The sequence below is a fragment of the Synechococcus sp. J7-Johnson genome, from assembly GCF_024345795.1.
GTDB lineage: Bacteria > Cyanobacteriota > Cyanobacteriia > PCC-6307 > Cyanobiaceae > Regnicoccus_A.
On the sequence record NZ_JAGQBU010000019.1, the window covers coordinates 1 to 54295 of the forward strand.

Here is a 54295-nt window from a genome sequence, read left to right on the forward strand (position 1 = left end):
TCGACTGGCGAACGAGCCTGCTGCTGGAGCCCAGGCTGCCCGCCAATCAACTCATCAGTTTCTGGCCATCTTGCATGACTCTGACTATGCTGGCTTTGAATCTGCCGCGCAGCGGCTTAGTCCAACTCAGCTGCTTGAGCCAGCTTGGTCAAGGAACATCATTTGGTCACCATTTGCTGTAAGCGATAAGCAAGGCGATCAGACTTTTTGGGTTGTCGTCCCTCCTTCCATGCGTGCCCCCCACCTGACGATGCATCCGTGCTTGTCACTGCTGGGTGCGGCAATACTCGGTGCCTCCTGTCTGGTGGCATCGACCACACCAGCCTGGGCAAATCCCGCCACTCCCACGAAGCAGCTGGAAGGAACCGCCACACCAGGAAGTGAGAAGCAATCCCCCTACGCCGCGGCCAAAGAAGCCCCCACACCTGTGGAGCCGATGGAAGGCACCCAGGCGCCTGGGAGCGAAAAGGAATCGCCCTATGCAGCTCCCAAGGAGAGTATTGCCTCTGCACCCATGGTCGAAACCGGCAAACTCTGGGGCCTGCTGGTGCCGATCGTGCTAGCCACAGGCAGCTACCTGGTGCTGCGTAGCCGGGAAGGCAACGAAGACGCCTGAGTGCTCAGTCGCTGGGACCTTCTAGAAGGTGGCGGTGCACCCAGCCGGCCAAAAGGGCACCCGCAATGGGCGCCAGCCAGAACAGCCACAGCTGGCCCACGGCATCACCTCCCACCCAGAAGGCCACGCCGGTGCTGCGGGCGGGGTTCACTGAGGTGTTGGTGACCGGAATGCTGATCAGGTGGATCAGCACCAGCGACAGACCGATCGGAACGCCGGCCAGGTCTTTGATCGCATCCCGGTGGGTGGTGCCAAGAATCACCAGCAGGAAAATGAAGGTCAGAACCACTTCGATCACCAGCGCCGGCAGCAATCCGTAGCCACCGGGGGAGTGGGCCCCGAATCCGTTAGTGGCCAGGGGGTTGCTGCCGGTCAGCGCGAAGCCGGGTCGACCACTGGCAATGCCGAAGAGCAGTCCGCCGGCGATCAGGCCCCCCAGCACCTGAGCGACGATGTAGGGAAGCAGCTGTGAGCCTGGATGGCGGCCACTCGCCCAGAGGCCGAAGGTGACGGCGGGATTGATGTGGCAGCCAGAGATATGGCCGATGGTGTAAGCCATCGTGAGCAGGGTGAGTCCGAAGGCCAGCGACACCCCCAGGAAACCAAGACCCAGAGGATTGGCCTCGGCCTGGGCGTAGGGGAAGACAGCAGCCAGCACAGCACTGCCGCAGCCGCCGAACACCAGCCAGAAGGTGCCGATCAGTTCAGCGAGGAACTTCCTCGACATGGGCACAGGCGAAGCCATAGGAAGGTGGAACGAAGATCTGGATCCTGGACAAGGTACGGGCCAGGACGCCGTGCGGATACCTGAGCGGCCACTTCCAGGCGCTGATCTGCACTTCCCTACCCTCAGCCGAGCCTGGAGCGCAGCGCCTGCTCAGCCTGCTCCCGGTCGTCGAAGTGGATCTTGGTGGTGCCCAGGATCTGGTAATCCTCATGGCCCTTGCCCGCGATCAGCACCAGATCGGCCGGGCCAGCCGCGGCGATGGCAGCCGCGATCGCCGCGGCCCGATCCACCTCCACCAGCAGCTCGGTGCCGGTGGGAATGCCCGCCACCACGTCGTCAAGGATGCGCTGGGGATCCTCTGTGCGGGGGTTGTCGGAGGTCACCACCACCCGGTCGGCCAGCCGCGCGGCGATCGCAGCCATCTGGGGGCGCTTGCCCCGGTCGCGGTCGCCGCCGCAGCCGAACACACAGACCAGCTGGCCCTGGGCGAAAGGCCGGCAGGCCGCCAGGGCATTCTCCAGACCATCGGGGGTGTGGGCATAGTCGACCAGCACCGCCGGCAACTCAGTGGCCTCGGGCAGCAGCACCCGCTCCATCCGGCCGGGCACGCCCCGGAAACTGGGGATCGCCTCCAGCAGCTGATCCAGGGGCAATCCCTGCTGCTGCAGTACCCCCACCGCCTGAAGCAGGTTCATCAGGTTGAAGCGGCCCACCAGGGGTGAGCGGAATGTCCCGCGCCCCAGGGGCGTGATCAGGGTGCCGCTCACCCCATCGGCGGCGAAGACCAGATCTTCAAGCCGTAGCTCGGCCAGATCCTCGGGGCGCACTCCAGCACCAGGCGCAGCCAGGGAACTGCGCCAGAGACCCTCCCCAAGCGGCCCCGAGAGCCGCTCGGCCAGCCGCGCGCCCCAGGGGTCGTCGATGTTCACCACCGCCGTGCCATCCAGGCGCTCCGGCGAGAACAGACGCGCCTTCGCCTCGAAGTAGGCCACCATCGAGGGGTGGTAGTCGAGGTGGTCCTGGGTGAGGTTGGTGAACACTGCACCGGCGAAATGGCAGCCGGCCACCCGGCGCTGGTCGAGGGCGTGGGAGCTCACCTCCATGGCAGCCAGCTGGGCTCCGGCCTCCACAGCACTGGCCAGCTGACCATGCAGCACATCGGCGAAGGCCGTGGTGTGCGACGCCTTGACGCTGTGCCCCGGCCAGCGGTTGATCAAGGTGCCGAACAGGGCCGTCGCCTGGCCGCAGCCGGCACTGAGGTGCTCGATCAAGTAAGTGGTGGTGGTCTTGCCGTTGGTGCCGGTGACACCGATCAGAACAAGCCGACGGCTGGGGTCGTGCCAGAACGAAGCCGCCAGCCGGCCGGCCCATTCCGCCACCGGCTCCTGCAGAACCAGCACAGGATCGGTTGGCGCCGGGGGGCACTGGGCCGCCGCCGCCGGCCCGATCAGCGCCGCCACCGCTCCCTGCTTCAGGGCGGCGGCCCAGAAGCTGCCCCCATCCACCTGCCCCCCCGGCAGACCGATGAACAGCGTGCCGGCCGCGACGCTGCGGGAATCACAGCTCAGGCCGGTGACAACAGCATCAGGCAGCTGGGCAGGAATCGCCACAGCACAGTCCTGAAGGAGGGAATGGAGCAGCTGGGGCATCAGGAGGTCGTCCCCAGGGACGGGGGCCGGCGCGGTTGGATTTGGGCTGTTTTAGGCGCATGGAGGCGGGCCAGGCAGCTCCACCAGACACTTCCGCAGCCAGCGCTGCAGGCCATCGCCCGCCAGCCGCGGCCCCACCCTCGGCAGGAGCTCAGGCCGCCCCTGCCGCACCACCGCCAGCAGTGGCACCTCCAGGCCGTAGCGGGCCTGGAGCTGGGGATCGTGATCCACATTCACCACCTCCAGTGGCGGAGGTGGCTCCAGGGCCCGCAGGCGTTCTTCCAAGCCATCGCACAGGCAGCAGCCGTCCCGGCTGTAGAGCAGCAGAGCCGGCCAGGGGGGCACGGGCAGGTTCACTCGGGCACCGGATCGCAACCGCAGGGGGTGAATGGATGGCAGCGCAGCAGGCGCCTCAGGGTGAGCCAGCCACCCCGCCAGGGGCCATGGCGCTGGATCGCCTCAAGGCCATAGGCGCTGCAGCTGGGAATGAACCGGCAGCGGGGCCCCAGCAGGGGCGATAGCCAGCGGCGGTAGCCAGTGATCAGGGCGATCAGGGCAAGCTGCAGCGCCTGGCTGAGGCCGGAGAAGCCAACGGATAGGATCGACAACTGGCGTTGCACGACCGGAAGCCTGGAGGACGCCTCCAGCATGCTCCCCGGCAGGTCCGGCCCACGGGCTGGCCTGCGCTTCGTTCCAGAACCCCGTCCTCTGTTTCTGTCTGCATGTCTCGCTACCGCGGTCCTCGCCTGAGGGTGACGCGGCGCTTGGGAGACCTTCCCGGTCTCACCCGTAAGTCCGCCAAGCGGGCTTATCCCCCCGGTCAGCACGGCCAAGCCCGTCGCAAGCGCTCCGAATACGCCATCCGCCTCGAAGAAAAGCAGAAGCTTCGCTTCAACTACGGCATCTCCGAGCGCCAGCTCGTGCGCTACGTGAAGAAAGCGCGCGCCCAGGAGGGTTCCACTGGAACCAACCTGCTGAAGCTGCTGGAGAACCGCCTCGACAACATCTGCTTCCGCCTCGGCTTCGGCCCCACGGTGCCAGGTGCCCGCCAGCTGGTGAACCACGGCCACATCACCGTGAACGGCCGTGTGGTCGATGTGCCCAGCTACCAGTGCCGTGCCGGCGACGTGATCGTCGTGCGCGAACGCAAGGCCAGTCGCCAGCTCGCTGAAGGCAACCTGGAGTTTCCAGGTCTGGCCAACATCCCCCCCAACCTCGAGCTCGACAAGAACAAGTTCACCGCCAAGGTCAACGGGCGGATCGAGCGCGAATGGGTCGCCCTGGAGATCAACGAACTGCTGGTGGTTGAGTTCTACAGCCGCAAGGTCTGAGTTCACGCCCGTCTGATCTGGCCCATCCAGGGACCAGCCAGGCCCAACAGCCACCCCCCGGCACAGAGCCCATTGCTCCTTGCCGGGGGCTTTGTCATGTTCCAGTGATTGGCACCAACGCTGCCTCGATGTAGGAGTGCGGCCTCTGCTCGGTGGCCAGGTAGTAGAGCACCAGCAGCTCCCCACGGTGATTCTCGACCATCTGGGGATAACCCATGTCGTAGCTGAAGGGGTTGTCGCGGATCACCACCTCGGGTCCCCAGGTGCGGCCACGATCGCCGCTTAGGCGCAGCAGCAGCTGCTGCCGGCTGCGGTTGGCATAGGCGCAGGCCAGGCGTCCGTCGCGCAGCCGCACCAGTGCGCCGGGATTGCCGTTGTGGATTCCCGTCTGTGCGACACGGCCGAGCGACGACCAGCTGCTGCCGCCATCCTCGGAGGCGTAAGCCTCGATCCAGTTGGGCTTGTCCTCGCCGGCGCGTGGATCCTTGCGTCGCAGCACCGTGATCAGCGCGCCGCCACCCAGAGACACCAGGGACGGCATCACGGCGCGGTAGGGATCGCGCCAGGGAACCACCCAGGCGACAAAGCTGAACCGGCGACCACCGTCCTCGGTGATGGCCACGAAGGTCTTGTCGAGACGGCTGGAATGGCGGCCCAGCCGTGGATCCTGGGCGGAGAGGAAGACCTGGGCAGAGCGTTCGCCGGTGATCCGGTAGCAGGTGCGGGAGGTGAGCACCAGCCCCTTGAGCGCGGGCTCGCTCTCGAGGCCTTTGAAAGGGAACGGCCCGCGCCAGGACAGACCACGATCCGAGGACACGAAGAAACCGCCCAGCCGCTCCTCGCCTGAGCCGGAGTCTCCCGCCACCACCCGCAGCGCCAGATCAGAATCATCGAAGCGGATCGGGGCTTCCAGCTGTTGCGGGGCTCCGGCTCGGCCCACGAACGGGGTCGGCATCTCCGACACCCAGCTCAGGCCTCCATCGCGGGAACGGGCCAGCCGGTTGGTCTGGGGGCTGCCGATGCGGTGCCCCTCCTTCTCAACCCACGGCCCCTCGCTGTAGCCCACCAAGACTTCGCGGCCACCGTCCCATGACCAGCAGCCGTTGTTGGCCGGCCAGGCCAGAAAACGGCCTTCCTCGCCGGCCGCCACAGCAAAACGGATGCCGGTGACCCGGGGCTGGGCCGCTAGCCGGGGGGAGAACGCCAGCATCGACCCGGCGGTCAGGCCACCAAGCCTGCGCAGCAGAACCCTCCTGGACAGAATCCCGCCGGCACCGGCGGGAGCGTCGCGCCGCGCTGACACCACCGGCCTCAGATCCCGATCAGGGTCTCCAGGGCAGCCGTCACATCGGCCTGGCGCATCAGAGCCTCGCCCACCAGCACCGCATCGGCGCCGGCGCCCATCACCCGATCGAGATCATCCCGGCTGCCCAGCCCAGACTCGCTCACCAGCAGGGCGCCCTTCTGGCGCAGACGCTCCCCGTAACGGGCCATCAATTCCTCGGTGGTGGCCAGGTCGGTGTGGAAGCTGGTGAGATCGCGGTTGTTGATGCCGACCATCTCCACCCCCTCAAGCGCCAGCGCCCGCTCCATCTCGGCGCCGTCGTGCACCTCCAGCAGCACCGCCAGGCCAAGGGCATGGGCCACCTTCAGCAGGTAGGAGAGGTCCTGGTCGGAGAGGATGGCGGCGATCAGCAGGGCGGCATCGGCCCCGGCGGCGCGGGCCTGATACAGCTGGTATGGAGTGAGGATGAAGTCCTTGCAAAGCAGGGGCAGCTCCACCGCCTGGCGCACCTCAACCAGCACCTCGAACCCCCCCTGGAAGAAGGCCTTGTCGGTGAGCACCGAAAGGCAGCTCGCCCCGCCCGCCTGGTAGGCGCGGGCGATGGCCACGGGATCGAAGTCTTCGCGGATGACCCCCTTGCTAGGGCTTGCCTTCTTCACCTCGGCGATCACGGCCGGTTTGCGGCAACTGGCCCGCAGGGCCGCCACGAAGTTGCGGCAGGAGGGGAGATCAGCCACCTGCAATTTGAGCTTCTCGAGGGGCACGCGTTCGCGCGAGGCAGTCAGCTCACGATCCTTCTCCCAGAGAATCTCTTCGAGGATGTGGCGCGGGGCCGCCTCCTCATGGGGAATGCCGAATTGCAGGTGGGCCACCCGCACGGGCAGGTTGGGCGGGCGACGACGGATCTCCAAGGACTGGCGGCAGTGGACGCATGAAGTGATCGTAGGAGCGGCGGGCCGTCAGACAGGGTTGATCAGACCAGGGTCGCGGCCGCCTGCTTGTAGGCCACCTCGACCACTTCACTCAGGGTGGGGTGGGTGTGCACCTCATGGGCCAGCTCGCGCACGCTCTGGCGGCGGGCCACGGCATTGGCGATCTCCTGAATCAGGTCGGCGGCATGGAGCCCGTAGATATGGGCTCCGAGCACCTCACCGCTGGAGCGGTTGAACAGCAGCTTCATCAGGCCATCGCTTTCGAGCTCCGCCAGCGCCTTGGAATTGGCCTTGAAATAGCTGCGCACGAGCCCGAGCTCAAAGCCATCGGCGGCAGCGAGCTCCTTGGCGTCGGCTTCACTCAGGCCCACGGAGCTGATCTCAGGATGGGTGAAGGTGGCCGCCGGAATCGAGCGGTAATCAATCAGGCGCTGGTGGCCCAGGATGTTGTCCACAGCCACGCCCCCCTGGGCGGCGGCGGTGTGGGCCAGCATCATCTTGCCGGTCACATCGCCCACGGCCCAGAGATGGGGCACTGGGTTGCCATCCACCAGCACGCGCATCGCCTCATCCACCGGAATGAAGCCGCGGTTTGTGGTCACACCGACGCTGGCCAGGTTGAGGTCCTTGCTCACGGGCACCCGGCCGGTGGCCACCAGCACCGCATCCACCTCCAGGATCTCCACCGGCTCGCGGCTCGCCATCTCCACCAGCTCGATCCGCACCGGTGATCCAGGTGTGACCGACTTGGCGAGCACGCCGGAGCGGGCGTCAATGTCGCGGCCATCGATCAAGTTGCGAGCGGCGATCTTGGCGATGTCGGGATCGAAGGTGGGCATCACCCGATCAAGGGCCTCGATCATCGTGACCTCACAGCCAAGGGCGGTGTAGACGTCGGCGAACTCCAGACCGATGTAGCCGCTGCCGATGATCGCGATCCAGCGCGGCAGCCACTCCAGGCTGATGGCTTCATCACTGGTGAAAACGGTGCGCCCGTCGGTTTCGATGCCGGGGGGGACGAAGGGGTCGGAACCGGTGGCGATGATCACGTCACGGGCTGAATACACCCGCTCGATGCCGCTGGCTTCTCGCACCGCCACCCGCTGGGAGCCCTCCAACCGTCCCTTGCCGCGCAGGATCGTGGCACCGGCCCGCTCCAGTGTCTTGGTGAGGTTGGTGCGGATCGTGGCCACCAGCTGGTTGGCATGGTCGGCGATCTTCTGGCGCTCGAAGCGCACCGGAGCCGCATGGATGCCGAAGCCGCGCAGGTGCTCGACGTCCGCCAGTTCCCGCACCCGGCCGCTGGCGGCCAACAGGGCCTTGGAGGGCACGCAGCCCCGGTTCACGCAGGTGCCGCCCATGTCGCGCGACTCCACGATCGCGGTGCGCAGGCCATGGTCGGCGGCGTGCTTGGCGGCGTCAAAGCCGCCATAACCGGCACCGATCACGATCAGATCGAAGTCAAAGCTGGCTGCGCTGGCGTCGCTCACCTGGGCTGCTGCGGTTGTTGCCCCGCATTCTCCCCCGTCAGCTGACGCCAGCGCTCCAGCAACAGCGGTGCGGCGGCCACCGCCACATTGAGGGATTCCACCGCCGCACTGTGGGGAATGGTGACCCGGTGGCTGCTGACCGCCAGCAGATCCGGAGCGAGGCCCGCTCCCTCATTGCCGAGCAGAAGCACCGTGGGACGGGTCCAATCGAGCTGCCAGTAGGGCATCCCGCCGGCAACCACCGAGGCCACCACCTGGGCGCCGTTCGTGCGGGCGGACTCAAGGCGCGGCAGCAGCCGCTCGAACCGGCGGCAGGGCATGGCCAGGGCCGCGCCGGCCGAAGCGCGCAGCACCTTCGGCTGAAAGGGGTCGGCCCCCTCCGCCAGCCAGATCTCCTCCACCCCAGCCGCCAAAGCAGTCCGCATCAAGGTGCCGAGGTTGCCGGGGTCCTGAAGGCGATCGAGCGCCAGCACGAACTCGACGCGGGGGGAGGCCGGCAGCTCCGGCCACGGCAGCGTCAGCAGCACCCCATCGGGATGGGCGGTGGTGGCCATCGCCTCCAGCACCGGCTCAGCGACCGGTTGCAGCACGGAGGCCACCCGGGAGTGGGTCTCCAGAAGTGAGCGGTGACGCTCGATCCAGCCAGGAGTTGCCAGCACCTGCCGGGGTGGCAGGCCCAGGCGCAGGGCCTCCTCCAGCAGATGGGTACCCTCCAGCAGCAGCAGGCCCTGATCCCTGCGGCCGCGGGGCTGATGAAGGGCGCGACAGAGGCCCACGAGTGGATTACGGCGGCTCTTGATCAGCTCAGCTGTCTGGGTCACCGCAGCGGTCCCTTCGCTGGCCTCAGAACGACTGTCGGCGGCGCACATGCATGGGGGCCTGGATCAGGATCCCGGCATCCTCAAGATCGATGCCGCGGATCGAAGCCACCTCACCCTCAATGCCCTCGCTTCTGAGGTTGTCCACCAAACGACTCACAACAATGTCTTCGATGGTGGATTCATCCATGCCATCGGGGGTGAGACTTTCCAGAAATTTGCCGATCTTCTTGGCAACAACCTCAGAAGAATTCGTGATCTTGATGACAATCATGGGTGATGCGGCACCACGGCTGGAAACACTTGCCCCGGCAAGGGGGAGAGGGGAGCGTGGGCTGAACTGGGGGAAAGTGCGGATGGGGAGACTTGAACTCCCACGACATTGCTGCCACTAGTACCTGAAACTAGCGCGTCTACCAATTCCGCCACATCCGCTGGCAGTGCCGCCAAAGCGACCCGAAAATCTTAAATCACGGAGGGCCGACCCCTCCTGACTCCGGGCCCTGAGCTGAAGACTGCTTGTGGTGATCAGCCAGAGTTGCTACCAACCATGACAGTTCCACGGGCGGACGCCTAGACGGTCGCTGTCTTGGTTGTCAAGATTCTGGGACCAAAAGACGGACCGAGCGCCATGACACTGACCGTCGTACCGACACCAATCTCCATCGTTGCCCCTCAGTTGGAGATCACGGGTGGACGACGGTTGTCCGGTGAGGTTCGGGTCAGCGGAGCCAAGAACTCCGCCCTGGTGCTGATGGCGGCCTGCCTGCTCAGTCGCGACACCCTGCGGCTGACCAACGTGCCCCCCCTGACCGACATCGCCGGGATGGGCGAGATCCTCACCGCGCTGGGTGTGCGCGTCAGACGTGGCCCGGACTGGGTTGAGCTCGACGCCAGCCACCTGAGCCAATCGACTCCCCCCTACGAGCTGGTCAACAGCCTGCGGGCGAGCTTCTTCTGCATCGGCCCCCTGCTTGCCCGGCTGGGCATGGCCAAGGTGCCCCTTCCAGGCGGCTGCAAGATCGGCTCCAGGCCCGTGATCGAGCATGTCAAGGGCCTCAAGACCCTCGGCGCCCAGGTGAGCATCGAGCATGGTGTGGTCTCGGCCGCTGTGCCGGGCCGCAGCCAAAGGCTCACCGGTGGACGTATCCACCTCGAATGCCCCAGCGTCGGCGCCACCGAAACCCTGATGATGGCGGCCGCCCTGGCGGATGGCGAAACCGTTATCGAGAACGCCGCCCTCGAGCCTGAGGTGGTTGATCTGGCCGGTATGCTCAACGCCATGGGCGGAAGAGTCAGGGGTGCCGGCACCCCCACGATCGTCATTGATGGCGTCGAGCGGATGCACGGCGCCGATTACGCCGTGATCCCCGACCGCATCGAAGCCGGCACCTTCCTGTTGGCCGCCGCCATCACCCGCTCTGCCCTGCGCGTCACCCCGGTGATTCCCGATCACCTCGGTGCCGTGCTCACCAAGCTGGTTGATGCGGGCTGCGAGCTGATTCCCGACGGCGAAGGAATGACCCTGCGCGTCTCACACGTCCAGGCCGTGGACCTGCGCACCCAACCCTTCCCAGGCTTCCCCACCGATCTGCAGGCCCCGTTCATGAGCGTGCTGGCCACCGCCCAGGGCACCAGCATGGTTGTGGAGAACATCTTCGAGAACCGCCTTCAGCACGTTGCTGAGCTGCAGCGGATGGGCGCCGACATCCGCATGCAAGGCAACACTGCCCTGGTGGAGGGAGTGGCCCGCCTCAGCGGCGCTCCCGTACAGGGCACTGATCTGCGCGCCTCGGCCGCCATGGTGCTGGCCGGCCTGGCCGCTGATGGCATCACCACCGTTCAGGGCCTGGAGTTCCTCGATCGGGGCTACGCCGATTTCGAAGGCAAGCTCAACGCGGTCGGTGCCTCGATCCGGCGCCTGGAGCCTTGAGCCTCTTCCTGCCCAAGTAAGCTGACTCCCGCGGGAGCGTGCCGGAATTGGTAGACGGACTCGACTCAAAATCGAGCGCCCTCGGGCATGTGGGTTCAAGTCCCACCGCTCCCATCAACCTGCCTCGGGCCAGCCAGCCTGCCGCTGAGTCACAGAGTCCGCTGACGGTGTCCCACACCTCGCTTTCAGCGGTGATGGACACCTACGCCCGGCTGCCCCTGGAGCTTGTCAAAGGCCGGGGGGTGTGGGTGCGCGACCGGCAGGGGCGCCGTTACCTCGACTGTGTAGCCGGGATTGCCACTTGCACTCTCGGCCACAGCGATGGGGTGATGCGCCGGGCTCTGAGCAAACAACTGGGCCGACTTCAGCACGTTTCCAACCTCTACCGGATTCCCGAGCAGGAGGAACTAGCCCGCTGGATCGTGGGGCGCAGCTGCGCAGATCGTGTCTTCTTCTGCAATTCCGGCGCCGAAGCCAACGAAGCAGCCATCAAGCTGGCCCGTAAGCACGGCCATCAGGTCCGCGGAATCGAGCGCCCGCTGATCCTCACGGCCCAGGCCAGTTTTCATGGCCGCACCCTCGCCACCGTGAGTGCCACCGGCCAGCCCAAGTACCACCAGGGCTTCGAGCCGATGGTGGAGGGCTTTCACTTCTTCCCCTACAACGACACCTCCGCTTTTGAAGCGCTGCTGAGCCGCAGCGAAGCCGACGGTCCCCGCGTGGCGGCCGTGATGCTGGAGCCCCTGCAGGGAGAAGGGGGCGTCAACCCCGGTGATCCGGCCTTCTTCCAGCGAGTGCGTCAGCTCTGCGACCAGCACCGCATCCTGCTGATCTTCGATGAGGTGCAGATCGGCATGGGCCGCAGCGGTTGCCTCTGGGGTTACGAAAAGCTGGGCGTCGAGCCTGATGCCTTCACCACGGCCAAGGGACTGGGCGGGGGCTTCCCGATCGGCGCCCTGGCCGTGAAGCAGGCCTTCGATCACTTCCGTCCCGGCGACCACGCCAGCACCTTCGGGGGCAACCCCATGGCCTGCCGTGCCGCCCTCACCGTGGCCCAGGAGCTGGAGAGGCGACTGCTGGTGCCCCACGTGCAGCGGATGGGCGAGCTGCTGCAGCAGTTGCTGGCTGAGCTGGTGAGCCGCCACCCCCAGCTCCTGGAGGGGGTGCGTGGCTGGGGCCTGCTCCAGGGACTGGTGTTGCGCCCGGATGCGCCCACCGCTCCCCAGATCGTGCTGTCGGCGATCGAGAAGGGTTTGCTGGTGGTGCCCGCCGGTCCAAGGGTGGTGCGGCTGGTGCCACCCCTGGTGATCAAGCCCCGCCAGCTTCGCCAGGCCGTGGCGCTGCTGGAGCAGTCCCTGCTATCGATCCTTGGGGAGCCATCGATTCATTCGCCGACCTGATCGAGCCGTTCAGCCGGCGTGGCGTTGATCTGGGCCTGGAGCGTATGCGCAGCGCCCTGGCGGAACTGGGCCATCCCGAGCGCCGCTTCGCGGCGGTGCAGGTGGCGGGCACCAACGGCAAGGGATCGATCTGCACCTTGGTGCACTCGGCCCTGCTGGCCAGTGGCCTGCGCGCCGGGCTTTACACCTCTCCCCACCTGGTGAGCTGGTGTGAGCGGATCCGGTTGGGAGACCAACCGATCGCTGCCCCAGAGCTGCGCAGGCTGCTGAGCGATCTGCAGCCCCTGGCCCGCCGCTACGATCTCACTCCCTTCGAGCTGGTGACCCTGGCGGCCTTCCAGGCCTTCGCCGACGCCGGCCTCGATCTGGTGGTGCTGGAAGTGGGCCTGGGGGGAAGGCTGGATGCCACCACCGTCCATCCCGAGCGCCCGGTGCTGGGATTCGCCGCGATCGGCATGGACCATGCGGAGGTGCTCGGCTCCACCATCGCGGCCATCGCAGCGGAGAAAGCGGGGATCCTGAGCCCGGGCAGCCTGGCAGTGAGCGGCCCCCAGGAGCCAGAGGCCGCTTACGTGCTGCGCCGGCGCGCCGTTGAAAGCGGCAGCACCTTGCTCTGGGTCGACCCGCTCAGCACGAACGGAGGGGATCTGGTGGCCGGCCACCTGCGCTGGCGCAGTGGTCTGCCCGGCCTGGTCCAGCGCCACAACGCAGCCGTGGCCCTCGGCCTGGTGCGTGCCCTGCGCCAGCAGGGCTGGAGAATCCCCGATCAGGCGATCGTTGAGGGGTTCGAAAACGCCCGCTGGCCGGCACGGCTGCAACCGGTGCTCTGGCAGGGGCAGCCCCTGTTGCTGGATGGTGCCCACAACCTGCCGGCGATCCAGGCACTGCGGCAGGAACTGGATCAGGTCGAGACCGCCGGGCAACGACGCTGCTGGGTGCTGGGGGTGCTGGCCAACAAGCCGGCGCCGGCGATGGTCCGGGCCCTGCTGGCCCCATCCGATCGGGCCTGGCTGGTACCGGTGCCTGATCATCCCTGCTGGAGCCTGGAGGCGCTGCTGTCAGCGGCACCCGAGCTGAGCGGACGCCTGGAGGCGAGCGCCTCGCTTACTGAGGCACTCGGCGCCGCCACAGCCAGTGCCGGCGGACAGACGGTGGTCGTGGCGGGATCGCTTTACCTGATCGGTGCCCTGATCCGTTCAGGCAGCCTCCAGGAATCGGGGTGATCCAGGAGAGAGTGGAGAGAGCACCCCGCAGCAGCGTCATGACCCCTGCCACGCGCCTGATTCAGCCCCGGGGGATACACGACCAGCACCACCACCAAATCCAGCACCGACGCCACCAACGTGGCTGGCCTGGGGCTCTTACTCTTGTGGCTCTGGCCCTGCTGGCGACCTCACTGCTGGGCGGTCCCTGGATTTCTGCCGCCCTCGCTCTCGAGTCCAGCGGCGGAATGGGGGGAGTGCAGGATCTTGCCCTGGTTCAGGAGCGGGTCGATTACACCCTCACCAATCAGGACGGCAAGGATTTCAGCGGGCAGCAGCTGGCCAACAGCTCCTTCGCCGGGGTGACGGCCCGGGATGCCGATTTCAGTGGCGCGGATCTGCATGGGTCGATCCTCACCCAGGCCTCCTTTCTGCGCTCCGATTTCAGCGGCGCCGACCTCTCCGATGCCCTGATGGACCGGGCTGACTTCAGCGGCACCGACCTGAGCGGAGCCCTGCTGCGGGGCGTGATCGCCGCCGGCAGCAGCTTCAGCGATGCCGTGATCGATGACGCCGACTTCAGCGACGCCCTGCTTGATCGCTCCGATCAGCGCGTCCTCTGCCGCCGGGCCCAGGGCACCAATCCCACCACGGGAGTCAGCACCCGCCTGAGCCTCGACTGCCCGTAGGCCATTCAGCGTTCGCTCCAGCCCCGCAACTTGCCGGGGTTGAGCAGACCCGCCGGGTCATAGGTGTGTTTGGCCGCCACCTGGTCGGCGTCGATCACCCCCAGACCCCCGTCCTCCACCGTGAACACGTGGGGGTTGAACAGCAAGGCCCCCTGCTGCCGCGCCTGCTCCATCAGCTCCAGCAGCGCCTCGGGGCCGCGCCAGCGCACCAGAGGCAGGGCTGCAAGCCGCTGGCAGCCCTGCTGGCGGACGGCTTCAAGATGCCAGAGCAGATCATCCCCCCAGCGTTGCTTGAGGGCTTCGAGCGCCGGGGCCTCCGGTTGGGGGAGGAGCATCTGCAGGTAGGTCCAGCCGGGGTCATGGGCCCGCATGTGCAGGGTGGTGTGGTTCCAGCAGAGTTCCCGCAGGGGCACGCCGCGGCATCCCCGCTCCGGCGCCTGCCAGACCAGCCGTCCGCCCATCGCCCCAAGCAGCGGCTCCAGCGCCGGCAGGGCATCGGCTGCAGCCAGCAGCAGCAGGCGATGGCCATGGCCCCCCGGGCAGGGCAGATTTCTCGCTACCGCCGCTTCCAGCAGGCAGAGGCCGTTCAGGAGCAGGGCCGTGGCGGGCAGGGCGCCGATCGCCGCGACCGCTTCCGTCCAGCTGCTGAAGTCGACCACCAGCTGCTGCCAGGGCACCGCCGCTGCCGTGGCCACGGTCACCGCTGTGAGGATTCCGTTGCTGCCGTAGGCATGGTTGAGGGGGGCACTGGCGCTGGCATCGAGCTGCAGCAACCTGGGCTCCGGCTCCACCGTGACCACCTCCAGGCCCAGCAGATTGCCGGGGTCGCGCAGGAAGCCCCAGCGCACCGAGCCGATGCCGCCTGAACCTCCGGCGATGAACCCTCCCAGGCTGGCGCTGCGGCGGGTGCTGGGTGTGAGGCGCAACTCCCGCCCATGGGGGGCGAGCTGCTGCTCCAGGTCGGCCAGCAGGCAGCCCGCCTCCGCGGTCAGCACCCCACTGAGGGAATCCAGCTGCCGCACCCGGTTGAGGCCGCTGAGGTCGAGCACCACCCCCCCGGCCAGGGGGACGCACTGGCCGTAGTTGCCGGTGCCGCTTCCCCTCAGCGTGATCGGCACCCCATGACGGGCGCAGGCTCCTGCCACCAGCTGCACCTGCTCGGTGCTGCTGGCCTTGACCACCAGTTGGGCCAGCCTGTCCTGCAGCAGGGGCGTCAGCACCGGGGAGTAGCTGGAGAAATCCCGGGAGAGCCGCTCCAGCTCAGACCCGGAGCGAATCATCACCAGACCCTTGCCGGCTTCCCCGGCAGAGGCGGCGGCTGCGGAACTCAGCTCGGCCACCAGAGCCTCGAGCTGTGCTTGCGTAGGCGGCGCAGGGAGATCGTCTGGCAGCTGGGTGGCAATGGCCAGGGCAGGTGGCCTGGTGACAGGATCGAGGGGCAAAGCAACCGAAGCGGCGAACGGCAGGCAGGGGGCCTCACCTCCATCCGGTCTACTCAGCCCCGCTGGGCATAGCCGCGGCCATCGCCTCCAGCCATCATCTCCAGTTGTGCTGCCAGCTGCGGCGGCGCCGGAGCAGGCAGCCACTGGCCAGCGCGCAGCACCCGCCGCTGGGGAGAGCGGGCCAGCAGCTCACTCCAGCTGCCGGCGGCGATCACCACCAGATCAGCGGGTGCCCCGGGGCGCAGCACCCCGTCCCACTCCAGACCCATCAACCGGGAGGCGGAGGTGGTGAACGGGGCCAGCCCCTGCCTCTGCCAGGGAGCCAGATGGGCCGCCGGCAGGCAGAAGCGCAGCAGCTCCAGTGGATCGAAATCCCCGCCCGGATGCCAGGGATCCTGAACGTTGTCGCCCCCCACCGCCACCGTGACGCCGGCGCGCTGCAGCTGGCGGATCGGGGCCAGGGGCCGGGTGGCCGGGGTGTCTTCAGCGTGATGTCCCAGCAGCCAGAGGTTGGTGGGGGGCAGGGCCACCACCGAAAGGGACGCGTCCGCCATTGCCTCGGCGAGCCGGTTCAGGCGCGGTGCCCTCAACTGCGACATCGAGCAGCTGTGGCTGCAGGTGACCGGCACGCCGATGCGGTGCCGTCGCACCAGCCTGGCCACCAGGGCCACTCCCGCCCCGCCCCCCTCGCCGCTTTCATCGACGTGCAGATCCACCGGAGCTCCCAGGCTGTCGGCCAGCTGGAGCAGGGCCAGCAGCCCTTCGCCATCGGCACCGCTGGGGGCCAGGGGGGCGCCCAGCACACCGCCCAGCAGCACCGATCCCTGCGGGCCGCGGCTGACGAGCCGGCGGGCCAGGGCGCCTCCCGCGGCCGTGCCCCAGTGCTGCACAGGCACCAGAGCCACCAGCTGCAGCGCCAGCCGTGGCGCCCAGCGGCGTTGCAGCTGCAGCAATCCCTCCCATCCCGGCTCGGCACCGGGACCGAGGCTGTCGATGTGGCTGCGCACGGCTCTCAGGCCGTAGCGCCACGCCCGCTCCAGGGCTCGCTCACCCCGCTCCAACACCTGCTCGAGGTTGCGTTCCTGGTGCTCGGCCAGATTTGCCGCCAGAGCCCCTTGCATCGTGCCCGCCGGGTTCGGGTGCCGCTCCCAGCTGAACGCCTTGTCGAGGTGGGCATGGGGCTCCACCAGGGGGGTCAGTGCCAGCGGCAACTGCTCCCCATTAGCGCGTAGATGGCTCTCGATCGCCGTGATCCGCCCGTGCTGGTGGATCAGACGCACGGCCACCAGACCAGCCGCATCCGCCGGGGGCAGATCATGGCGCTGGGGATCGATCAGGGCACGCGGCAGCAGCAGTGGCGGCAGCGACTCAACCGCGCTCACCACGGCCCACGATCGGCTGAGGCGCTCTCTGGGTCGTTGTCGCTGGAGGTGTCCAGGATCTTCAAGCGCCCGGCGGCCGCCACCGTGAGCACGCGATAAAGAGGGAGCTCGAGAAACGGCAGCACCGAAGGGCCTCCGATCTGGGTGCGGTAGAGGCTGAACAATCCGAAGTTCTGCCGCCGGGTGCTGCGCCGGGCCAGGTCACCGAGCACCTTGTGCTGACTGCGAATCAACTCAGGACAGTTCTGGATCGCCAGCTTGAGGGGCATCGGCAGGCGATTGACGCATACCTCCTCCACCGCCAGTTCAGCCAGCTGGTCACCCGCGAAGCTCTCGAACTCATCCAGACCGGGATTGGTGAAGACCAGGGCAACCCCGCTTACCCCTCCCGCCACGGCCAGAGCGGTACACCAGCGGGCAAGGCGAACTGAGGAGGCGGGCCGCAAGGCGAGGGTGCAAGGCTGCTTGATACATTGGCAAAGACCACGGCGGGCGTCGCCAAGTGGTTAAGGCAGCGGCTTGTGGTGCCGCCATCCGGGGGTTCGAATCCCCTCGCTCGCCCTGATTGAAGCCAGCAGTCGATCGGCTGCTGGCTTATTCCTTACCGGATCGGCGCAGGGGAGGCCCAGGGAGTCGCTGATGGTTCCGCAGGCCCTGGTGGCGCTGTCCTCTGCCAATCCAGCGGTGTTCAGGGCCACGGCCCTTACCCGGGGCGGTGGAGTGCCCTTCGGCCGGCCTAGGGCCGCCAACCCTTCCAGAACGCCGATCAGCTCTGCCAGGGGTGGTAGCACAACCTGGGGATGCTTGTTCACATGGCTCTGGCCAGCCCGATGGACCAGCAGCAGTGCCGTGGGCTGGCTGCCGCGGATCAGGGGCAAGGTGGCTGTTGAGCCGGGATGGCAGAGGGAGCCCTGACCCTCCACGAACAGCAGACTCGCCTCGGTGCAGGCTGGGTCAGAGGCCGCCTCCAGCAGGGCCCGCTCCACCGCACCGGCGGCATAGTCGACACGAACGGCATCCAGGGGGACGCCCCTGCCGCTGATCAGGATGCCGGCCTGGCCGGTGCCGACGAACCGGCCATCCAGCCCGGCCCTGTGGGCGGCCGCGGTGAGCTCCAGACAGGCGCTCATCTTGCCCACTGCCATGTCGGTGCCCACCGCCAGCAGCCGCTCGCCGGGCAGCGCTGCCGCACGGGCCACGGCCACCTGCAGACCTGGGGGCTCCTGACGCAGATCCCAGATCCACTGCCCAGGCCTCCGCAGGGCAGCCAGCTCAGGATCGGAGGCCAGGGGGGTGTGCAGACCGCTGGCCAGGTGAAGCCCGGCTCGCAGGGCAGCCGCCAGATCGGCCTTCAGCTCCGGCGGCAGCTGTCCACCGGATGGGGCCAGCCCCACCACCGCCACCTCCGGCCGGAAAGCCAGGGCGGCGTTGAGGTCGGCCACGATGGGTACCGACCGGGGGATGCCGGTGATGGCCTCCAGCTCAGCGCCGGCATGGGCCGGATCCACCACGGCCACCACAGGACCGTGCCGGTAGCGCAACATCGCCAGGCCCGTCTTGCCCGAAAGGTTGTCGAGGCCGCCGTGGAGCAGCAGCACCACTGGAGCATCGGCGCTCAGCACGGGGCGGGCGCAGCAGCGGAGCCGGACAGCTCAATCACCCCCAGGCCGGGACGGCTGGAGGGCAACAGCCTGTCGCCCTGGAGTTCGGGGCCCTCGAAGGGGTCGTCGATCAGGTTCAGGTGGCTGTCGAGGTCGGGCCAGCGCACCAGCGGCAGCAGCTGGGAGGCAGCCCCGTTGAGCAGGGCGCTGTCGGAGTAGCAGCCCAGCATCAGATCCAGCCCGAGGCTCCGGGCGGTCTGGGCCATCAGCAGGGCCTCGGTGAGGCCGCCACTCTTGAGCAGCTTGATGTTGACCGCATCCACGTGGGGGGCAAGGCGCAGCAGGTCGGCCAGGTTCCAGCAGCTCTCATCTGCCACCAAGGGGATCGGGCAACTCAGATCAAGGGCCTCGAAGCTGGCTGCATCGGCGTCGGGGTCAAGCTGGGCGGGCAGCGGCTGCTCCACCAGCACCACCCCCTGCTCCGCCAGCCAGGGGATCAACTGCTGAGCTGTGGCCAGGTCCCAGCCGCCATTGGCATCCACCTGCAGCTCACTGACCGTGCCGGCCTGCTCCTGCAGCCGCCGCCCCACCGCCGACACCAGAGCACGGTCGTGGCCTGGGCCATCAGGACTGCCCAGCTTGAGTTTCACCCGCTGGGGCCAGCAGCCCAGGCGCTCCTGCCACAGATCCAGCCTGGCCAGCACCCGCTCCACTTCGCCCAGGCCGAGGGTGACGCTGGTGGGACTGCAGGCGGCCCGATCCAGGCCCCAAAGGCGCCAGAGGGGCTGACCCAGCTTCTGGCCCCACCAGTCGTGCAGGGCCAGGTCGATGGCGCAGCGGGCCGGGGGCGACAGTGGGGCAAGCCACGGCTCGAGGGCCTGAAAGGCCGGCAGGTCCTCGCCGAGAGCCAGACCCTCGACTGAGGCGAAGCGCGGCAGCAGTGCCTCCAGCTCCGCAGCGACAGCCTCGATGGCGTAGGCGCGGTGGCCGGTCTCGAAGCCACCGGTTTCGCCGCGCCCCACCAGCCCCTCGTGCTCCAGCTCGACCACCAGCCGCCGCACCGATGCCGTGGTGCCCCGGCTGATCGCCAGGGGCACCGCTTTGGTAAGCGTGATCCAGTTAAGGCGTACCTGCATCCCACAAGTTTCGGCCATGGTCGAAACTTGTGGGATGAGCGTTACCACCACAACGGCGAGTGCCACAGCATCGGCATCGGCCCCAGTTCTGGCCGGGCGGCGCGGCAGCTACTGGATCACCACCTTCGGCTGCCAGATGAATAAAGCCGATTCCGAGCGCATGGCCGGAATCCTCGAAAGCATGGGCTACCAGCCCGGAAGCGATGAGCACAGCGCTGATCTGGTGCTCTACAACACCTGCACGATTCGCGACAACGCTGAGCAGAAGGTCTACAGCTACCTGGGTCGTCAGGCCCAGCGCAAACGGACCAACCCCCACCTCACCCTGGTGGTGGCTGGTTGCGTGGCCCAGCAGGAGGGAGAGTCGCTGCTGAGGCGGGTGCCCGAGCTCGACCTGGTGATGGGTCCCCAGCACGCCAACCGGCTGGGCACCCTGCTGGAGCAGGTGGCCAGCGGTCAGCAGGTGGTGGCCACCGGTGAGCACCACATCCTCGAAGACATCACCACCGCCCGCCGCGATTCCCAGGTGTGCGCCTGGGTGAACGTGATCTACGGCTGCAACGAGCGCTGCACCTATTGCGTGGTTCCTTCGGTGCGTGGCGCCGAACAGAGCCGTCGCCCAGAGGCGATCCGGCTGGAGATGGAGGGGCTGGCGGAGCGCGGATTCAAGGAGGTCACCCTGCTGGGCCAGAACATCGATGCCTATGGCCGCGACTTGCCCGGCATCACCCCGGAGGGCCGCCGTCAGCACACCCTCACCGACCTGCTCCAGCACGTCCACGACGTGGAGGGAATCGAGCGGATCCGCTTCGCCACCAGCCATCCCCGCTACTTCACCGAGCGCCTGATCGAGGCCTGCGCCGAGCTGCCCAAGCTGTGCGAGCACTTCCACATCCCCTTCCAGAGCGGTGATGACGACGTGCTGAAGGCGATGGCGCGCGGCTACACGGTGGAGCGTTATCGGCGCATCCTCGAGCGCATACGCAGTCGCATGCCTGATGCGGCAATCAGCGCTGATGTGATCGTGGGCTTCCCCGGCGAAACCGACGCCCAGTACCGGCGCACGCTTGCGTTGATCGAGGAGATCGGCTTCGACCAGGTGAACACCGCCGCCTACTCGCCCAGGCCCCATACCCCTGCCGCGGACTGGCCCGATCAGCTGAGCGAGGCCGTGAAGGTGGAGCGGCTCCAGGAGATCAACGCCCTGGTGGAGCGCACAGCCCGCCTGCGCAGTGAGCGTTACCGGGGGCGGATCGAGCAGGTGCTGGTGGAAGGCAGCAACCCCCGTGATCCCAGCCAGTTCATGGGCCGCACGCGCACCAATCGGCTGACGTTCTTCCCCGCCAAGGACCAGGCCAGCCACAACGGCGAACCTCAGGGCGGCGCCATCCAGCCGGGGGATCTGGTGAACGTGAGGATCGATGAGGTGCGCGCCTTCTCCCTCAGCGGTGTTGCGGTGGGCTGAGGAGTGGTGGCGCTGATACGTTTGGCGCCGATCCGGATCTGACCGACCCCATGCCCTGCCCCCCCCGCTGCGTCGGCCTGGTGTTCGGGGGGGCATCCGATGAGCACGCTGTCTCGATCCGCTCGGCCATCACCGTGGTGGCAGGCCTCAGGGACGACGAGAACCTCCTGCGCTATCTGGTTAGGCCGTTCTACATCGATCGCCAGGGCCGCTGGTGGGGCCCAGAGCTGGCCGAGACCGTTCTCTCCAGCGCTGAACCGGCCTCCGACGAGCAGCTGCTCGACACCGCAACACATCGACCCCTGGAGGGGCCTGGCTTCAAGGGCCTTCCAACCCAGGCCGCTGGCGTTGACGTGTGGTTTCCGGTGCTGCACGGGCCCAACGGCGAGGACGGCACCATCCAGGGGCTGTTCACCTTGATGCAGGTGCCCTTCGTGGGCTCTGGCGTGCTCGGCTCAGCCCTCGGCATGGACAAACAGGCCATGAAGGCCGCCTTCGCCGCCGCAGGCCTGCCCCAGGTGCCCTACGCCGGCGTGCAGGCAGCAGACCTGCGCCAGGACCCGGAGGGGCTTCTGCAGCGCCTGGAGCGCGATCTGGGCTACCCCTGCTTCGTCAAGCCGGCCAACATGGGCTCCTCGGTGGGCATCAGCAAGGCCAGCGACCGCACCTCCCTGCTGCAGGGGCTTGAACTGGCTGCTGACCTCGATCCACGGCTGGTGGTGGAGCAGGGGGTCACGGCCAGGGAACTGGAGTGCGCCGTGCTCGGTCAGGGGCCCGGAGGCCGGGGCGGCCTGCAGGCCTCAGTGGTGGGGGAGATTTGCTTTTCTGCTGACTGGTACGACTACGAGACGAAATACACAGCAGGGCTCAGCTCCACCGTGATCCCCGCCGAGCTGCCCGAAGCCGTGAGCGAGAGCCTGCGCGCCATGGCGCTTCAGGCCTGTGCCGCTGTCGCTGCCGAGGGGCTGGCGCGGGTGGATTTCTTCTACGACGAAGCGGCACAGCAACTCTGGCTGAACGAGATCAACACCATGCCCGGCTTCACCAGCCAGAGCATGTATCCGATGCTGTGGGCCGCCAGCGGTGTACCACTGGCCGACCTCGTGCACCAGTTGGTGGAGAGCGCGGGAGAATGGGAACGTGAATCATCTCGAGAGGACCCGGCGGAATGAGTCACGGCTTGCTCTGGCTGCCCCTGCTGGTGGTTTTTGTGCTGCTCACGGCCCTCGGCTGGCTTGAGCGCCGCCGTCAACGACTCTTCCGCGACTGGGCGGCCGGCTCGGAACTCTCGAAACTCGATGGCTGCGGTGCGGCGCGGCTCGCCGAAGGGGTCCTGACCTGGAGCACCTTTGAGGCCGGGGTGCTCAAGCCCCAGGGATCGTTCGTCATCAGCAAGCTCGAACTGCTTGAGCTGATGTCCCTGGGCTCGGGTGATGCTCCCCTTACCGATGAAAGCCAGGGCAGTTGCCGTGTTCGGCTGGTGGGCGATGGCCAGCAAAAAGACCTGCCCTTCTCCGATGCCGAGCGGGCCCGGCGCTGGATGGATGAGCTGATGGCCCGATCCCGTTGTGAGCTGTGAGTCCAGGTCCTCAGGCGCCAGGGGTTGAGCGACGGCGGCAACTGCGGTTGCAGCGCCGGCAGGAACGCCTGCGCAACTTCTGGAGGCTTGTGGTCTTCTCGGCGGCAGCCGCGGGCCTTGGCTACGGACTGTTGCGCCAGGGCTGGAGCCTCAGCGGCCCGTCCCAGGTGGAGGTGAGCGGCAGCGAGCGGGTGAGCCGTGAACAGGTCATCACCGCAGCTGAACTGCGCTTCCCCATGCCCCTGCTGACCCTCGACCCCCGACGGCTGCGCTCCGAACTCCTCGGCGCCCTTCCGGTGGAGCAGGTGACGGTGCAGCGACTGATCCTGCCACCCCGCCTGCGCATCGAGCTGATGGACCGCCAGGTGGTGGCGCGGGCGGAGCGGCGTACAGCCAAGGGGAACGAGCAGGGCTACATCGACCGCCTCGGCAATTGGATAAGCAGCAGCCAGAAGGCGATCGGATCCAGCGGCAGCCAGCCCGAAACGGACATCCGGGTGCAGGGCTGGCAGGCCCGGTTCAAGCCGACCATCGTGCAGCTCATCGACCGCCGCAACGACCTGGGCAGCCCCCTCCAGACGATCCGATTCGAACCCGACGGCACCCTTTTTCTGACCACCGGCACTCTGGGGGAGGTAAAGCTCGGTGGACCTGACGGCGATCTCGTGCGCCGTCTCGACGTGTTGCGTTACTTGTCCGGAGAACTGCCGAAGCGGGTCAAGGGCCAGGGGGTGCGCTCAATCGACCTGAGCGACCCGAACCAACCCGAACTGGGGCTGCCAGCTGCGGCTGTCGATTCCGCTCAGCCGAAACGACCAGGGCAAGGAGTGGACTGATGCGCTGGGGGCCGCAAGCTCCCGAATGGAGCGCAAACCCTCACCGGAGCATTGCGAGAAAACCGATTTCACGCAAAAGTGCCGCATCGCACAGGATTTTTCCAGCCCGCCACCGACATAATGCTGCCCGAGATGAGTGCCAACGGTTCCCCGGGCGGCCAGCTCACCGCAGGAATCCTCCCCATCCCACCAGACGCCTTACTCGGATCCCCATTGACCTCCTCGCATTCCAGTAACGGCATTGTTCCCAGCCAGAGCGCCAGGATCGAAGTGATCGGCGTAGGCGGTGGCGGAAGCAACGCGGTCAATCGGATGATCGCCTCGGATCTCGAAGGGGTCGGCTACTGGGTGCTCAACACCGACGCCCAGGCCCTGTTGCAATCGGCCGCCCAGCGACGGGTGCAGCTCGGCCAGAAGCTCACCCGGGGTCTGGGGGCTGGCGGCAACCCGATGATCGGTCAGAAGGCGGCCGAAGAATCCCGCAACGACCTGCAGGCAGCCCTCGAGGGGGCCGACCTGGTGTTCATCGCCGCCGGCATGGGGGGCGGCACCGGCACCGGCGCGGCCCCGATCCTCGCGGAGGTGGCCAAGGAATGCGGTGCCCTCACCGTGGGCATCGTCACCAAGCCCTTCAGCTTTGAAGGACGCAAGCGCATGAAGCAGGCCGAGGAAGGCATCGCCCGGCTGGCGGAGCACGTCGACACCCTGATCGTGATCCCCAACGACCGCCTGCGTGATGCCATCTCCGGCGCTCCCCTCCAGGAGGCCTTCCGCGCCGCCGACGATGTGCTCCGTCAGGGCGTCAAAGGGATCAGCGACATCATCACCCGTCCTGGCCTGGTCAACGTCGACTTTGCCGATGTGCGCTCGGTCATGACCCTGGCGGGCACGGCCCTGCTGGGCATTGGCGTGGGCTCAGGTCGCTCACGGGCCGTGGAAGCAGCCCAAGCCGCCATCAGCAGCCCTCTCCTGGAAGCAGCCCGGATCGACGGGGCCAAGGGCTGCGTGATCAATATCAGCGGCGGCAAGGACATGACCCTAGAGGACATGACCACGGCCTCCGAGGTGATCTACGACGTGGTCGACCCCGACGCCAACATCATTGTGGGCGCCGTTGTGGATGAGAAGCTCGAAGGTGAGATCCACGTGACCGTGATCGCCACAGGCTTCGAGGCAGGCAGCACCTACCGCATCGAGCGCCCCCGCGAGAAATTTGCCGCCAGCCCCGAGCTCACCCACACCGAAGCCGAAGCCGACCAGCGCGGCGCCAAGATTCCCCCCTTCCTGCTCAACCGCCAGAGCCGCTCCACCAACCCCTGAACCGGCAGCTCTACCAGGCCTGGAGGCTCAAGTTTTTGAAGTGGGTGACCCGGATTCCACGCCTGCCTGGAGCATCCCATGTGGCTGCTACCTTCCGGTCCTGACCAGATTTGGGCGTCCGGGCCGCGTGGGTCCGAGTCGGTTCAATGGTAGCAATGGAAGCCCGAGAGGTTTCTGCCCGTGCCCCTGAGACCCGGTGATCTGGTAGCCCGCAAACAGGCGGGGCGGCCGATCCTGATGCTCACCGCCTGGGATGCCCTCTCAGGGGCGCTTGTGGAGGAGGCCGGTGCCGAGGTGGTGCTGGTGGGCGACTCCCTGGCGATGGTGGTGCTCGGCCATGCCACAACCCTGCCGGTGACCCTGGCGGAGATGATCGGGCATACCCAGGCCGTGGCCCGGGGTCTGCGGCGGCCCCGGGGCCAGCAACCGCTGCTGATCTGCGATCTGCCCTTCCTCAGCTACCAGTGCGGCACTGATCAGGCGGTGGCTGCCGCTGGGCGGGTGCTCAAGGAAAGCGCGGCTGCCGCCGTGAAGCTGGAGGGCGGTGAGCCGGAAACCGTGGCCGTGATCGACCGGCTGGTGCGCAGCGGGATCCCGGTGATGGGCCACCTCGGCCTGACCCCGCAGTCGGTGCACCGGCTGGGCTATCGGCGCCAGGCCAGGGACCCGATCAGCCAGGAGCGTCTGCGGCGCCAGGCGCTGGATCTGGAGGCCGCCGGCTGCTTCGCCCTGGTGCTTGAACACGTGCCGGCGGATCTGGCCGGCAGCCTGCGCCGGCAGCTGGCCATTCCGGTGATCGGGATCGGCGCCGGCGACGACTGCGACGGCCAGGTCCGTGTCACGGCGGACCTCCTGGGCCTGACACCGAGCCAACCTCCCTTCAGCGCGCCGCTGCTGGCTGGCCGCGAGCTTTGCGTGGACGCCCTCAGGGGCTGGATGCAATCGGCGACTCGGCCAGATGCACCTCTTGAGGTTGATGGGCGTCCCACCAGGCCAGCAACTCCCTCAGCACCGCATTGCTGAGAGCCAGCCCCTGGGGATCCGCCAGCCGCCAGCGCCGGCCCTCCACCAGCAGCAGGCCCCGCTCGCGCCAGAGGGCCATCCAGCCATGCAACGACGTGCAGTCAGCCGTGCTCAGACCCGCGGCCCGGGCGAGACGCTCCAGGTTCACCCCTTCGCGCCGGCGCAGACCCACCATCAGCCATTCATCGAACGGCGGCCGCCCTGCCGGCTGGCTGGCCGCTCTGGTCTGCAGCCAGGCGGCATAGGCCTCACGGGTACGGGGCCTGGCCAGGCGCTGTCCGTATGGAGCCGACGTGGCCCCCAGGCCAAAACCCCACCAACCGGCCCCACTCCAGTAGACGCGGTTGTGGCGGGAGGCGTGCCCGGGCCGGGCGTAGTTGGAAATCTCGTAGCGGCCGTAGCCGGCGCTGCGCAGCTGCTCCCCGGTGAGGTCCATCAGGTCGGCCCCGAGATCCGGATCCGGCAGGGGCAGCTGCCCGCGCTGCTGCAGGCGCTCGAACACGGTGCCGGGCTCCACGATCAGGTCGTAGACGGAGAGATGGGGCGGCTCCAGTTCCAGGGCCTGCCGCAGCTGCTGCCGCCAGTGGGACAGATCCTGCTCGGGAAGCCCCTGGATCAGATCCAGACTCCAGCTGGCCAGATCACCGGCGGCAAGGGCCTGGCGCAGCCAGCCGGCGGCCTGGAGCAGGTCCTGACGGCGATGGCGGCGCCCCAGTCGCTCCAGCACCCCATCATCGAAGCTCTGTCCCCCCAGGCTCACCCGATTGATGCCCAGAGCCAGCATCCCCTCCAGCCGCGGACGATCGAAGCTGGCCGGATCCATCTCCAGGGTGATCTCAGCCCCGGGGGCGAAGCCGAATCGCTGCCGCAGGCCATCCAGAACCCCTTCCATCTGCCTGGGCGTGAGCAGCGAGGGGGTGCCGCCGCCGATGTAGACGGTGGAGAGCGGCGCAGGGTTCGGGCTGGCGGCGATCTCAGCCTGCAGCAGGGGCAGATAGGCGGCGATCGAGCCGGAATTGGCCCCGTCGGCATGGTCCCCAAGTGGCACCACCGCGAAGTCGCAGTAGAAGCACCTGCGTTGGCAGAAGGGGATGTGGAGGTAGGCGGCGCGGGGTGCGGTCACGGGCTGGCGTGGACTTGGGCGCGGCCGCCTTCAGGTTTCGCCACATGTCCGTAGGCAAATGTACGGATACCTTTCCCGGCCAGATGGAGTGGGATCAGCCATGCTGCGAGTTCCCTGTTCTAGGCAGCCCATAACCCATCCATGGTGGACCCGATCATCCTGCTGCTGTTCCTGATCTCCGGCGCAGCCACCGGCTGGCTGGGGGTGGATCTGCTGCCGGAGAACCTGCTGATCGAGGTGACCAACCTCGAGGGCCTGCGCTGGGTGCTGGGCGGCTTCGGGGCCTTCTTCGGGCTGCTGGCCGGATTCTTCTTCCAGCTGCTGCGGCGGCGCCTGATGCGTCAGGTGCGCTCGATGCCCACCGACCTGCTGGTGAGCCGTGCGGTGGGGCTGATCCTGGGCCTGCTTGTGGCCAATCTGCTGTTGGCACCGATCCTGCTGCTGCCGCTGCCCTGGGAAGTGATTTTCGTGAAGCCGCTGGCGGCAGTGCTCAGCAACGTGTTCTTCGGGGTGTTGGGTTACAACCTCGCCGAGGTTCACGGCCGCACGCTGCTGCGGCTGTTCAACCCTTCCAGCACCGAGGCGCTGCTGGTCGCCGAAGGGGTTCTGCAGCCAGCCACCGCCAAGATTCTCGACACCAGCGTGATCATCGACGGAAGAATCCGCGGGCTGCTGGAGTCGGGCTTGCTGGAAGGCCAGGTGATCGTGGCCCAGGCCGTGATCGATGAGCTGCAGCAGCTGGCCGATTCGGGCAATGCCGAGAAGCGGGGCAAGGGCCGGCGCGGCCTGAACCTGTTGGCAGCCCTGCGTGAAACCTATGGCCGCCGCCTGGTGGTGAACAGCACCCGCTACGAGGGCAACGGCGCCGACGACAAGCTGCTCAAGCTCACCGCCGACACCGGCGGCACCCTGCTCACAGCCGACTACAACCTGGCCAAGGTGGCTGAGGTGCAGGCCCTCAAGGTGATGAATCTGAGCGCCCTGGTGATCGCCCTGCGGCCCGAGGTGCAGCCCGGTGATGCCCTGCAGCTCAAGATCGTTCGCGAGGGCAAGGAGGCCAACCAGGGCGTGGGTTACCTGGAGGACGGCACGATGGTTGTGGTGGAATCCGCCCGGGCCCGCATCGGCCAGCGGCTGCCCGTGACCGTGACCGGCGCCCTCCAGACCCCAGCTGGGCGCATGGTCTTCGCCCGCTGCGACCAGGAGGGGCCGAAACAGCCCGCCCAGGTCCAGCAGTCGGCTGGCCCCCGCTAGGCTCCCTTTCAGGCCCTGTAGAGCGTTTCCAGATGTCGGTGTCGGCCCCTTACTACGGCGATTCCGCCGTGATGCGCACACCGCCGCCCGATCTGCCGTCGCTGATGCTGAAGGAGCGGATCGTGTACCTCGGTCTGCCCCTCTTCTCCGACGACGAAGCCAAGCGTCAGATGGGGATCGATGTGACCGAGCTGATCATTGCCCAGCTCCTCTATCTCGAATTCGACAATCCCGAGAAGCCGATCTTCTTCTACATCAACTCCACCGGCACCAGCTGGTACTCAGGCGATGCCATCGGCTTCGAAACCGAGGCCTTCGCCATCTGCGACACGATCCGATACGTGAAGCCACCGGTGCACACCATCTGCATCGGCCAGGCAATGGGAACGGCCGCCATGATTCTCTCGGCGGGTACCAAGGGCCATCGGGCCGCCCTCCCCCACGCCTCGATCGTGCTGCACCAGCCCCGCTCCGGAGCCCGCGGCCAGGCCAGCGACATTCAGATCCGCGCCCAGGAAGTCCTGCACAACAAGCGGGTCATGCTGGAGATGCTCTCCGAGAACACCGGGCGCAGTGTGGAGCAGCTCTCGAAGGATTCCGACCGCATGACCTACCTCACGCCCAGGGAGGCACTGGAGTACGGACTGATCGACCGGATCCTCACCAGCCAGAAGCCCCTGCCGGTCCCCCTGGCCGGTTCGGTCTGAACCTGGCCCGCTGAGCTCGCTGATCCAAGCCAGCTCGCTGCTCGTCTTTCATTGCGTCAACACCCCGTTTCACACCCACCGCCATGCCCATCGGCACCCCCAGCGTTCCCTATCGCCTGCCCGGCAGCCAGTACGAGCGCTGGGTCGACATCTACACCCGCCTCGGCGTGGAGCGCATCCTTTTCCTCGGCTCGGAGGTGAACGACAGCGTCGCCAACAGCCTTGTCGCCCAGATGCTGTACCTCGATTCCGACGACAGCAGCAAGCCGATCTATCTCTACATCAATTCCCCAGGGGGGTCTGTCACGGCCGGGCTGGCGATCTACGACACGATCCAGTACGTCAAGTCGGATGTGATCACCATCTGTGTGGGGCTTGCGGCCAGCATGGGTGCCTTCCTGCTGGCGGCGGGCACCAAGGGCAAGCGCCTGGCCCTGCCGCACGCGCGGATCATGATTCACCAGCCTCTTGGCGGCACCAGCCAGCGACAGGCCAGTGACATCGAGATCGAGGCCCGCGAGATCCTGCGCATCAAGGACATGCTCAACCAGAGCCTGGCCGACATGTGTGGTCAGAGCCTCGAGAAGGTGACCAAGGACACCGACCGCGATTACTTCCTCAGCGCTGCTGAGGCCAAGGACTACGGCCTGATCGACCGGGTGATCTCCCACCCCGGCGAAGCCTAAGCGGTCAGGCGCGACCGTAAAGTCGCTGTTTGCCCTGCCCGATTAGCCGGATGGCCCAGCTCTTCTACGACTCAGACGCCGATCTGAGCCTGCTCGACGGCAAGACGGTGGCCATCATCGGCTACGGCTCCCAGGGCCATGCCCACGCCCTCAACCTCAAGGACAGCGGCGTGAACGTGGTGGTTGGCCTCTACGAAGGCAGCCGCTCGGCGGGGAAGGCCAGGGCCGATGGCCTTGAGGTGCTGAGCGTGGCCGAGGCCGCCGAGCGCGCCGACTGGATCATGGTGTTGCTGCCCGATGAAACCCAGAAGGCCGTCTACGACGCCGAAATCGCACCACACCTCAAGCCCGGCAAAGTGCTGAGCTTCGCCCATGGCTTCAATATCCGCTTTGGGCTGATCAACCCACCGGCGGATGTGGATGTGGTGATGATCGCCCCCAAGGGGCCCGGCCACACGGTGCGCTGGGAATACCAGAACGGGCAGGGTGTGCCTGCACTCTTCGCCATCCACCAGGACGCCAGCGGCAACGCCCGCGCCCTGGCGATGGCCTACGCCAAGGCGATCGGAGGCACCCGTGCCGGCATCCTCGAGACCAATTTCAAAGAAGAGACCGAAACAGACCTCTTCGGCGAGCAGGCCGTTCTTTGTGGCGGCCTCAGTGAGCTGGTGAAGGCCGGCTTCGAAACCCTGGTGGACGCGGGCTATCAGCCCGAACTGGCCTACTTCGAGTGCCTGCACGAAGTGAAACTCATTGTTGATCTGATGGTGAAGGGCGGCCTCACCGCCATGCGCGATTCGATCTCCAACACCGCCGAGTACGGCGATTACGTGAGCGGTCCCCGTCTGATCACCGCCGACACCAAGGCGGAGATGAAGCGCATTCTCGTCGACATCCAGGACGGCACCTTCGCCCGCAACTTCGTGGCCGAATGCGAGGCCGGCAAGCCGGAGATGATCAAGGCCCGCGAACGCGATGCTGCCCATCCGGTCGAGCAGGTGGGCGTGGGTCTGCGTTCCATGTTCAGCTGGCTCAAGGCCTCCTGAAGCCGAATCATCCCTACGGGACAAGCGTAGCTCCCAGGCTGAGCTTGCCTGTGCTGGCCTGGGGCAGTGCCCAGGCCAGCACCAGCCTCACCCTGGCCGCCGCCGCCTGGATGGTGAGTGGCCTGAGCCCTTCACCCCTGGTGAACAGCATGCTGCCGGCCCTGGTCACCCTGCCGGTGCTGCTTCCCCTGATCCACCGTCCCCTGGCCGGGGTGATACTGCAACTCCTGGCTGTGCTGGTGCTGCTGGGACTGGGGGTGGGCACCAGCCCGGCCGTGGGCGCCCCAACGCCCGAACTCTCGATCCCCGTGCTGCTGGCCATGGCCTCGGTGCTGGCCGTCGCGGTGGGCGCCCAGATGACGGTTCTGCCCGTGCAGCGGACCCTGCTGGCAGTGCACCAGCTGCCAATGGGACAGCTGCGGCGTGTCGGCGAATTCGGTGCCCTGCTTGGCCATGGACTCACGGCGCTGCTGTTTCCGATCGGCCGCGCCCTGCTCCAGTTCAGCCAGGCCCTGGTGCTGCTCCTGCCAGCGCTACCTCTGGCCCGCCAGGCCCGGGGGGAGGCTCGCCGCCAGGCCGCAGGTGCAGGAGCCCCGCCTGCGCCTGTGCCGTTCAGCTGGCGCTGCGCCATGCAGGGTGTGCTGTTCGGCGGGCTCTTCGGACTGCTGCCTCTGTGGGTTCGCCAGGTGGAAGCCGGCACCTGTCTGGATTTCGGCTTAGTGCTGGCCGCCTATGGACTGGGGCGCTGCCTTGGCGGGGACTGGGGTCTGGCTTGGTGGCCGATGGCCCGGCAGCTGGTGGGAACTCGCCGCGAGGGGGCCTTCCGCTATCTGGTCATGGCCCTGCTGCTGGGAGCTACCCGCTGGCTGCCGGGCTGGGGATCGCTGCTGCTTTTTCTGCCGATGGGCGGCCTGGCCCAGGCCAGCGACCTGGATCAGGTCAGGGGTCTGACAGACCTGGGCGATGAGCCCCTTAGCTGGCAGAGCCTGGCGCGATCGGGGGCGATCGGCGGCCTGATCGGCAGCCTGGCCATGGGGCTGGTTGCCCAGCTGCTCGGCCTGCCCGTTGCCCTCCCCCTTCAGCTTGGCCTCTTCATCGGCGCGGCCCTGGTGCTGCCGCCGAGGCCGTGATCTCAGCGGCAGGAGCGTTTCAGCTCTGGCTCCTGGTGCTGCTGGCCGCCGGCCTGGATCGGCTGGTGGGGGATCCGATCAGCTGGCCCCATCCGGTGCAGGCAATGGGCTGGGCGATCCAGTGGCTGCGCGCGGCCGGGGAGCGCTGGGCCGGAGATCACCCCCGCCGGCTGCGGCTGCTGGGACTGGGCCTCACCAGCCTGGTGGTGGGCTTCAGCGGCCTGGCCGGCTGGATGATTGAGCAACTGGCACTTGGCTCAAGTTCACTCCTGCCCCTGCCGGCCCCAGTGGTCTGGCTCGGGTTGCCCGGACTGGTGGTGGCCCTGGCCAGCGCCCTGGCCGCCGGCAGCCTGGAGAAGGCCGTGCGCGCGGTGCTGGAAGCGGTCAGCGGCCCGCAGCCACCAGATGCCGAGGAGGATGGTGAGTTGAGGGAGGCGCGCCGGCGGCTGGCCTGGATCGTGGGCCGGGATGTGGACCAGCTCAGCCGGGCGGAACTGATGCGAGGGGCAGCAGAGACTGCCGCGGAAAATGCTGTCGATGGCCTCTTTGGCCCGCTGTTCTGGATGCTGGTGGGCGCGGGGATCTGGGCGGCCCTGGGGGTTGCTGATGGGGCTCCCGGCCCCCTGAGCCTGGCCTGGATGTACAAGGCCTCCAGCACGCTCGATTCCATGCTCGGCTACCGCCGCGGCCGCCTGCTCTGGCTGGGTACCGCCGGCGCCCGCCTCGATGACCTGCTCACCTGGCTACCCGCCCGGCTGGTGGCGTTCACGCTGCCAGCCGTCGCGGGCCGGCTCTGGCGAGGCCTTGAGCTGGGGCGGGAAGCGTTGCGCCAGGGGCGGGGCGATCCCTCTCCCAACGCCGGGGTGTCGATGGCGGCCTTTGCCCTGGCGGGCCTGGTTCAGCTGGGGGGCTTGAACCACTACGGAGGCGTGGCCAGGACCAAACCGATCCTCGGCCGGGGTTATCCAGCAGCCGATGCCACTGCCGTGGCCCTGATCCTGACGCTGAGCGCCCGCCTGGAGGCACTCTGGCTGGCCCTGAGCCTGCCCATGCTGCTCTGGCTGAGCCAGCTGCGCGGGCTGGCTTACTGAGGCGAGGGGCTCAGTAGGCGCCGCGATCACGCGGGTAGAGGATCACCCCCACCGTGCGCAGAATGATCGCCAGATCCAGCTGGACCGTGCGACGGCGGGCGTAGCTGACATCAAGCTGGACCCGGGCCTTGTAGCTGAGGTTGTTGCGCCCCGACACCTGCCAGAGGCCGGTGAGTCCAGGACGGACCGCCAGCACCTCATCCATCTGGCGGCCGTAGCGCTCCAGTTCATCCCAGACGATCGGCCGCGGCCCGACCACGCTCATCTGGCCCTTGAGCACGTTGATGAACTGGGGCAGCTCATCGAGACTGGAGCGGCGCAGGAAGCCCCCGATCGGGGTGATGCGTGGGTCGGCCTTGAGCTTGAAGTCTTTTTTGAACTCCGCCTTGAGTTCCGGCGACTGCTCCAGCAAGGTCTTGAGGATGCGGTCGGCGTCCTTGCGCATCGTGCGGAACTTGATGCAGCCGAAACCCTTGTAGCCGCGGCCGATCCGGCGCTGCACATAGAACACCGGCCCGGGCGAGCTGAGCTTCACCAGTACAGCCAGCAGCAGCAGCAGGGGACTGCCCAGGGCCAGAACCGCCAGGGAGAAGACAATGTCGCCACTGCGCTTGAGCACGCGGGAGCGCTTCGACTGCGCCCGGATCAACTGCTCGGCCGTGGGCACCGCGGGGGTCATCGAATCAGCGACCGCGGGCAGGGGAACCAGGTGCAGGGGCCGGGCAACTGGGCCGGCAACTTGGTAAGCGCTGAGTGACGTTCCGGACATCAACGCCCCCGAAGTGTCGGAATACTAAAAATCGTTTGGTTCACTCACCAGCTTTCGCGGTCACTCACCCCAGAGGCACAGCGCTGCAGACGCCGCTGATGCCCCTGCCAGCGACGCTCCAGAACCACCTGCAGCCTCTGGCGGAACCGTTCCGGCGAAAAGCGCTCGGCCCACTGGCGCTGGCGCTCCGCCGGCAGACGGTGCCACAACTGTCCCTGCTCGAAATGCTCCATGGCCTGGACCAGGGCTGCGGCGCTCTGCTGTTCGAACAGCAGGCCGGTGGGATGGGAGGTGCCTGAAGCCAGGCAGCGGACCGTGTCGAGCAGCCCACCCTGACCGAGGCCGATCACAGGAGCCCCCGCGGCCATGGCCTCCACCGGGGCGATGCCGAAATCCTCCAGACCGGCGTAGAGATAGGCCCTGCAGCGCCCCATCAGATCCGTTACCCGCTCGGCAGAGCATGACCCCAGCAGGGTCACGGTGGGGCCGGCCAGGGCCTGCAGGCGGCTCCGCTCCGGACCGTCGCCAACCACCAGCAGGGGCAGCCCCAGGCGGTTGCAGGCCTCGATCACCAGATCCACCCGCTTGTAGGGCACCAGGCGGCAGAGGGAGAGGTAGAAGTCTTCCCGGGGCAGGTCCGGGCGGAAGCGGTCCACCTCCACCGGCGGATGCAGCACCTGGCTGGAACGGCGCCAGCAGCGCCAGATCCGCCGCGCCGTGAAGCTGGAGTTGGCCAGCAGATGGTCGACCCGGGCACTGCTGCTCACATCCCACTGACGCAGCTGATGCAGCTGCCAGCGCACCCACGGTCCCAGTGGTCCGCGGGCGATGGCGGAACCGGCAAGGTATGCATGCATCTGGTCCCAGGCGTAGCGGACCGGTGTGTGCACATAGCTGATGTGGAGCTGGTCCGGGCCGGTGAGCACCCCCTTGGCCACCAGGTGATTGCTGCTTAGCACCAGGGGATAACCGGCCAGATCCAGCTGCTCGATGGCCAGGGGAAGCAGCGGCAGGTAGTGCTGCACATGGCTCACCCCCCAGGGCAGGCGCTGGATGAAGCTGGTCTGGATGCGCCGACCCTGCAGCCAGCTGCCCGGCCGGTCACTTTCCCCATCCACAAGTGCAAAGAGGCTGGCTGCGGGGCGACCCGCACCAAGCAGCCGATCGATCTGCTGCACCACCAGTTCAGAGCCCCCAACCGAGCGGGGCGTGAACCACTCATGCACTAGGGCAATCCGGCTGGGGAGTCCTGACATGGCGGCAGGGTAGGGCCCGCGGCCGCGCCATCACATCACGAAAACTCTCAGCTGATTGCGTGCCCAGGCCTGGATCTGGATGCTGAACGGAGCTCAGCCAGCCATGCCGATCCGCGACCTGCTCGAAGACGCCCTCGAGGAACCCTCGATCGGGCTCACCCCATGCTTCAGCTGGCATGCCACCCCCGTGGGAATCGCCGCCCTCTGGCGTGCTGGCGCAGCACCCTCAATCCCCCCTTATGAGGCCGCCCTCAAGGAAGGGCTGGATGTGGGGCTGGATCTCAGCCGTGAGGAACGGGAGTTCCACCAGTTGCGCATGGGCCTGGTGCTGCTGTTCCATTCCTGATGATCCTGAACCGATGAGCGATGTCCCCGACAACACCGCCCCAGCGCCAGGGGCGGTGTCGATCTGGCAGCTCAAACCCTGGTGGTGCCAGCCCTGGTCGATCCTGCTCACCGGTGTGCTCATGATCACCGGCAGCTGGTTCTGGCTCGGACGCTGGTGGCTTACCGTTCCGCTCGCCACAGGCGTGCTGCTGTGGTGGTGGCTGTTCCTGGTGCTGATGCCCCGTCAGCTCAGCGGCCTGTCAGGGCCGGATCACATCGGTTGAAATGCAACCGATCCAACAGCGTCAGCGCCAGCCTTTCCGTTGGATGGTGACCCCAGCACGATTCTGAGGGCGTACGCCATTCCGTTCCTTCCCACCCGCGAGTCCCCATGAGCTACGAACCCGGTACCAGTGAATGCCGGTTGCTGATCGACAGCAAGGACCAGATCGAGGCGGTTCTCGCCAACCTGGCCAAGCTTGAGAACACCGATCACATCCGCATGCAGCTGCTGGCGGTCTACAACCAGCTGGAGGGCCTCCACGACCTCAGGCGGACCAAGCCAGCCGCTGCGTCCCCCGGCATGGATGGAAACGCCTGAGGAACCCGTCCAGCTCGATCGGTCCGCAACGCCGCCGCCAGCCCTGCTCAGCGATCGGATGCCGCCAGGCGGTGATCCGCAGCGCCCAGCGCCCCTGAGGCCTGTAAACGATCAGATAGCGGTAGCGGCAATCATGGCGAAACTCCGGAGATCCCAGGGGTTCAGCCTGGAGATGGCAGCGCAGGAAACCGGCCACCAGCCCGCCGGGACCGTTCCCATCGGCCTGGCAGGCCTCGAGGGCTGCGCCCAGCCTCAGGGCCGCCCCGGCCGGATCCCCCTGATGAGGGAGATAGAGATGAACAGGTCCCCAGCCGGGAAAACCCAGGAAGGAATACACCGCGGGGATGTCCATGGCAACGGCTCAAAAAGGTCCGCTTCCCCAATGCCCCCGCTGTCCCATCGGGCGCTGGTGCAGCCGCTCCCTGGGGGCCTTTCTGTTGCTGGCCCTGCTCGGCGGTGCCGGACTGGCCCTGGCCCAGCAGCGCCGGAACGACAGCCTGGGCCTGGCGTCACTTTTACGGGTGGGTGAACCGATCATCGCGGCCGACAAACGATTGCTGCAGCTGGGCTGGCGGCCCGCTCCGGCCGCAAGCGCGGATGCTCTTGACCAGGAGCGCTCCGGCAGCTCTCTGGCCAGCCTCAGTGGCTGCGCCGGCACGGGGCTGGGCTATTGCCGCTTCGACTACCGCAGGGGCGGGGCCAGGCTGGCGGTGATCACCGTTCCAGCCGCGCCGGGCAGCCCTGGCGGGCCGCAGGTGCTGCGCTGGGTGGATGACGCCAGCGGCCAGCGCTGGGGGCTGTGTCAGAACGACTCCTCCGGGGAGTTGGTCCCCTGCGACTCTCAGCAGCCCAAGGATTGACCCAAGTGCCCCATGGCCGGACCAGCCGATAGGTTTGGGCCGTTGCCGCCGCCACAGGCTGATGGGTTTGGAGAACAAGCAACGTCCCCCCTGGCTGAACTGGTTGTTCCTGCTGATCTTCCTCTTCAGCAGCTGGCAATTGGCAGGCTTCTGGTTCGAGCGGCTCCACTGAGCCGCCCTACTGATCGTCGAGGGCCTGCCTGAGACGCGAGAGCAGTGTGCGGCGGGCCACCTCCGGGCTCAGGCCCTGGTCGCTGGCGTGCTCCACCCAGTTCTGGGCACCCCGGATCAGGGCCTCAAGGTCCTGGGCTCCCGAACGCAGAGCCTGAAAGGAGGCCATCAGCTCCTGGTCGAGGGCCTGGGCTGGATCCCCGCAGACGATGTACTGGCGACCATCGATGCCCGTGTAGAGCAGGCTGCCCTCAGGACCCCGCAAGGGAGCCGTGGCGGGAACGGTCAGGGCTTCCTCGGATCCCTCGCCGGACCGGGAGGGCTGGGAGGAGTCCGGGCCAGGGCCCGGGTCGTCGTCGGAGCTGGTCATGGCCAGGGGGCAATGGGGCGGAAGGGCTGGGGATTCAGTGATAGGCGTTGGGAACGAAGAACTGCTCGTTCATCGGCGGGCGATGGTAATCACCGACAGTCTTGCGCGGAGGCAGTTCAATTGGTGCAGGCGTCATGTCCTCGTAGGGGATCTTGGAGAGCAGATGGCGAATACAGTTGAGGCGGGCCCGGCGCTTGTCATCTGCCTCGACGGTGAACCACGGCGCCTCCGGGATGTTGGTGTGAGCGAACATCTGGTCTTTGGCCTTGGAGAACTCCACCCATCGGTCACGTGACTCGAGATCCATCGGTGAAAGCTTCCAGCGACGGGCCGGATCACCCAGCCGGGAGCGGAAACGGACTTCCTGCTCCTCGTCGCTGACTGAGAACCAGTATTTGAGCAGAACAATTCCCGAACGCACCAGCATGCGCTCGAACTGGGGGGCCGATTGCATGAACTCCTCAACCTGAGATTCCGTGCAGAAGCCCATCACCCGCTCCACACCAGCTCGGTTGTACCAGCTGCGATCGAACATGACGATTTCTCCGGCTGCCGGGAAGTGCTCCACGTAGCGCTGGAAATACCACTGGGTGCGCTGCTGATCCGAGGGCGTACCCAAGGCGACCACATTGCAGCCCCGGGGATTGAGCGGTTCGGTGATGCGCTTGATCGCACCACCCTTGCCGGCGGCATCACGGCCTTCAAAGAGAATAATCAGGCGAAAGCCAACGTGCTTCACCCAGTACTGCATCTTCACCAGTTCGACCTGGAGTTTCTCCAGCTCTTTCTCGTAGAACTTGCGGCTCAGTTTGACAGTTTTATCTTCGGGGGGGGCTCCCAGATCGTCTTCACTTTCCCCGAGCAGATGGGAGGGGTGGTAGCGATCATTCTCACCGTTGGGGGGGAATGGGGAATGGGAACCGGCCACGGCGGGTACCAGGCCGGAGTCTCCATGGCTACCTTTCTTTTTCTTGGTCTTGGCGGAGCCGTGCTTGGCGGAGCTGCCCTTTTTACCCTCACTCTTGCTCTTGTCTTTAGCCATCAAGCTCAGCTCCGAACCCCCAACGATCCTCTTGTCTAGAGGCATCCTCCTGAACAGGGTGTGGGTTAAGGACAGATTGTTGAGGCCCTGACACGTCCAGCCACCAGGGAATGGCCGCACAGGCTGACGCAGAACGTGCCGGGAGCCTCCTGGGGCGAGAGATCCACCAGGGGCTCACCCCCCAGCCGCAATTCACCGCCATGGGTGCGGGCCACCCGCTGGGCGATTGCCAGACCCAAGCCGCAGTGGCCGTGGCCGCTGCGAGCCTCGTCAAGGCGCTGGAAGGGCATCAGCGCCTGGGAGCGCTGATTCTCGGCGATACCCTCCCCCTGATCCCACACCTGTAACTCGAAACCGTCCTGCTGCCAGGCACGCAGCACCAGCCTCACCGGCGGCTGCCCATAGCTGAGGGCATTATCGATCAGATTGGCCACGGCTCGGCCCAGGGCTATCGGCTGAACCGTGGCCGTGACCGGGTCCAGATCCAGCTCCACCGGCTGGCCGTCATAACGGGCGGCCAGCTCCGCCAGCAGCTCCGCGAGGGGCACGCTCACCGCTGGCTCCTCTCCCCCGCCTCCGGCGAAGAGCAGGAACTGACCAGTGATCCGCTCCAGATCATCGAGATCGGCACCGGCCCGGGCGCTGGCGGAGGCATCCCCCAGCATCGACAGTCGCAGCCGCAGTCGCGTGAGCGGGGTCTTGAGGTCGTGGGCGATCCCTGCAAGCATCGTGCCTCGCTCCCGTTCACTCTCCTCTAGGCGCAGGATCATGGCGTTGAAGCGCTGAGCCAGGCGGCGCACTTCGGGAGCGCCCCGCTGGGGCATCGGCTCCGGCTGAGCCTCGAGGCCCACCCGCGCCAGGGCTCTCTCCAGCTGCCGCAGCGGCCGCTGCACCTCCAGCAGCAGGAACAGTGCCCCCGCCATCAAACTGCCACTCGCCAGCGAGAGGGTGATCAGCAGCGGGTCGGGTGGCCAGCCGAAACGGGGGCGGATGGAGGCATAGAGCCAGACCGGCTCCAGGGGTGAGGCCAGCTCGATCCAGACACCACGGGCCGCACCATGGTTCGGCACCACCTCGGGGCAGCGGGGCAGACGGCGGCAGAGCTCCAGCTGGAGCTGGTCGGCCTGCCGCTCGAGGCGGACATCGTCTCCCTGGCCGAGCAGGCCCCAGCTGCGGGGACGCCGCGGTGGCTGGCCAACACCCAGCTGCAGCCCGCTGAGCTGGGAGACCGTGGCCGGCGGGAAGCGCTCCAACGCCAGCTCCGAAAGCCTCAGGTTCAGGGCCACCTGGGGAGCCATCTGCGCGATCTGGGCCTGGCCGATCCGGGTACCGAGCAGGACCTGAAGCAGCACCAGGCTGAGGGCCCATCCCCCCAGAAAAAACACCCCGAGACGCAACGACAGGGCAGCTGGGCGCATCGCGGGGGCCATGGCTCAGCGGTTGCGGGGCTGGCCGTCAGGGACAAAGACGTAGCCATAGCCCCAGACCGTCTGGAGGTAGCGCGGCCGGCTCGGATCGGGCTCCACCAGCCGCCTCACCCGCGACACCTGCACGTCCATGCTGCGGGTGTCGGTGTCGCTGGCGGGACCCCGGGCCAGCTCGATCAGCCGCTCCCGCGAAAGGGGGCGGTGCGGATGCTGCACGAAGGCGGCCAGCAGGCTGAATTCACCGCTGGTGATCGTCACCGCCTGATTCTGCCGCTCCAGCGTGCGGGCGGAGAGATCCAGCACGTTGTCGCCGAACTGCACCAGCTCGCCATCGGCGAGGGGAGTGCCGGCCGGCAGGGAACCGCGGCGGCGCAGCACCGCTTCGATGCGGGCCATCAGCTCCCGGGGCAGGAACGGCTTGGCCAGATAGTCGTCGGCGCCCTGTTCAAGGCCGATGATCCGGTCAACCGCCTCGCCCCGGGCCGTGAGCATCACGATGGGCAGATCGTCGCTGGCGTCGCGCAGGCGACGCAGCAGGGTGAGGCCGTCGTCGCCCGGCATCATCAGATCAAGCACGACCAGATCGGGACGCTGGAACTCCAGCCGGGCCATCAGCTGGCGGCCGTCGGTGAGGCAGCGCACCTCATAGCCCTGGTCGGTCAGGTATGTACCCAACAACTGGCGCAATTCTGGGTCGTCATCGACGACCCAGATCGTGTGGGTTCGGCTCAAGGCGGGGGCCGCAGCTGGCCTGACTGTATGGAGCGGAACCCACCGCGCCCAGGGGCAGACCCCACGGGGCACCTTGCCAAAGGTGACTGCCCGGCCCTGCAGACAGGTCCGGTCATGTCTTGGCCCCTGAAGCCGCCGCCGCAGAGGCTGACCTGGCCCGCTCACCTCCATAAGGTGATTGCCATGGCGTCGCCCACCAGCTCCAGAACGAGGCCCAACCTGGCTCAGGGCAGCAGCACAAGCCGCAGAGGGTTATTGATGCTGGCCTCCCTGCTGCTGCTCAGCCAGGCTGGGCCAGGCCTCGCCCAGGACGCCCGCTCGCTGCAGCTGTACCACCAGCAGAAGCAGGCCTGGTTCGAGCGGCTGGACCGCAACCGCGACGGCAGAGTGACTCCCCAGGAAAGCCGGGGCCAGCCCTATCTGGAAACCAATTTTCAGCGGCTGGATCAGCGGGGCCGGGGCTACCTGCTGCCCACCGACCTGAGTCCCCGCCAGCCGGCCTTCCTGGGGGTGAGGCTGCATACGGTGTTCACCCAGGCCGACCGCAACGGTGACGGCCAGCTCAGCCGCAAAGAGGCACGTTCCTTTCCCTGGCTGAACCGGCGGTTCTCCAAGATCGACCTGAACAGCAACGGTTCCATCAGCCTGCAGGAATTATGGGAGTCGCGGCGGTCGCTGGCGCCCCGGCCCTGAGCTCAGCGCTCGGGGCGATCCGGCGGCCGGATACGCACCACCGACCAGACGACTCGAGCCAGACCCGCCGGCAGCGCCATAACCCCGCCCAGCCCCGGCATGGCCAGGCGCAGCAGGCGGAACGCCCCGTTGATCAGCAACAGCAGTGCGGCGATCGCCAGCCCCAGCAGCAGCAACACCCCAAAAGCCTGCAGCAGGCCCAGCAACAGGCTGATCAGACCCATGCCGATCTGGCTCAGCCCCCGGATCAGGGCGCTGATCACCTTGCTGATCACCAGCAGCGAATCCAGGCGGTTGGGGAGCTGCATCAGCAGCAGCAGCAGCCCCGTTCCCGCCGCCCCGTTCAGCAGAGCCAGGCCCCCCTCCCGCCAGGCCGATCCACTCCGCCGCTGGCGCGAGAACACCTTGCGAGGCAACGGGATTTTGCGGCCTGGATCGGGCAGGTGAGTCTTCATGGCGGCGGCTTCTCAATCGAGCCTGTAGCCCGCGCCGCGCATCCAACGCTCGAACTCCAGCAGCACCAGTTCATTGGGGCAATCCACCAGGCTGAGACCCGCCACGGTGCAATCCCCCTGTCCGCCGTGGTGGAGAGAGAGGTGAAAATCCTTGCCGCTGAGGCCACAGACCTCGGGATCACTGCGCACGACCACATCCAGGGAGGCCCCCAGCCGATTCACCCGTCGGCGCAGTTCAGACCAGCTGGTGGTCATGGCTTCGTCGTCATCGCAGCAGGACCATGGAGCGCAGGATCATCGGCAGCCGAATCAACGCCAACAGAATCATCCCCAGAGGACTCTCCCATTGAGTGTGGCCACAGGTTCCCGATCGTCAATGGGGCAGTCACCTAGCGGGGAGGGGTGAGGGGAGAGGTCGGCGTGGCTGCGGGGCTGGCAGCCGGTGTGGCCGTGGGGCGCGGCAGAGGCACCATCAGGCCCAGAGCAGCGGTGATCGCCAGGGCGGCCAGACCGGCGGCAGGGGGGGCCAGGCGCTGGCGCAGGGGCACACGCTCCAGGATTTCGCGGCGGGGGAGGGGGCGATCGGGAGGCAGGCTGAACCCCAGCTGAACGCGGGGATCGAGCCGGAGCTGATCCAGACAGCGCACCAGGTCCGCCAGCTCGGCGTCGTCGAAGCTGAGCTCCAGGGGCTGGGTGTCGGGCTGGCTGCTGAGCAGGCGCAGGCGGTGGGCCGGGCGGTTGCGCAGGCCAGCCCTCGTCGAGGAGATCGGCTCCATCTGCACCGGATCCGTCGCCAGCCCCATCGGCCGCGGCACGGAACTCACCAGGTGACGGGCATAGGGCAGCACCGCGGCCAGCAGGGCCTGGAGGTGATCGCGTTTGCCTTCCAGAGTGGGATGACCGGCCAGATCAAGCTCCCAGGCCGAGAGGATGCCGATCACCTCAGGGCCATGACCGGCGGACAGATCCGGGAGTCCATCGATGCGCAGACGGCAGCTGGTCTGCTCGAAGCGATAACTGAGTTTCATGCCGCGGCATCCATCAGGCTGGCCTTGAGACGATCGAAGCCACCCCGGCCGGAGCCAAAGGCCAGAGCCTGCACCAACTGCCGCTGCAGACGGGGACCCTCCTGGGGATCCAGCAACTTCTGCACACCGCCGCGACGGGGATTAAGGCGCTCGCGCACCAGCTCATCGAGCCGGCTGCGGAACAGCTGCCAGCGCTGCTGGGTGACCGGTTCAGGCTCGGAGGCCGAGAGCAGTTGGCGCAACATCGGATAGAGCCGATCGGCCATTGCACAGAGCAGGCTGATCAGGGCATCGGTTTCAGCTTCGCTGAGCACGCCCCGCCGGCAGGCCAGCCTCAGTGGGTTGTAGCAGCGCCGCTTCCAGAGCTCGACACGATTGGGGAAAAGGGAGCCGAAGCCGAGCTGGTTTGCCATCCAGACCATGGCTTCGCCGCCGTTGAGATCAAGGGCTTCGACGCTGAGCAGCATCAGGTCGAGCCGCTCGAGTCCTCGGCGCGAGAGGCGGGCAGAAGGCCGTGGCGGTGGGGACTGCTCCACGGCGGCTTCAACGTTTGGAGCGGTGATCGTGACGTCGGCCATGGCTGCGATGATGCCAGCGCCTGCGCCGATCCGTCACCCGATCGCTCTTTCATGGCCCTGAGCACCGCATCCCCCGAGTTGGGCGAGCCCATTGATCTGCGGGAGCTGGTCAGGGATGTGCCCGATTTCCCCAAGCCCGGCATCCTCTTCCGCGACCTGACCCCGCTGATGCGTGACCCACGCGGCTGGAAGGAAGTGGTGCGCCAGCTGTCGGAACTCTGCGAACAGCTGCGCCCCGATCTGATCGTGGGTATCGAATCCCGGGGCTTCATCGTGGGAACTGCCCTGGCCACGGCCGTGGAAATCGGCTTCGTGCCGGTGCGCAAGCCCGGCAAGCTGCCCGGCCAGGTGCATGCCGTGGAGTACGCCCTGGAATACGGCCACGACCGCCTCGAAATCCAGCACGATGCTCTTTCAGGCGGCCCGCGGGTATTGATCGTCGACGACCTGCTGGCCACCGGCGGAACCGCCGCGGCCTGCGCCCAGCTGGTGCTCGAAGCCGGCGGCGACCTCTGCGGCTATGGCTTCGTGGCTGAGCTGGCGGGCCTGGGCGGACGGGCACGCCTGCCGGGGGAGCACCCGGTGGAATCCCTGATCATCTACGCCTGAGCTGGGTTGTCGGCGATCAGGTCTGCTGGTCCTGCCAGGCCAGCACCTGATCGAATTGATCCAGGCTGATCAACCCGAAGCGCCAGAGGATCACCGGCAGGGGAGCCTGCTCCTGATCGGCCTGGCGAATCCCCAGCGCCAGGGCGCTCTCGCTCAGACCCTGCTCATGGCGCAGATAACGCACCAGGGCGGAGGAGGGAATCGGCTGGGGCGAGGTGCTGATCACCATCGGATCACTCGAATGCTCAGACTCAATGGGGTCTATGCCGGGCTGTCCTCACTCTGACCAGAGAGCCGCGAGGCGGCAAGGACCCAGGGTCATGGCCTTGAGGCTGAGGTGCCTCAAAGTGCTGGAGCGGCCCATCAGGCCGAGAGCCAGGCGGCGGCCCCTCAGCAGCAGCGGCTGCCGGTTGGAGAAGATCCGCACCAGCAAGTCGGTGCTCAGCAGGGTGAGCAGCACATCAGGCCAGCGGCGGCGTCCATAGGCTGCGGCCACCGCGGCAGGCGACAGTTGTCCAGCGGCCGCCCGCAGGGCCTGACGCTGCAGTTCTTCCACATCCCGCCAGCAGAGATTCATCCCCTGGCCGCCTACGGGATGGCAGCGATGGGCCGCCTCCCCCACCAGCGCCAGCGAGCCGCGGTGGAAGCTGCGGGCCAGCTCGAGGGCCACTGGGAAGGCCCGGGGCCGCTCGAGCAGGGCCTCGGGCTGCAGGCTGTCCGGAAGCGTGGCGGCGAGGGCATCGAGGAAGGCCACGGGATCAAGCGCTTCCAGCTGTCGCAGCCGCCCGGCAGGAGCACTCCAGACCAGCTGGGCGGTGCCGTCGCCGAGGGGGAGCACTGCGAATGGACCCTCGCGACGAAACAGCTCCCAGGCCTGATCGGGGGCCGAGCTGCGCAGGCGCACCTGAGCCGTGAGGCAGCCCTGGCCATAGGGCAGACGCCAGTGCCCTATCCCCGCCGACTCCCGGGTGGGAGAGGAGCTGCCATCGGCGGCAACCACCAGATCAGGCGGGCCAAGACAGTCGGGATCAAGGGATGGCGCACCAAGGGATTCGTCCTCCCCCAGCCTGAGGCTGATGGCGGGGTGAGCCTCGAGGCGCTCGAGCAGAGATCGCATCAGCAGCTGATGCTGCAGGATCCAGCCCACGGCACCCGCCTCGGCGGGGCTGGCGGAGCCGAAGCCCACCTCGGCCGGGCCGAAACCGATCGCTCGCCCCGCCTCCAGATCACAGAGCCGCAGCGAGCGGAAAGGAATCGCCAGCTCCGCCAGCTGCTGCCAGAGGCCCAGGCGTTGCAGAAACAGGCGACTGGAATGGCTGAGGGCATAAGCGCGACGGCGGGCCTGCAGCTGAGCACCGCTGAGCGGATCAGTGAGCTGCACCCGCCAGCCCGCCTGGGCCAGGGCCAGGGCCGCCAGGGCACCGGTGGGTCCCCCGCCGAGCACGTGGGCCCGAGGCATGGTCGGCCACTCAGAAATCAGAGGACCAGTTGGGGCCGCCGCAGGGGCCGGGGCAAGAACGCTCATGGGCTCAACTGCGGCCACAAAAAAGCCGCAACAGAAATTCTGCTGCGGCCAGAAGTGGAATGCGAAGAAAGGGCTCAGCCGATGCCGAGCAGGCCGCGAGTGAAGGCCTCACCGCCCAGGGCGAACTCGGTGGCCAGCAGGGCGATGAAGCCGAGCATCGCCATGCGGCCATTCAGCTTCTCGGCGCGCTCGTGGAAACCCCAGCCGCTCTCGGCGCTCACCACTTCCATACGGGGCTCGGTGGCGAAGGCATTGAGGCGGCCACCGTCTTCGGTGGTGACGGTGGCGCCGCGGATGGTGGCGCGCTCGCTGGCGTTCACAGGAGCCGAGCTGGGGGCGGTGGCGGTGGCTTGGGCCATGGGGTCTCCTGGGTTGATGAATTGAATGTAACACATTGTTGCGGAACGTAAACGTCCGCTGGCGGAAGCAGCTCCAGGGCGAGCCCGGTTGAGAGCCGCTTCAGCGCAGGCGTCGCAGGCAGAGCTCCTCGAATGCGGGCCGCAGCAGGTAGGGGTACTCACCCACCCAGGCCTTGAGCTGCGGGATCCAGGCGTCGCTCATGGCATCGATCCGCGAAAAATCAGGCCGTTCGCTCAGCACCAGACCTCGAATGACCATGCCGCGGCGGATCGTCTGGTGCTTCTTCTCCATCGGGAAGCGCACTGAGCCCAGGTAGCCGTCGTCGTCTTCCAGCTCCAGCGACAGCCAGGTGCGGCGGTTCTCCACCAGCTCCAGACGGCCGCGCTGATCCGCCTGCTCCTTGCGTTGCTCCACCAGCTCCTTGGTGAACAGATCACCCACCCGCGCCTCGAAGATCGCCGCCCGCGGGTAGCGCCGCAGGGTGGCGTTGCGTCGTCCCGCTTCCAGGATCGGGCCCCAGAGCACGTAGAGCAGCAGGACAAAACCCGCCACCAGCCAGACCGAACCGAAGCGATAGGAGAACTGGCTCTGGGCGATCAGCAGCGAGATCACCCCGCCGATCACCGAGATCAGCACCCGCTGCAGGATCTTCTGGGGATTGCCGCTGCAGAAACTGAACTGGGGCCCGGTGGCCACCGCCGGAATCAGGCGCTGCAGTTCACCTGGCTTGAGTGGGATCAGCATCGCTTCAGATCAGGCGCTCGAGCCCGTACACCAGACCGTGGAGCTGGCGCACCCGGCGCAGAGTCAGCAGCACGCCGGGCATGTAGGCGGAGCGTTCGATCGTGTCGTGGCGCAGGGTGTAGGTCTCCCCTGGGGCGCCGAACATCACCTCCTGGTGGGCCACCAGCCCGGGCAGCCGCAGCGAATGCAGCCGCAGACCACTCTCCCGCTGACCACCGCGACAGCCCGCCAGCGTTTCGTGCTCCTCCACCTGGGGCTCGTTGAACGTCTTGCCCAGCTCCTCGATCAGCTCGGCAGTCTTGATGCAGGTGCCGCTGGGGGCATCGGCCTTGCGGTTGTGGTGCAGTTCTGTGAGCTCGGCGAAGTCGTAGAAGCGGGCGGCGGCGGCGGCGGCCTGCTGCAGCAGCACCATGCCCACCGAGAAGTTGGGAATAACGGCACCGCCGATGCCGGCCTTCTCGGCAAACACCGCCAGCTCGCCCAGTTGCTTGGGGCTCAGACCAGTGGTGCCGATCACCGGGTGGACTCCATAAGCGATCGCAGCACGGGTGTGCTCGTGGACCACCGAGGGATGGGTGAAGTCGACCAGCACCGCGCCAGCTCCTGGGCCATCACTTCGCACCGCCTGGCTGGCCTGGCAGAGGCAACCCTCGAAGTCTGCGGTGATCGCCACCTCGAGTTCCCCCAGACCCAGCTCCAGCCCCACGTCCGCCCCCTCCTTACCGGGAGTGGTGTCGATCGCGCCGAGTAGGCGGCAATCCCCAGCTGCGGTGACGGCTTTGACCACTTCAGCCCCCATCCGGCCCAGGGCACCGGCCACCACCACCGGGATCGAAGCAGGGAGCGCATCGGTGGGGTGCATGGGCCGGGCGTGATCTCGACGTGAGGGGAGCCTATGGCGGCGATTCCGGCCCCGGCCAGGCTCCTGTAACGCCTTGGGGCGCAAAGTCGCGCGGCTGGGGCAGGTTTCGTAGGCTCCTTCACATTGCTAAACCCCAGCGCCGATGTTCACGCAGGTACGCTCCGCCAACCGCCGGGTCACCCCTGGCAACGGCGAGGCTCCCGCCGGCAGTGAGGGTCGGGCCGTGATGCGTGCGGTGTACGTGGTGCTCGAGCCCCAGTACCAGAACGCGCTGACACAGGCGGCCACCAGCCTCAACGCCACCAACCCGGCCCTGGCGGTGGATCTGAGCGGCTACCTGATCGAGGAGTTGCGCGATCCAGAGAATTACGCCGCCTTCTGCGCCGATGTGGCCGAAGCCGATGTGTTCATCGCCTCGCTGATCTTCATCGAAGACCTGGCCCAGAAAGTGGTGGAGGCTGTGGCACCCCACCGGGACCGACTCAAGGCCGCCGTGGTGTTCCCCTCCATGCCGGAGGTGATGCGGCTCAACAAGCTCGGCACATTTTCCATGGCCCAGCTGGGCCAGAGCAAGAGCGCCATCGCCAGCTTCATGAAGAAGCGGAAGGAAGCCAATGGCGCCGGCTTCCAGGACGCCATGTTGAAACTGCTCAACACCCTGCCCACGGTTCTCAAGTACCTACCGGTTGAGAAGGCGCAGGATGCGCGCTCGTTCATGCTCAGCTTTCAGTATTGGTTGGGTGGAACGCCGGACAACCTGCGCAACTTCCTATTGATGCTGGCTGATAAGTATGTGTTCCCCCGGGGCGACAGCGGCCGACCCGAACTGCAGGTGGCCGAACCTGTTGTGTTTCCGGATCTGGGCCTGTGGCACCCCATGGCTCCCGGGATGTTCGAGGACCTCAAGGAATACCTGAACTGGAACTCCAGCCGCGCCGACCTCAGCGAGAAGGCCAAAAGCGGCCCGGTGATCGGTCTGGTGCTGCAGCGCAGCCACATCGTCACCGGCGATGAGGCCCACTACGTGGCGGTTATCCAGGAGCTGGAATACCGCGGCGCCACTGTGATCCCGGTGTTCTGCGGTGGGCTCGATTTCTCCAAACCGGTCAAGGCCTTCTTCTACGACCCGCTCGACCCCGACCAACCGATCGTGGATGGGGTGGTGAGCCTCACCGGCTTTGCCTTGATCGGTGGTCCGGCCCGCCAGGACCATCCCCGCGCCATCGAGGCTCTCTCGAAGCTGAACCGGCCCTACATGGTGGCCCTGCCACTGGTGTTCCAGACCACCCAGGAATGGGAGGAGAGCGATCTGGGGCTGCACCCGGTGCAGGTGGCACTGCAGATCGCCATTCCCGAGCTCGATGGCGCCATCGAGCCGATCGTGCTCAGCGGCCGCGACGACGCCACCGGCAAAGCCCACACCCTCCAGGACCGGGTGGAGGCGATCGCCGAGCGGGTGATCCGCTGGGCCTTGCTGCGCACCAAACCCCGCATCGAGAAGAAGCTGGCGATCACGGTGTTCAGCTTCCCGCCCGACAAGGGCAACGTGGGCACCGCCGCCTACCTGGATGTGTTCGGCTCGATCCACCGGGTGCTTGAGGAGATGAAGCGCAAGGGTTACGACGTCCAGAACCTGCCGCGGGATTCCAAAGCATTGATGGAGGCTGTGATCAACGACCCGGAGGCCCTCCAAGGGGCACCGGAGCTGGCGATCGCGCACCGGATGAGCGTGGAGGAATACGAGCGGCTCACCCCCTATTCCGAGCGGCTCGAAGAAAACTGGGGCAAGCCTCCCGGCAACCTCAACTCAGACGGCACCAACCTGCTGATCTACGGCCGTCACTTCGGCAACGTGTTCGTTGGGGTGCAGCCCACCTTCGGCTACGAAGGCGATCCGATGCGGCTACTCTATTCTCGCAGCGCCAGCCCCCACCACGGCTTCGCCGCTTACTACACCTATCTGGAGAAGGTGTGGGGTGCCGACGCGGTGCTGCATTTCGGCACCCACGGCTCGCTGGAGTTCATGCCCGGCAAGCAGATGGGCATGAGTGACACCTGCTACCCCGATTCCCTGATCGGCGCCCTGCCGAACCTCTATTACTACGCGGCCAACAATCCCTCGGAGGCCACGATCGCCAAGCGGAGGGGTTACGCCGCCACGATCAGTTACCTCACACCACCGGCCGAAAACGCTGGCCTTTACAGGGGCCTCAAGGAACTGGGCGAACTCGTGGGCTCCTACCAGCAGCTGCGTGAGAGCAGCCGTGGGGTGCAGATCGTCAACGCGATCGTCGAAACGGCCCGCCAGTGCAACCTCGACAAGGACGTGGTCCTGCCGGAGGTGGACGCCAGCGAGCTCGACCTAGATGGCCGTGACGGGGTGGTGGGTGCTCTTTACAGCCAGCTGATGGAGATCGAGAGCCGGCTGCTGCCCTGCGGCCTGCACACGATCGGCAAGCCGCCCACCGCCGAGGAGGCGATTGCCACCCTGGTGAACATCGCCGCCCTGGAGCGGGAAGAGGAGGGCTACCGCAGCCTGCCGGCTCTGCTGGCCGAAAGCCTGGGCCGCACGATCGATGAGGTGTATCGCGGCAACGACGCCGGGGTGCTGGTCGATGTGGAGCTGAACCAACGGATCACTGAGGCCTGCCGCGCCGCCGTGGCCTCGATGGTGCGCGCGGTAACGGGCAGTGACGGTCGGGTGGATCTCAAGGGGCGCTTCGGCTGGTTCTTCGCCCTGCTGGAGCGCTTCGGCTACGAGCGACCCAGCCCCTGGCTGAGTTCCTGCCGTGCCTCGGGCTTCGCCGCAGTGGAGCCCACCGAGCTCGACAAACTGTTCGGCTACCTCCGCTTCTGCCTGGAGCAGATCTGCGCCGACATGGAGATGGAAAGCCTGCTGCGGGCGCTTGATGGCGAATACGTGATTCCCGGCCCCGGTGGCGATCCGATCCGCAACCCAGGTGTGCTGCCCAGCGGCAAGAACATCCACGCCCTCGACCCCCAGGCGATCCCCACCCGCGCCGCCATCGCCGCGGCCAAGGTGGTGGTGGATCGGTTGATCGAGCGTCAGAAGGCTGAGCAGGGCACCTGGCCGGAAACGATCGCCTGCGTGCTCTGGGGCACCGACAACATCAAGACCTACGGCGAATCGCTTGCCCAGATTCTCTGGTTCATCGGAGTGCGCCCCGTGCCCGATTCGCTCGGGCGAGTCAACAAGCTGGAGCTGATCACGCTCGAAGAGCTGGGCCGTCCCCGCATCGACGTGGTGGTGAACTGCTCCGGTGTGTTCCGCGATCTGTTCATCAACCAGATGGGCCTGATTGACCAGGGCGTGAAGATGGCGGCTGAGGCCGAGGAGCCTCTGGAGCTGAACTTCGTGCGCAAGCACTCCCAGGAGCAGGCGGCGGCACAGGGCATCAGCCTGCGCGAGGCCGCCACCCGGGTGTTCTCCAATGCCAGCGGCAGCTACAGCTCGAACGTGAACCTGGCGGTGGAGAACAGCACCTGGGAGGAGGAGGGCGACCTGCAGGAGATGTATCTGTCGCGCAAGACCTTCGCCTTCAACGCCGACAACCCCGGTGAGATGAACCAGAACCGTGAGGTGTTCGAATCGGCGATGAAAACCGCCGATGTGACCTTCCAGAACCTGGATTCGGCTGAGATTTCGCTCACAGATGTGAGCCACTATTTCGATTCCGATCCCACCAAGCTGATTGCCGGCCTGCGCGACGACGGCAAAGCCCCCACCAGCTACATCGCCGACACCACCACCGCCAATGCCCAGGTGCGGAGCTTGAGCGAAACGATCCGCCTGGATTCCCGCACCAAGCTGCTCAATCCCAAGTGGTACGAGGGCATGCTCAATTCCGGCTACGAGGGTGTGCGCGAGGTGGCCAAGCGGCTCAACTTCACCCTGGGCTGGAGCGCCACCAGCGGCGCCGTTGATAACTTCGTGTATGAGGAGGCCAATGACACCTTCATCAAGGATCCCGAGATGCGCAAGCGTCTGATGGAGCTCAACCCCCACAGCTTCCGCCGCATCGTGGGCACCCTGCTGGAAGTGAACGGCCGCGGCTACTGGGACACCAGCGATGAGAACATCGCCCAGCTGCAGGAGATCTATCAGGAGATCGAAGACCGGATTGAAGGTGTCACCACTGCTGAAGCCAGTTGATCACTGAACCCGTTCGGCATCACGCCGGACGGGTTGATGCTGGGATGGCTCCGGAGCTCGTGGAGCCGTTTGATCTGCTGCGATTGGCCCGGGCGTTGCGATCCTGAGAGGGTCCTTCCGTTGAAGGGGTGACCATGCACGAGCGCGGATCCTCGAGCCAGGAGAAGTCTCTGGAGCTGCTGGCCGAACTCACCACGGCCGAGAAGCTGGAGCTGCTCGACGGTGACACACCGTTCTGGTCCGGCATGGCGGACATCGCCCTCCATCAGGCCTCCCACCGCCATCCCTGGCCGGCGGCGCAGGTGCCCCGTCTTGGCCTGGCGGGCCTTCAGTTCGTCGATGGCCCCCGCGGCGTGGTGCTCGAGGGTGGAGCCACCACATTCCCCGTGCCGATGGCCCGGGGGGCCTGCTGGGATCCCGACCTGGAGCAACGCATCGGGGAGGCCATCGCTCGTGAAGCCCGATCCTTCGGCGCCAACTGGGTGGCCGGGGTCTGCATCAACCTCCTGCGCCACCCCGGCTGGGGCAGGGCCCAGGAGACCTATGGGGAGGACCCGGTGCACGTGGGAGCCCTGGGAGCCGCCATGACCCGTGGGTTGGAACGCCATGCGGTGGCCTGCGTCAAGCACTTCGCCCTCAACTCGATCGACAGCTCCCGGTTCCTGGTCGACGTGCAGGTCAGCGAGCGGGTGCTGCATGAGCTCTATCTCCCCCACTTCCGTGACTGCGTGGAAGCCGGAGCCGGTTCGATGATGAGCGCCTACAACCAGGTCAACGGCCACTGGTGCGGCCAGCACCCGGAGCTGCTGCGACGGATCCTCAAGCAGCGCTGGGGATTCCGCGGATTCGTGGTCTGCGATTTCATCTTCGGCGTGCGTGATGGCGTCGCCGCCGTACTGGCGGGCCAGGACCTGGAAATGCCGTTCGGGATGGTGTTCGCAGGATGCCTGCCGGAGGCCGTCGCCGACGGCCGGGTGCCGATGGGCTGCATCGATGAGGCCGTGCTGCGACTGCTGCAGGTGCAGCTGAGGGTGCCCGCAGGTGCTTACCCGGCGTCGCTTCGCTCCTGCGAGACACACCGTGCCCTGGCCCGCGAGGCGGCCACCAGCTCGATTGTGCTGCTGCGCAACGAGGGGCAGGTGCTGCCCTTCAAAGGCCTGAGCTCCCTGGCGGTGATAGGCCGGCTGGCGTCGATACCGAACCTGGGGGATCGGGGATCCTCGGACACCCGGCCTCTGCCGGGAACGGTGGTGACACCGCTCGATGGGCTGCGGGCCGCGGCTCCCGACCTGCGCATCGAGCAGGCCAGCGGCAGCAGCCCCCTGGCAGCGGCCGCGCTGGCGGCCCGCTGCGACGCCGCTGTGGTGGTGGCCGGCCTGGACTGGCGCCTGGAGGGGGAGCACATCCATCCGGGCGATATCGCCCCGATCCTGCGCCTGATTCCTCCACCCGACTGGCTGCTGCGCCTGGTGGGGCGGCGCAGGCTGATGCCGTTCTGGCGACCCCTGGCCCATCTGCTCGCCTGGATCACCAGCTACGCCTCAGCCCGGCAGGGCGGCGACTTTGCCGCCGGTGATCGCACCGATCTGAACCTGCCCGCGGATCAGGTGGCCCTGATCCGCCAGGTCGCCAGCGCCAATCCACGCACCGTGGTGGTGCTGATGGGCGGTGGCGGCATGCTGATCGAGGACTGGCGGCAGCTGGTTCCGGGCCTGCTGCTGCTCTGGTATCCCGGAGAGCAAGGGGGTGCTGCCCTGGCTGATGTACTGCTCGGTCGGGTGTCACCTTCCGGCCGCCTGCCCTTTTCCATGCCCACTCAGGCCTGCCACCTGCCGCCCTTCGAACCCCGAGCGCGGCGGGTCGTCTACGACTTCTGGCATGGCTACCGGCGCCTCCAGCGTGACGGCAATGCCGCGGCGTTTCCGTTCGGCTTCGGGCTCTCCTACAGCCAGTTCACGGCTTCCGAGCTGACGGCCGAGTTCCAGCGCGCTGATGGCCGGATCGATCACCTGCAGACGAGCGTCACGATCACCAACACCGGCGAGATGGAGGCGGCCGAGGTGGTGCAGATTTATCTGGAACCCCCAGCCCGGGAGCTGGAGCGACCGGCTCGAACCCTGGTGGCGTTCCAGCGCCTGCACCTGGCCGCCGGGGAAGCGAGGCGCATCACGCTGACGGTCCCTCTGCGCGCCCTCGCCAGGTTCGATCCAGCCCAGGATGGCTTCGTGACCGAAGAGGGCACCCACAGGCTGGTGGTGGCCAGGCACGTGGAGGACGTCGGCCTGGCGGTTGCGCTGGAGATGGAGGCGGCGCGGGTGAGCAACTGAAATGTGAGTTACCCACAACGACGGAATTGGCCATCAGCGGGTGCTGAACGTGCGTCCCTTCCACTGCACCTTGCCGCGCTCGAGGTTGAGGATCGCCAGCAGAAACACCCCGAGAAAGAACAGCACCGGAATGGGAAACAGCAGGTTGATCCAGGCGAAGCGACCCACGGGGCGGGTGATCACCAGCAGCTGGAGCGCATAGGCCCCGTAGACCAGCGCATTGCTGAGCACGGCGCGATCACCCACCAGCGGCCAGCCCAGCAACGAGGCCGGCAGGCACCACGCGGCCCAGAACAGGCCGGAGAGCCAGAGCAGCACGGCCAGCATCCAGCTCCAGCGCACCTCACCGGCAGCGGTGGCGAAATTTTTGTTGAACCCCACCACCATGTCGCGCAGTCCGCCCGGGTACATGCGGTAAGCGATCCGGCCGAAGCCGAGAAAAGCGCTCACCGGCAGATCGGCCCGTTCGTAGGCATGGGCGAGGAACCAGTC

The 54295-nt window shown here is 67.1% G+C and carries 58 protein-coding genes, 3 tRNA genes, 1 other RNA gene and 1 pseudogene (1 of these 63 cut by a window edge); 29 read left to right on the forward strand and 34 right to left on the reverse strand.

Annotation, left to right across the window (positions count from 1 at the left end):
* Both KBY93_RS10430 and KBY93_RS10435 read left to right on the forward strand, forming a co-directional pair.
* Positions 1–182 (forward strand): hypothetical protein (locus KBY93_RS10430; RefSeq protein ID WP_255094322.1); only part of this gene is annotated, 182 nt, incomplete at its 5' end.
* A gap of 47 nt (positions 183–229) precedes the next feature.
* Positions 230–616 carry a hypothetical protein gene (locus KBY93_RS10435; RefSeq protein WP_255094323.1) on the forward strand — a complete coding sequence of 129 codons (387 nt, stop codon included), beginning with the start codon at positions 230–232 and terminating at the stop codon, positions 614–616.
* Positions 617–620: 4 nt separating this feature from the next.
* Here the strand turns inward: KBY93_RS10435 and aqpZ are convergent, their stop codons facing one another.
* The 4 genes from aqpZ to yidD all read right to left on the reverse strand — a co-directional run bounded on the left by aqpZ (position 621) and on the right by yidD (position 3642).
* Positions 621–1343, reverse strand: coding sequence for an aquaporin Z (gene aqpZ / locus KBY93_RS10440; protein WP_094554406.1), 723 nt, complete (start codon positions 1341–1343; stop codon positions 621–623).
* Between the two features lie 122 nt (positions 1344–1465).
* On the reverse strand, positions 1466–2992 hold the full coding sequence (locus tag KBY93_RS10445) for a UDP-N-acetylmuramoyl-L-alanyl-D-glutamate--2,6-diaminopimelate ligase (RefSeq protein WP_255094324.1): 1527 nt from the start codon (positions 2990–2992) through the stop codon (positions 1466–1468).
* Between the two features lie 51 nt (positions 2993–3043).
* Complete coding sequence (locus KBY93_RS10450; RefSeq protein ID WP_255094379.1) at positions 3044–3343, reverse strand: glutaredoxin family protein; 300 nt, start codon at positions 3341–3343, stop codon at positions 3044–3046.
* 2 nt (positions 3344–3345) lie between these two features.
* Complete coding sequence (gene yidD / locus KBY93_RS10455; RefSeq protein WP_255094326.1) at positions 3346–3642, reverse strand: membrane protein insertion efficiency factor YidD; 297 nt, start codon at positions 3640–3642, stop codon at positions 3346–3348.
* Between the two features lie 72 nt (positions 3643–3714).
* On the opposite strand from yidD, the gene rpsD reads away from it, so the two are divergent.
* Positions 3715–4323 carry a 30S ribosomal protein S4 gene (rpsD, locus tag KBY93_RS10460; RefSeq protein ID WP_094554269.1) on the forward strand — a complete coding sequence of 203 codons (609 nt, stop codon included), beginning with the start codon at positions 3715–3717 and terminating at the stop codon, positions 4321–4323.
* A 94-nt stretch (positions 4324–4417) separates the two neighbouring features.
* Here rpsD and KBY93_RS10465 read toward each other — a convergent pair whose 3' ends face one another.
* From KBY93_RS10465 to KBY93_RS10490, 6 genes are all read right to left on the reverse strand, one after another.
* Complete coding sequence (locus KBY93_RS10465; RefSeq protein WP_255094327.1) at positions 4418–5533, reverse strand: sialidase family protein; 1116 nt, start codon at positions 5531–5533, stop codon at positions 4418–4420.
* Between the two features lie 101 nt (positions 5534–5634).
* A complete protein-coding gene (trpC, locus tag KBY93_RS10470; protein WP_255094328.1) occupies positions 5635–6519 on the reverse strand; it encodes an indole-3-glycerol phosphate synthase TrpC in 885 nt (294 codons plus the stop codon).
* A 62-nt stretch (positions 6520–6581) separates the two neighbouring features.
* Positions 6582–8030 carry a dihydrolipoyl dehydrogenase gene (lpdA, locus tag KBY93_RS10475; protein ID WP_255094330.1) on the reverse strand — a complete coding sequence of 483 codons (1449 nt, stop codon included), beginning with the start codon at positions 8028–8030 and terminating at the stop codon, positions 6582–6584.
* Positions 8027–8899 (reverse strand): RNA methyltransferase, encoded by an 873-nt coding sequence (locus KBY93_RS10480; RefSeq protein ID WP_261355407.1) that lies wholly within the window; start codon positions 8897–8899, stop codon positions 8027–8029. Before KBY93_RS10480 ends, lpdA begins: the two co-directional genes overlap by 4 nt.
* Positions 8874–9122 (reverse strand): hypothetical protein, encoded by a 249-nt coding sequence (locus tag KBY93_RS10485; RefSeq protein ID WP_255094332.1) that lies wholly within the window; start codon positions 9120–9122, stop codon positions 8874–8876. The genes KBY93_RS10480 and KBY93_RS10485 overlap by 26 nt, the downstream gene beginning before the upstream one ends.
* Positions 9123–9199: 77 nt before the next feature.
* A tRNA-Leu gene (locus tag KBY93_RS10490) sits at positions 9200–9283 on the reverse strand.
* A 196-nt stretch (positions 9284–9479) separates the two neighbouring features.
* Between KBY93_RS10490 and murA the strand changes: the two genes are divergently transcribed.
* From murA to KBY93_RS10515, 5 genes are all read left to right on the forward strand, one after another.
* Entirely contained in the window at positions 9480–10781 is a 1302-nt protein-coding gene (gene murA, locus KBY93_RS10495; protein ID WP_255094333.1) for a UDP-N-acetylglucosamine 1-carboxyvinyltransferase, read from the forward strand.
* Positions 10782–10813: 32 nt separating this feature from the next.
* A tRNA-Leu gene (locus tag KBY93_RS10500) sits at positions 10814–10895 on the forward strand.
* 80 nt (positions 10896–10975) lie between these two features.
* The gene (locus tag KBY93_RS10505; RefSeq protein WP_255094380.1) at positions 10976–12181 is read left to right on the forward strand and encodes an aspartate aminotransferase family protein; all 1206 of its coding nucleotides are present in this window, start codon (positions 10976–10978) and stop codon (positions 12179–12181) included.
* Between the two features lie 44 nt (positions 12182–12225).
* Positions 12226–13404, forward strand: a complete 1179-nt coding sequence (locus KBY93_RS10510) for a folylpolyglutamate synthase/dihydrofolate synthase family protein (protein ID WP_255094334.1) — start codon at positions 12226–12228, stop codon at positions 13402–13404.
* 38 nt (positions 13405–13442) lie between these two features.
* On the forward strand, positions 13443–14072 hold the full coding sequence (locus KBY93_RS10515; RefSeq protein WP_255094336.1) for a pentapeptide repeat-containing protein: 630 nt from the start codon (positions 13443–13445) through the stop codon (positions 14070–14072).
* 5 nt (positions 14073–14077) lie between these two features.
* Here the strand turns inward: KBY93_RS10515 and KBY93_RS10520 are convergent, their stop codons facing one another.
* From KBY93_RS10520 to KBY93_RS10530, 3 genes are read right to left on the reverse strand one after another with little or no spacing between them, the layout of a single operon-like run.
* Positions 14078–15514 (reverse strand): FAD-binding oxidoreductase, encoded by a 1437-nt coding sequence (locus KBY93_RS10520; RefSeq protein WP_255094337.1) that lies wholly within the window; start codon positions 15512–15514, stop codon positions 14078–14080.
* A 53-nt stretch (positions 15515–15567) separates the two neighbouring features.
* Positions 15568–16899: an amidohydrolase family protein gene (locus KBY93_RS10525; protein WP_255094338.1), complete on the reverse strand. Its 1332-nt coding sequence runs from the start codon at positions 16897–16899 to the stop codon at positions 15568–15570.
* A complete protein-coding gene (locus KBY93_RS10530) occupies positions 16893–17342 on the reverse strand; it encodes a DUF4359 domain-containing protein (protein ID WP_255094339.1) in 450 nt (149 codons plus the stop codon). The genes KBY93_RS10525 and KBY93_RS10530 overlap by 7 nt, the downstream gene beginning before the upstream one ends.
* A gap of 42 nt (positions 17343–17384) precedes the next feature.
* On the opposite strand from KBY93_RS10530, the gene KBY93_RS10535 reads away from it, so the two are divergent.
* Positions 17385–17457: transfer RNA gene (locus KBY93_RS10535), tRNA-His, on the forward strand.
* Between the two features lie 44 nt (positions 17458–17501).
* Here KBY93_RS10535 and KBY93_RS10540 read toward each other — a convergent pair.
* Together KBY93_RS10540 and KBY93_RS10545 are read right to left on the reverse strand one after the other, a co-directional pair.
* Positions 17502–18440, reverse strand: a pseudogene (locus KBY93_RS10540) (DUF1611 domain-containing protein); the annotation flags it as partial.
* A 71-nt stretch (positions 18441–18511) separates the two neighbouring features.
* Entirely contained in the window at positions 18512–19633 is a 1122-nt protein-coding gene (locus tag KBY93_RS10545; protein ID WP_255094381.1) for a dipeptide epimerase, read from the reverse strand.
* Positions 19634–19667: 34 nt separating this feature from the next.
* On the opposite strand from KBY93_RS10545, the gene miaB reads away from it, so the two are divergent.
* The 5 genes from miaB to ftsZ all read left to right on the forward strand — a co-directional run bounded on the left by miaB (position 19668) and on the right by ftsZ (position 24833).
* The gene (miaB, locus tag KBY93_RS10550; RefSeq protein ID WP_255094340.1) at positions 19668–21098 is read left to right on the forward strand and encodes a tRNA (N6-isopentenyl adenosine(37)-C2)-methylthiotransferase MiaB; all 1431 of its coding nucleotides are present in this window, start codon (positions 19668–19670) and stop codon (positions 21096–21098) included.
* Positions 21099–21148: 50 nt separating this feature from the next.
* Positions 21149–22270, forward strand: a complete 1122-nt coding sequence (locus KBY93_RS10555) for a D-alanine--D-alanine ligase family protein (RefSeq protein WP_255094341.1) — start codon at positions 21149–21151, stop codon at positions 22268–22270.
* A complete protein-coding gene (locus KBY93_RS10560; RefSeq protein ID WP_255094342.1) occupies positions 22267–22677 on the forward strand; it encodes a hypothetical protein in 411 nt (136 codons plus the stop codon). The genes KBY93_RS10555 and KBY93_RS10560 overlap by 4 nt, the downstream gene beginning before the upstream one ends.
* Positions 22674–23513 carry an FtsQ-type POTRA domain-containing protein gene (locus KBY93_RS10565; protein WP_255094343.1) on the forward strand — a complete coding sequence of 280 codons (840 nt, stop codon included), beginning with the start codon at positions 22674–22676 and terminating at the stop codon, positions 23511–23513. The genes KBY93_RS10560 and KBY93_RS10565 overlap by 4 nt, the downstream gene beginning before the upstream one ends.
* 213 nt (positions 23514–23726) lie before the next feature.
* Positions 23727–24833 carry a cell division protein FtsZ gene (gene ftsZ, locus KBY93_RS10570; RefSeq protein WP_255094344.1) on the forward strand — a complete coding sequence of 369 codons (1107 nt, stop codon included), beginning with the start codon at positions 23727–23729 and terminating at the stop codon, positions 24831–24833.
* A gap of 43 nt (positions 24834–24876) precedes the next feature.
* On the opposite strand, the gene ffs is transcribed toward ftsZ, so the two are convergent.
* Positions 24877–24973: signal recognition particle sRNA small type (gene ffs, locus KBY93_RS10575), an RNA gene on the reverse strand.
* A 46-nt stretch (positions 24974–25019) separates the two neighbouring features.
* On the opposite strand from ffs, the gene panB reads away from it, so the two are divergent.
* Positions 25020–25856 carry a 3-methyl-2-oxobutanoate hydroxymethyltransferase gene (gene panB, locus KBY93_RS10580; protein WP_255094382.1) on the forward strand — a complete coding sequence of 279 codons (837 nt, stop codon included), beginning with the start codon at positions 25020–25022 and terminating at the stop codon, positions 25854–25856.
* Here the strand turns inward: panB and hemW are convergent.
* Positions 25759–26979: a radical SAM family heme chaperone HemW gene (gene hemW / locus KBY93_RS10585; protein WP_255094345.1), complete on the reverse strand. Its 1221-nt coding sequence runs from the start codon at positions 26977–26979 to the stop codon at positions 25759–25761. The genes panB and hemW overlap by 98 nt on opposite strands.
* Positions 26980–27120: 141 nt before the next feature.
* On the opposite strand from hemW, the gene KBY93_RS10590 reads away from it, so the two are divergent.
* From KBY93_RS10590 to cbiB, 6 genes are all read left to right on the forward strand, one after another.
* A complete protein-coding gene (locus KBY93_RS10590; RefSeq protein WP_255094346.1) occupies positions 27121–28233 on the forward strand; it encodes a PIN/TRAM domain-containing protein in 1113 nt (370 codons plus the stop codon).
* Positions 28234–28265: 32 nt separating this feature from the next.
* Positions 28266–28940 carry an ATP-dependent Clp protease proteolytic subunit gene (locus tag KBY93_RS10595; RefSeq protein ID WP_255094349.1) on the forward strand — a complete coding sequence of 225 codons (675 nt, stop codon included), beginning with the start codon at positions 28266–28268 and terminating at the stop codon, positions 28938–28940.
* Positions 28941–29023: 83 nt separating this feature from the next.
* Complete coding sequence (locus tag KBY93_RS10600) at positions 29024–29626, forward strand: ATP-dependent Clp protease proteolytic subunit (protein ID WP_094554252.1); 603 nt, start codon at positions 29024–29026, stop codon at positions 29624–29626.
* A gap of 50 nt (positions 29627–29676) precedes the next feature.
* Positions 29677–30672: a ketol-acid reductoisomerase gene (ilvC, locus tag KBY93_RS10605; protein WP_255094350.1), complete on the forward strand. Its 996-nt coding sequence runs from the start codon at positions 29677–29679 to the stop codon at positions 30670–30672.
* 50 nt (positions 30673–30722) lie between these two features.
* Positions 30723–31802, forward strand: a complete 1080-nt coding sequence (locus tag KBY93_RS10610; RefSeq protein WP_255094384.1) for a hypothetical protein — start codon at positions 30723–30725, stop codon at positions 31800–31802.
* Positions 31799–32893 (forward strand): adenosylcobinamide-phosphate synthase CbiB, encoded by a 1095-nt coding sequence (gene cbiB, locus KBY93_RS10615; RefSeq protein WP_255094352.1) that lies wholly within the window; start codon positions 31799–31801, stop codon positions 32891–32893. Before KBY93_RS10610 ends, cbiB begins: the two co-directional genes overlap by 4 nt.
* A 10-nt stretch (positions 32894–32903) precedes the next feature.
* Here the strand turns inward: cbiB and KBY93_RS10620 are convergent, their stop codons facing one another.
* On the reverse strand, positions 32904–33572 hold the full coding sequence (locus KBY93_RS10620) for a sugar transferase (protein ID WP_255094354.1): 669 nt from the start codon (positions 33570–33572) through the stop codon (positions 32904–32906).
* A 134-nt stretch (positions 33573–33706) separates the two neighbouring features.
* Positions 33707–34918 carry a glycosyltransferase gene (locus KBY93_RS10625; RefSeq protein ID WP_255094356.1) on the reverse strand — a complete coding sequence of 404 codons (1212 nt, stop codon included), beginning with the start codon at positions 34916–34918 and terminating at the stop codon, positions 33707–33709.
* A gap of 103 nt (positions 34919–35021) precedes the next feature.
* Here KBY93_RS10625 and KBY93_RS10630 point away from each other — a divergent pair, with 103 nt between their 5' ends.
* The 3 genes from KBY93_RS10630 to KBY93_RS10640 all read left to right on the forward strand — a co-directional run bounded on the left by KBY93_RS10630 (position 35022) and on the right by KBY93_RS10640 (position 35846).
* Positions 35022–35264: a hypothetical protein gene (locus tag KBY93_RS10630; RefSeq protein WP_094554397.1), complete on the forward strand. Its 243-nt coding sequence runs from the start codon at positions 35022–35024 to the stop codon at positions 35262–35264.
* 13 nt (positions 35265–35277) lie between these two features.
* Positions 35278–35529, forward strand: a complete 252-nt coding sequence (locus KBY93_RS10635; RefSeq protein ID WP_255094357.1) for a DUF6737 family protein — start codon at positions 35278–35280, stop codon at positions 35527–35529.
* Between the two features lie 107 nt (positions 35530–35636).
* A complete protein-coding gene (locus tag KBY93_RS10640; RefSeq protein WP_094554247.1) occupies positions 35637–35846 on the forward strand; it encodes a hypothetical protein in 210 nt (69 codons plus the stop codon).
* On the opposite strand, the gene KBY93_RS10645 is transcribed toward KBY93_RS10640, so the two are convergent.
* Complete coding sequence (locus KBY93_RS10645; protein WP_255094358.1) at positions 35794–36198, reverse strand: hypothetical protein; 405 nt, start codon at positions 36196–36198, stop codon at positions 35794–35796. The two genes, KBY93_RS10640 and KBY93_RS10645, sit on opposite strands and share 53 nt — an antisense overlap.
* On the opposite strand from KBY93_RS10645, the gene KBY93_RS10650 reads away from it, so the two are divergent.
* Positions 36197–36706, forward strand: coding sequence for a hypothetical protein (locus KBY93_RS10650; protein ID WP_255094360.1), 510 nt, complete (start codon positions 36197–36199; stop codon positions 36704–36706). The two genes, KBY93_RS10645 and KBY93_RS10650, sit on opposite strands and share 2 nt — an antisense overlap.
* Before the next feature lie 178 nt (positions 36707–36884).
* Here the strand turns inward: KBY93_RS10650 and KBY93_RS10655 are convergent, their stop codons facing one another.
* The 4 genes from KBY93_RS10655 to KBY93_RS10670 all read right to left on the reverse strand — a co-directional run bounded on the left by KBY93_RS10655 (position 36885) and on the right by KBY93_RS10670 (position 40448).
* A complete protein-coding gene (locus tag KBY93_RS10655) occupies positions 36885–37247 on the reverse strand; it encodes a hypothetical protein (RefSeq protein WP_255094361.1) in 363 nt (120 codons plus the stop codon).
* Positions 37248–37281: 34 nt separating this feature from the next.
* A complete protein-coding gene (ppk2, locus tag KBY93_RS10660) occupies positions 37282–38289 on the reverse strand; it encodes a polyphosphate kinase 2 (protein WP_255094362.1) in 1008 nt (335 codons plus the stop codon).
* Positions 38290–38354: 65 nt separating this feature from the next.
* Positions 38355–39719, reverse strand: a complete 1365-nt coding sequence (locus KBY93_RS10665) for an ATP-binding protein (RefSeq protein WP_255094363.1) — start codon at positions 39717–39719, stop codon at positions 38355–38357.
* Positions 39720–39722: 3 nt separating this feature from the next.
* Positions 39723–40448: a response regulator gene (locus KBY93_RS10670; RefSeq protein ID WP_255094365.1), complete on the reverse strand. Its 726-nt coding sequence runs from the start codon at positions 40446–40448 to the stop codon at positions 39723–39725.
* A 258-nt stretch (positions 40449–40706) separates the two neighbouring features.
* Between KBY93_RS10670 and KBY93_RS10675 the strand changes: the two genes are divergently transcribed.
* A complete protein-coding gene (locus KBY93_RS10675; RefSeq protein ID WP_255094366.1) occupies positions 40707–41141 on the forward strand; it encodes an EF-hand domain-containing protein in 435 nt (144 codons plus the stop codon).
* Positions 41142–41143: 2 nt separating this feature from the next.
* On the opposite strand, the gene KBY93_RS10680 is transcribed toward KBY93_RS10675, so the two are convergent.
* From KBY93_RS10680 to KBY93_RS10695, 4 genes are all read right to left on the reverse strand, one after another.
* On the reverse strand, positions 41144–41596 hold the full coding sequence (locus tag KBY93_RS10680) for a hypothetical protein (RefSeq protein ID WP_255094367.1): 453 nt from the start codon (positions 41594–41596) through the stop codon (positions 41144–41146).
* Positions 41597–41608: 12 nt separating this feature from the next.
* Entirely contained in the window at positions 41609–41851 is a 243-nt protein-coding gene (locus tag KBY93_RS10685; RefSeq protein ID WP_094554240.1) for a hypothetical protein, read from the reverse strand.
* 134 nt (positions 41852–41985) lie between these two features.
* Positions 41986–42624: a DUF4335 domain-containing protein gene (locus KBY93_RS10690; RefSeq protein WP_255094368.1), complete on the reverse strand. Its 639-nt coding sequence runs from the start codon at positions 42622–42624 to the stop codon at positions 41986–41988.
* A complete protein-coding gene (locus KBY93_RS10695; protein WP_255094369.1) occupies positions 42621–43202 on the reverse strand; it encodes a DUF3038 domain-containing protein in 582 nt (193 codons plus the stop codon). The genes KBY93_RS10690 and KBY93_RS10695 overlap by 4 nt, the downstream gene beginning before the upstream one ends.
* Before the next feature lie 51 nt (positions 43203–43253).
* Here KBY93_RS10695 and KBY93_RS10700 point away from each other — a divergent pair, with 51 nt between their 5' ends.
* Positions 43254–43811, forward strand: a complete 558-nt coding sequence (locus KBY93_RS10700; RefSeq protein WP_255094370.1) for an adenine phosphoribosyltransferase — start codon at positions 43254–43256, stop codon at positions 43809–43811.
* Positions 43812–43827: 16 nt separating this feature from the next.
* Here KBY93_RS10700 and KBY93_RS10705 read toward each other — a convergent pair whose 3' ends face one another.
* The 5 genes from KBY93_RS10705 to dapB form a co-directional block, all read right to left on the reverse strand.
* Positions 43828–44040 carry a DUF2949 domain-containing protein gene (locus KBY93_RS10705; RefSeq protein ID WP_094554236.1) on the reverse strand — a complete coding sequence of 71 codons (213 nt, stop codon included), beginning with the start codon at positions 44038–44040 and terminating at the stop codon, positions 43828–43830.
* A 48-nt stretch (positions 44041–44088) separates the two neighbouring features.
* Entirely contained in the window at positions 44089–45336 is a 1248-nt protein-coding gene (locus KBY93_RS10710; RefSeq protein WP_255094372.1) for an FAD-dependent monooxygenase, read from the reverse strand.
* Between the two features lie 74 nt (positions 45337–45410).
* On the reverse strand, positions 45411–45695 hold the full coding sequence (locus tag KBY93_RS10715) for a high light inducible protein (RefSeq protein ID WP_255094373.1): 285 nt from the start codon (positions 45693–45695) through the stop codon (positions 45411–45413).
* 100 nt (positions 45696–45795) lie between these two features.
* A complete protein-coding gene (locus tag KBY93_RS10720; RefSeq protein ID WP_094554233.1) occupies positions 45796–46440 on the reverse strand; it encodes a hypothetical protein in 645 nt (214 codons plus the stop codon).
* Positions 46441–46444: 4 nt separating this feature from the next.
* Positions 46445–47302 carry a 4-hydroxy-tetrahydrodipicolinate reductase gene (dapB, locus tag KBY93_RS10725; protein WP_255094374.1) on the reverse strand — a complete coding sequence of 286 codons (858 nt, stop codon included), beginning with the start codon at positions 47300–47302 and terminating at the stop codon, positions 46445–46447.
* 142 nt (positions 47303–47444) lie between these two features.
* On the opposite strand from dapB, the gene KBY93_RS10730 reads away from it, so the two are divergent.
* Both KBY93_RS10730 and KBY93_RS10735 read left to right on the forward strand, forming a co-directional pair.
* A complete protein-coding gene (locus tag KBY93_RS10730; protein ID WP_255094375.1) occupies positions 47445–51476 on the forward strand; it encodes a magnesium chelatase subunit H in 4032 nt (1343 codons plus the stop codon).
* Between the two features lie 134 nt (positions 51477–51610).
* Positions 51611–53803, forward strand: coding sequence for a beta-glucosidase (locus tag KBY93_RS10735; protein WP_255094376.1), 2193 nt, complete (start codon positions 51611–51613; stop codon positions 53801–53803).
* A 33-nt stretch (positions 53804–53836) separates the two neighbouring features.
* Here KBY93_RS10735 and KBY93_RS10740 read toward each other — a convergent pair whose 3' ends face one another.
* Positions 53837–54295, reverse strand: the 3' portion of a protein-coding gene (locus tag KBY93_RS10740) for a glycosyltransferase family 2 protein (protein WP_255094377.1). It continues 615 nt past the right edge of the window; 459 of the gene's 1074 nt are visible here — the last part of the coding sequence; its start codon lies beyond the right edge, outside the window; it ends in the stop codon at positions 53837–53839.

Bases quoted from the DNA above. Each gene is read 5' to 3' on its own strand.
- KBY93_RS10590 (WP_255094346.1), top strand. From the start codon at position 27,121: ATGGTGGACCCGATCATCCTGCTGCTGTTCCTGATCTCCGGCGCAGCC.
- KBY93_RS10625 (WP_255094356.1), bottom strand. From the start codon at position 34,918: ATGTCAGGACTCCCCAGCCGGATTGCCCTAGTGCATGAGTGGTTCACG.
- KBY93_RS10655 (WP_255094361.1), bottom strand. From the start codon at position 37,247: ATGACCAGCTCCGACGACGACCCGGGCCCTGGCCCGGACTCCTCCCAG.
- KBY93_RS10445 (WP_255094324.1), bottom strand. From the start codon at position 2,992: ATGCCCCAGCTGCTCCATTCCCTCCTTCAGGACTGTGCTGTGGCGATT.
- KBY93_RS10730 (WP_255094375.1), top strand. From the start codon at position 47,445: ATGTTCACGCAGGTACGCTCCGCCAACCGCCGGGTCACCCCTGGCAAC.
- KBY93_RS10735 (WP_255094376.1), top strand. From the start codon at position 51,611: ATGCACGAGCGCGGATCCTCGAGCCAGGAGAAGTCTCTGGAGCTGCTG.
- KBY93_RS10710 (WP_255094372.1), bottom strand. From the start codon at position 45,336: ATGAGCGTTCTTGCCCCGGCCCCTGCGGCGGCCCCAACTGGTCCTCTG.
- KBY93_RS10640 (WP_094554247.1), top strand. From the start codon at position 35,637: ATGAGCTACGAACCCGGTACCAGTGAATGCCGGTTGCTGATCGACAGC.
- KBY93_RS10690 (WP_255094368.1), bottom strand. From the start codon at position 42,624: ATGAAACTCAGTTATCGCTTCGAGCAGACCAGCTGCCGTCTGCGCATC.
- ppk2 (WP_255094362.1), bottom strand. From the start codon at position 38,289: ATGGCTAAAGACAAGAGCAAGAGTGAGGGTAAAAAGGGCAGCTCCGCC.
- murA (WP_255094333.1), top strand. From the start codon at position 9,480: ATGACACTGACCGTCGTACCGACACCAATCTCCATCGTTGCCCCTCAG.
- KBY93_RS10510 (WP_255094334.1), top strand. From the start codon at position 12,226: ATGCGCAGCGCCCTGGCGGAACTGGGCCATCCCGAGCGCCGCTTCGCG.
- KBY93_RS10720 (WP_094554233.1), bottom strand. From the start codon at position 46,440: ATGCTGATCCCACTCAAGCCAGGTGAACTGCAGCGCCTGATTCCGGCG.
- KBY93_RS10595 (WP_255094349.1), top strand. From the start codon at position 28,266: ATGTCGGTGTCGGCCCCTTACTACGGCGATTCCGCCGTGATGCGCACA.
- KBY93_RS10485 (WP_255094332.1), bottom strand. From the start codon at position 9,122: ATGATTGTCATCAAGATCACGAATTCTTCTGAGGTTGTTGCCAAGAAG.
- miaB (WP_255094340.1), top strand. From the start codon at position 19,668: ATGAGCGTTACCACCACAACGGCGAGTGCCACAGCATCGGCATCGGCC.
- KBY93_RS10675 (WP_255094366.1), top strand. From the start codon at position 40,707: ATGCTGGCCTCCCTGCTGCTGCTCAGCCAGGCTGGGCCAGGCCTCGCC.
- KBY93_RS10465 (WP_255094327.1), bottom strand. From the start codon at position 5,533: ATGCTGGCGTTCTCCCCCCGGCTAGCGGCCCAGCCCCGGGTCACCGGC.
- KBY93_RS10555 (WP_255094341.1), top strand. From the start codon at position 21,149: ATGCCCTGCCCCCCCCGCTGCGTCGGCCTGGTGTTCGGGGGGGCATCC.
- KBY93_RS10635 (WP_255094357.1), top strand. From the start codon at position 35,278: ATGAGCGATGTCCCCGACAACACCGCCCCAGCGCCAGGGGCGGTGTCG.
- KBY93_RS10505 (WP_255094380.1), top strand. From the start codon at position 10,976: ATGGACACCTACGCCCGGCTGCCCCTGGAGCTTGTCAAAGGCCGGGGG.
- aqpZ (WP_094554406.1), bottom strand. From the start codon at position 1,343: ATGTCGAGGAAGTTCCTCGCTGAACTGATCGGCACCTTCTGGCTGGTG.
- KBY93_RS10645 (WP_255094358.1), bottom strand. From the start codon at position 36,198: ATGGACATCCCCGCGGTGTATTCCTTCCTGGGTTTTCCCGGCTGGGGA.
- KBY93_RS10545 (WP_255094381.1), bottom strand. From the start codon at position 19,633: ATGCAGGTACGCCTTAACTGGATCACGCTTACCAAAGCGGTGCCCCTG.
- rpsD (WP_094554269.1), top strand. From the start codon at position 3,715: ATGTCTCGCTACCGCGGTCCTCGCCTGAGGGTGACGCGGCGCTTGGGA.
- KBY93_RS10695 (WP_255094369.1), bottom strand. From the start codon at position 43,202: ATGGCCGACGTCACGATCACCGCTCCAAACGTTGAAGCCGCCGTGGAG.
- ilvC (WP_255094350.1), top strand. From the start codon at position 29,677: ATGGCCCAGCTCTTCTACGACTCAGACGCCGATCTGAGCCTGCTCGAC.
- KBY93_RS10700 (WP_255094370.1), top strand. From the start codon at position 43,254: ATGGCCCTGAGCACCGCATCCCCCGAGTTGGGCGAGCCCATTGATCTG.
- KBY93_RS10685 (WP_094554240.1), bottom strand. From the start codon at position 41,851: ATGACCACCAGCTGGTCTGAACTGCGCCGACGGGTGAATCGGCTGGGG.
- KBY93_RS10665 (WP_255094363.1), bottom strand. From the start codon at position 39,719: ATGGCCCCCGCGATGCGCCCAGCTGCCCTGTCGTTGCGTCTCGGGGTG.
- KBY93_RS10650 (WP_255094360.1), top strand. From the start codon at position 36,197: ATGGCAACGGCTCAAAAAGGTCCGCTTCCCCAATGCCCCCGCTGTCCC.
- dapB (WP_255094374.1), bottom strand. From the start codon at position 47,302: ATGCACCCCACCGATGCGCTCCCTGCTTCGATCCCGGTGGTGGTGGCC.
- KBY93_RS10630 (WP_094554397.1), top strand. From the start codon at position 35,022: ATGCCGATCCGCGACCTGCTCGAAGACGCCCTCGAGGAACCCTCGATC.
- KBY93_RS10435 (WP_255094323.1), top strand. From the start codon at position 230: ATGCGTGCCCCCCACCTGACGATGCATCCGTGCTTGTCACTGCTGGGT.
- KBY93_RS10680 (WP_255094367.1), bottom strand. From the start codon at position 41,596: ATGAAGACTCACCTGCCCGATCCAGGCCGCAAAATCCCGTTGCCTCGC.
- KBY93_RS10705 (WP_094554236.1), bottom strand. From the start codon at position 44,040: ATGGTGATCAGCACCTCGCCCCAGCCGATTCCCTCCTCCGCCCTGGTG.
- KBY93_RS10480 (WP_261355407.1), bottom strand. From the start codon at position 8,899: ATGTGCGCCGCCGACAGTCGTTCTGAGGCCAGCGAAGGGACCGCTGCG.
- KBY93_RS10715 (WP_255094373.1), bottom strand. From the start codon at position 45,695: ATGGCCCAAGCCACCGCCACCGCCCCCAGCTCGGCTCCTGTGAACGCC.
- KBY93_RS10515 (WP_255094336.1), top strand. From the start codon at position 13,443: ATGACCCCTGCCACGCGCCTGATTCAGCCCCGGGGGATACACGACCAG.
- KBY93_RS10560 (WP_255094342.1), top strand. From the start codon at position 22,267: ATGAGTCACGGCTTGCTCTGGCTGCCCCTGCTGGTGGTTTTTGTGCTG.
- yidD (WP_255094326.1), bottom strand. From the start codon at position 3,642: ATGCTGGAGGCGTCCTCCAGGCTTCCGGTCGTGCAACGCCAGTTGTCG.
- KBY93_RS10600 (WP_094554252.1), top strand. From the start codon at position 29,024: ATGCCCATCGGCACCCCCAGCGTTCCCTATCGCCTGCCCGGCAGCCAG.
- KBY93_RS10620 (WP_255094354.1), bottom strand. From the start codon at position 33,572: ATGACCCCCGCGGTGCCCACGGCCGAGCAGTTGATCCGGGCGCAGTCG.